Consider the following 55,752-nt stretch of genomic DNA (forward strand, 5'->3'; position numbering starts at 1 on the left):
AGCTCGCGCCCGGCCTGGCCATCCTGTTCTTCATCCCCGCGATGAACCTCGCCGGGATCCCGCCCCTGTCGGGCTTCCTCGGCAAGGTCGGGCTCCTCGAGGAGGGCGTCGCGCAGGGCACGCCGCTCGCGTGGGCCCTCGTCGTGGGGTCGGTCGTCACGTCGCTGCTCACGCTGTACGCGATCGTCAAGGCGTGGAACAAGGCGTTCTGGCAGACGGCGCCCGTCGAGGTCCCCGCGCAGGCGCGCCTCCCGCGCGGCATGGTCGGCCCGGCGACGGCGCTCGTCGCGTTCGGCCTCGCGCTCACCGTGGTCGCGGGCCCGCTCTACTCGTACACCGAGCGCGCGGCCGCGACGCTGCTCGACGGCCACACCTACGTCGACGCCGTGTTCCCGGGCGACTCCGACCGCGGGCAGGGCGAGTCGAACGAGGTCGCGACCGGCGAGACGGACGGCACGGAGCCCGCCGCGACGACCGGGGGTGGGGACGGATGAGCCTGCACCGCCGCCGTCGCGCGCTCGCCTCCGGCTGGTTCGCGCGCGTCACCACGCAGTGGCGCACGATCCTGTGGCTGACGATCGTCTGGGTCATGCTCTGGGGCGACCTGTCGTGGGGCAACGTCCTCGCGGGCGTCATCCTCGGCTTCGCCGTGATCACGTTCTTCCCGCTGCCGTCGATCGCGGCGCGCGGGACGTTCCGGCCGTGGCCGTTCACCGTGCTCGTCGCGCGGTTCGTCTCCGACCTCGTCGTCGCGTCGTTCCAGGTGAGCCTGCTCGCGCTGAACCCGCGGCACACGCCTCGCGGCGCCGTCGTGGGCGTGCGGCTGCGGAACCCGTCCGACATCTACCTGACCATCACCGCCGAGCTGTCGTCGCTCGTCCCCGGCTCGATCGTCGTCGAGGCGCACCGCCTCACCGGGATGCTCTACCTGCACGTGCTCGACGTCGAGGCCGCGGGCGGCGTGGAGAAGGTCCGTGCGGACACGCTCGCGCTCGAGGCGCGCGTGCTGCACGCGCTCGCGTCCAACGACGAGCTGCGGGCCGCGGGCCTGTACGACGTCCCGTCGGCGCGAGAGGTGGCCGAGGCATGACCGACACCGTCTACCTCGTGATCGTCGTGGTGAGCGCCGTGCTGCTCGCCACGGGCGCGACCTTCGCCGTCGCGCGCGCCGAGCGCGGGCCGTCGATGCTCGACCGCACGATCGCGCTCGACGTCTTCACGACGACGCTCGTCGGGGCGATCGCACTGGAGGCCGCGTTCTCGCGGCGCACGGACACCATCCCGATCCTCGTCGTGCTGTCGCTCGTCGGGTTCGTGGGCTCGGTGACGATCGCGCGGTTCGCGTCGGTCGAGCCCGAGGACGAGGGGCGCATCCGCACGGCCGACGAGGTCGCGGCGGAGGACGCTGCCCGCCGGGAGGCGGAGGAGGCGGACCGCGAGGCGGCCGTCGATCCCGAGCACCACGGCGGGGCACCCGAGGGGGAGGTGCGGTGATGGACCCGACGACCGCCTTCTGGGACACCGTGGCCGACGTCGTCTCGGCCGTCTTCCTGCTGTGCGGCGCGTTCCTCGCGTTCGCCGCGGGCGTCGGCGTCGTGCGCTTCCCCGACCTCCTCGCGCGCATGCACGCGGCCACGAAGCCGCAAGTCCTGGGGCTCATCCTCGTGCTCGCCGGGCTCAGCCTCCGGCTGCGCTCGTGGGGCGCCGTCGCGACGCTCTTCCTCGTCGTGGTCTTCCAGCTCCTCACCTCGCCCGTCGCGGCGCACATGGTCGGCCGCGCCGGGTACCGGACGGGCAAGGTGCGGACCGACCTGCTCGTCGTCGACGAGCTGACGCGCGACCAGGACGCGGCCGAGCGCGAGGACGTGGGCGAGCACGAGGGCACCGAGGGTGCCGAGCCCGGCGCCACCGACGACGTGGACCTCGCCGACACCGCCGACGCGGCCTCCGGCGACGTCGGGCCCGAGGTGGGGTCGGAGACCTCCGAGCGCTGACGGGCCCGTCGCCACGTGCGGCTCCGACGGCGAGCGCTCCCGGGACTCGGGAGACCACCGCTCCGCGCGCGGGCCGTGGGCACGGCTGGTAGACCGGCAGCATGGCCGACGCCTCCACGCCCGCTCCGCCGCAGCCGGAGTCGCGCAACCCCCGGGTCGCCCGTCCGGAGGACGGCAACGAGAGCACCGTGACCGTCGTCGTCGCGTTCCTGGCGAACGCGCTCATCGCCGGTGCGAAGACCGTCGCCGCGACGATCACCGGGTCCGCGTCCATGCTCGCCGAGGCCGTGCACTCGTGGGCGGACACCGGCAACGAGATCTTCCTGCTCGTCGCGGACAAGCGCTCCCGACGCCCCGCCGACGCCGAGCACCCGCTCGGGTTCGGTCGCGAGGCGTACGTGTGGTCGATGTTCGCGGCGATCGGGCTGTTCGCCGTGGGCGCCGGGGTCTCGATCACGCACGGCATCCAGGAGCTCGTGCACCCGGAGCCGGCGGGCGACTACGTCGTCGCGTACGCCGTGCTGGCGCTCGCGTTCGTCCTGGAGGGCGTGTCGTTCCTCCGGGCTCGCCGCCAGGCGCGCGACGAGGCGAGGGCGGCCGACCGCGAGACGCTGCACCACGTGCTCGTGACGTCGGACCCGACGCTGCGCGCGGTGTACGCGGAGGACGCCGCCGCCCTGATCGGCCTCGTCGTCGCGTTCGTGGGCGTGCTCGCCCATCAGGTCACGGGCTCGCCCGTCCCGGACGCGATCGGCTCGATCGTCGTCGGCGTCGTCCTCGCGGTCGTGTCGGTGGTGCTCATCGACCGCAACCGCCGGTTCCTCGTGGGCGAGGCCGCGATGCCCGCCACGCGTGCGGCCGTCCTGGAGGGCATCCGGGACCTGCCCGAGGTGGAGCGCGTGACGTACCTGCGGCTCGAGTACGTCGGCCCGCGCGCGCTGTACCTCGTGGCGAGCGTGGACCTGCGCGGCGACGAGTCGGAGACGTCCGTCGCACGCCGCCTCGACGACCTCGAGCGCCGCGTGACGTCCGTGCCGCTCATCGCCGGCGCGGTCTTCACCGTCTCCGCGCCAGAGGAGCCCTCGATCGCCTGACCCCACGGTGCCGAACCCGGGGTTGTTCCCGGGTTCGACGCCGAACCCGGGAACAACCCCGGGTTCGGCACCGTGGGGGTGGGGGCGACCCGTCCCGGCTCAGAGCAGGGAGGGCGCTCCGGTCGCGCGGGCCTCGCGGTCGAGCAGGCTGCGCTTGACCTCGAGGCCGTAGCGGAAGCCGCCGAGGCTGCCGTCCGTGCGCAGCACCCGGTGGCACGGCACGAACAGCGCGGCCGCGTTCATCGCGCACGCGCCCGCGGCGGCGCGCACGGCGGCGGGGCGGCCCGAGAGCTCGGCGTACCGCGTGTACGTCACGGGGTCGCCGGGCTCCACCGTGCGCAGCACGTCCCACGCGTGCGCACGGTAGGGCCCCGAGACCTGGCGCACGGGCACGGCGTCGATCGCGCGCACGTCGCCCGCGTAGTAGGCCCGGACCGCGGCGACGGCGGGCACGACGGCGGGGTCGTCGTCCGTCACGGGCGTCACGTCCACGGGACGCAGGTCGGGGTGGACCAGCGCAACGAGCGCCGCGGGCTCGGCGGTCCAGCCGGAGGCGAGGACCGTGCCGTCGGGGTCGACGACGACCGTGAACGGGCCGTCGGACGTGGCGACGGTCGCGGTGACGGCCGTCGCGGTGGCGGTCGTCGCGGGGGCGGTGGCTGCGGTGGTCACGGGGTCTCCTTCGTGGGGGCGGACGAGGGTCGGGGAGCCGCTGCGCGCCAGAGGTGCATCGCGGCGTACGAGCGCCACGGCGCCCAGCGCTCCGCGTGCGCGGCGAGCGCGCGCCGGTCGTCGGGCAGACCGAGCGCCGCGGCGCCCGCGCGGAGGGCGAGGTCGCCGTCGAGCAGGACGTCGGGGTCGTGCAGGACGCGCATCGCGACGTACCCGGACGTCCAGGGGCCGACGCCGGGCATCGCCTCGAGCGCCGCGCGCTGGGCGGCCGGGTCGTCGGCGGCGGAGAGCGCGAGCGACCCGTCGGCGAGCGCGCGCGCGACCCCGAGGATCGCGGCCGTCCGTCGCGCGGGCCCGCGCACGAGGTCGGCACCGCCGTCGGCGAGCTGCGCCGGCGTGGGGAAGAGACGGGTCGGCCCGAACCGGGACGCGAACGGCGTGCCCAGCGCGACCGCGAGCCGCGACAGGTGCGTCCGCGCGGCGGCGACCGAGATCTGCTGCCCGACGAGGGCGCGCACGAGGATCTCCGTCGCGTCGACCGCGCCCGGGACGCGGACGCCCGGGACGGCGTGCACCGACGCGGCGAGCGCCGGGTCGGCCGCGAGGGCCGCGTCCACGGCCGCGGGGTCCGCGTCGAGGTCGAAGAGGCGACGGACCCGGGCGATCGCCGCGGGCAGGTCGGCCACGGACGTGAGCTCGAGCTCGACGTGGAACCGAGCCCCGCCGCGGGCGCTGCCCGGTGTCGGGCCGTACGTCGCGCGGAACGCGCCCGGACCGTGCGGCAGCGCGAGCGTGCGCGCGTACGACAGGACGGGACCGGTCAGGTCGGCGACCTCGACGCCGTCGACGGCGCGCGCGGCGAGGAACGCGAAGACGCCGCGCCCGTCGAAGGGCTCGCGCAGGGGGAGCGTGAGGTCGAGCACCGCGGTGGTGCCGCCGTCGTCCCCGACGGCGCCCGGGTCGCCCGGGACGCGCCCGCCCGTGCCGCGGGCAGGGGCCGGGCGGTCGGGCCGCGCCCGACGGCGCAGCTCGCTCGGTGTCGTGTCGAAGACCTCGGTGATCGTGTCGTTGAACTGCCGGACGCTGCCGAAGCCGGCGGCGAACGCGACGTCGGCGAGGCGGAGGTCGGTGCCCGTGAGCAGTGCGCGAGCGGTCTGGGCGCGCAGCGCGCGGGCGAGCGCGACGGGCCCCGCACCCAGCTCCGCGACGAGCACGCGGTGCACGTGCCTCGGCGAGTACCCGAGCCGCGCGGCGAGTCCGTCGACGCCCTCGCGGTCCACGACGCCGTCCGCGACGAGCCGCATCGCGCGGGCCGAGAGGTCGTGCCCGAGGTCCCAGCTCGGCGTGCCGGGCACGGCCTCGGGGAGGCACCGCTTGCACGCGCGGTAGCCGGCCTCGTGCGCAGCCGCGGACGTGAGGTAGAACGTGACGTTCTCCGGCTTGGGCGTGCGCGCAGGGCACGACGGGCGGCAGTAGATCCCCGTGCTGCTCACCGCGGTGATGAACTGCCCGTCGAACCGGCGGTCGCGCGACGCGATGGCGCGGTAGCGCTCCGCGAACACGGGGTCCGCCGCTGCGCGAGGAGTCGCGAGGGTCGTGGTCATGCCTCGATCCTCACCCGCGGGACGACCCCTTGGCTAGCGGGATTCGGACACGACGGTGGGGTCGTCGTCGGCACGACGTCGACGCCGAGGAGCGTGCTCGCACGATGTTCGCGGCGATGGACGCGTCCACGCCGACGCCAGGGGAGCGGTCCGCCGGACGCGACCCGGCCGCCGGACCCGGCCGCCCGACCCGGCCGTCAGACCCGGGCGTCGAGCCAGTCGAGGACCTCTCGCAGGTAGGTCGACCGGGCGGGCTCGGGGGAGAGGGCGAGGTCGTGCGCGCCGCCCTCCACGGCGACGACCGTGACGTCGTCGCCCAGCCGCTCGGCGCGCGAGGTGATGTGGCCGACGTCGAGCACGCTGTCGGTCGTGAGGAGCGCGTCGTGCCAGCCGGACGCCGGGCCGCTGCGCGCGGACGCGAGCACGAGGACCGGGCAGTCGACGTGCAGGCCGCGCCCGACGCGCGCGTGCCCCCGCCGTACCGCCCGCAGGAACCCCGCTCGCACCGGGAAGCCCTCGATCGGCTTCCACGCGAGGTCGAAGTCCCACTCGCCGCCCGTGCTCGCGTGCAGGGCCTGCGCCCAGTGCGGGTCGAGCCCGCCCACGACGAGCCGCGGCGCGAACCGCCCGACGACGTCGATCACCCGCGTCACCGGCCCGCGGAACACCCACGGCTTGTTGAGGTCGAACCACGGGCTGTTCAGCACGAGCGCCGCGAGCCGCCCGGGTCGCGCGTCCGCCCACAGGCTCGCGACCAGCCCGCCCGTCGAGTGCCCCAGCGCGACGAGCCGCTCGTGGCCCTCCGCGCGGATCGCCCGCGCGGCCGCGTCGAGGTCGCGGGCGTAGACGGCGAGGTCGGTGACGAAGTTCGGGTCGTCGTCGGGCCGTGACGGCGCGCCCGAGCCGCGGCCGATCGAGCGCCCGTAGCCCCGTAGGTCGAGCGCGTAGAACCGGTAGCCACGGGCCTCGACCGCCTCCGCGACGTGCGCCTGGAAGAAGTAGTCGATGAACCCGTGCACGTACAGCACCGCCGGCCGGTCGCCCGCCGGCGCCGCGCCATCGCGTCGCACCAGGGTCGCGACCGCGCCGTCCGGCAGGTCGAGGTCGCGCGCCACCCAGTCCTCGCCCAGCACGTCCGTGCGCCACTCCGGCGTCTGCGTCGAGGCCATCCGCTTCTCCCGTCCTCGCTCCACCACGTGTCAGCAGATTCTCGCGTCCCGGCGCGATCCCTGGGCGACAACGCGCGGGCGCGGGGTAGCGTGATGCGGATGACGAGCGAGATCCTCGCCCGCGTCGACGACGGCGTCGGGCACCTCACCCTGGACCGGCCTCGCGCGCTCAACGCGCTCGGCTACGCGATGCTCGGCGAGATCGCCGACGTGCTGGAGGAGTGGCGCGTCGACCCGACCGTGCGCGTGGTGCTGCTCGACGGGGCGGGCGACCGCGGCCTGTGCGCGGGCGGCGACGTGCGCGAGCTGCGCGCGTCGATCCTGGCCGGGCGCCAGGCCGACGCGCGCCGGTACTTCCGGCGCGAGTACGCGGTCGACGCGGCGCTCGCGGAGCTGCCCGTGCCCGTCGTGACGATCATGGACGGCATCACCATGGGCGGCGGCGTCGGCCTCGGCGCGCACGCGCCGGTCCGCGTCGTGACCGAACGGTCGCGCGTCGCCATGCCGGAGACGCGGATCGGCTTCACGCCCGACGTCGGCGGTTCCTGGCTCCTGGCCCGTGCGCCCGGGCGGCTCGGGGAGATGCTCGCGCTCGGTGCCGTGACGATGGACGCCGGCGACGCGATCTTCGCCGGTCTCGCCGACCACTACGTGCCGAGCGAGCGGCTGTCCGTGCTCGCCGCCGATCTCGCCGCGCTCGCGACCGCGGGCGTCGACCCGCTCGACGTCGAGGACGTCAGGGAGGTCGTGCGCCGCCACGCCCTGCCCGCCCCCGTCTCGCGCCTGGTCGCGCGCCAGGCCGTGGTCGACGCCGCGTACGCGGCGGACACGGTGCCCGAGATCGTCGCCCGGCTGCGTGCCGCCGCCCGGGACGGGGACGGCCAGGCGGGCGCCGAGGCCGACGAGCTGGAGCGGCTGTCGCCCACCGCGGTCACCGTGGCGCTCGCGGCGGTCCGCAGCGCGCGCGGCCTGCCGGACCTGCGCGCCGCGCTCGTGCAGGAGTACGGGCTCGTCTCGTGGTTCGTCGACACGCAGCCCGACCTCGTCGAGGGCGTCCGCGCGCAGGTGGTCGACAAGGACCGCAACCCGTCGTGGCGGCCCGCGACGCTCGCCGAGGTCGACCCGGGCATCGGCGCCGAGGCGCTCGCGTACGTGCCCGCGGAGGCGCTGTGGGACGACGCCCTGAGCCCGCGGCTGGCGCGCCGCGCCGTCGAGGCCGTGGTCCGCCGGTTCAGCGAGGACGAGCCGACGCCGGACGAGCTCGCGGAGGCGCTCGACGACCTCGTGGTCGAGCTCGTCGAGCGGCACGACGACGGCGGCACGGTCGTGCACCTCGCGGACTCCTGCGGGGAGCACCTCCTCGACGGCTACCGGCCCGCGGTGCGGTTCGACGCCGTGGGGGACGTCGTCGAGGTCACCGTCGAGTCCTGACGGCGCGCCTGCCGCAAGAGCCGAAGCGGCCACGCCCGGGCAGGCGTGGCCGCTCCGGTCGAGCAGGGCTCTCGCGGTCAGGAGACGAGCGTCTGCTGCCACTCGATCAGGTCGGCGATCTTGGCGACGAGGGTCTCGTCCTGGAGGCCGTGCGCCTTCCCCTTCGCCTGCTTGAGGATCGCGATGGCGTCGGCGTGCTCGCCCGCGTCCGCCGCGGCCTCGGCCCGGTCGAGGTAGTCGCTCACCCCGGCGGAGAGCTTCTCCGCACGGTTCGACCCCGTCGAGAGCGACGTCACGATGCCGTCGACCTCCTTGAAGGTGACGCAGTCACCACCGCCGCTCACCTTGCCGGCCGTCCACTCGATGCCGCCCGCGAGGTGCGCGAGGAAGACCGGGTCCGAGTACGAGGAGTCGACGTGGCCGGCGCCCTCGTACCAGGAGCGTCCGCCCTCGAAGTTCTGGCACCACGCCAGGGGGTGGTCGTCGCCCATGGCGTCGCGGCCGGGGTTGTACGTCGACTCGTCGAGGGTGATGAGCACGTGCACGTCCTCACGCGGGTTGCTCGTGAAGTTGTACCACTCGTCGAACCGCGTCCACTCCGCGGGGAGCATCTCGGTCGACGGGTGGCCAGGGCTCTCGACGCGCATCGTGGCCGTCTGCTGGGCCGGGTGGCTCTTGAAGCGGGCCGACCCGCCGCTGAGCTCGCCGTACCACGGCACCGCGTGCATGGTGTCGGTCGCGGCGTGCAGGCCCACGTAGCCGCCACCGGCGCGGATGTACCCCTGCAGGGCCGCAAGCTCGGAGTCGTCCAGGAGGCGCGGGCGCGCGGGGTCCTGGTTGTTCGTGCCGTCGACGGGCGACGCGAAGAGGATCGTCGCGTACTGCGACAGGTCCTCGGCGCTCGTGAACGGCGTCGAGTCGAGCGTCAGCTCGGGCTGTCGCGAGTCCCACACGTCGACCGTGAACCCGCGCTCCTCGCCGATGGCGATGACCGCCTCCGTCGTCTCGTCGATGTGCGAGTGGCGGAAGCCCAGGGTCTCGCCGACGACGAGGACCTTGTACTCGTCGTCGGCCGCGCTCGCCGGTACCGCGGCGACCCCGACCGCGAGCGCGCTTGCTGCTGCGGCGAGGCCCGTGGCCAGGCGCCAGGCGTGATGCTTCATGGTGACTCCTCGTTGAGTGAACCGTTACGCCCCCCGCGCTCCGCCGGGCACCCGGGCGACCGGCGGCTCGGGCGACCGTAACCCGCTCCGGACTCAAAAGGCGATATCGATAAACAAATACGTGCGGCCGTGGCGCTGCTCGTGTCGGCGTGACGCACGACGGCCCGCCCCGGAGTTCGGGGCGGGCCGTCGATGGGTGGTGCTGCGGGTCACGGGCGTCGCGTGGCCGACGCCACGCGAGGCGTCGCGCCCGTCACTCGGGCGGCGGGCGCAGGCGCGTCGCGTCGTCGATCTCGTCGTCGGGTCCGCCCGGTGCCGGAGGGCCGTCCGGTCCTGCGCCCTGCTGCGGCGGGAGGGGCTGGGTCGGGGCCGGCTGCTGGTGCGGCGGCAGCGGCTGGGTCGCCCCGGGAGGCGCGGGCGGCTGCGCGGGAAGCGGCGTCGTCGGCGACGACTGCGGGTGCGGCGCGCCGGGAGGCGCGTACGGGGCCGCGCCGGGGTAGCCGCCCTGCGGCTGCGGCGGGGCCGGCGGCTGGGCGCCGTACTGACCCGGCGCCGGGGGCTGCGATCCGTAGCCCTGCGGCGAGCCCGGCTGGGCCGGGTAGGAGCCCGGCTGCTGTCCCTGCTGGCCGGGGTAGGCGCCGGGCTGACCGAGCTGCTGGCCCTGGTGCTGGCCGGGGTAGGCACCCGGCTGGCCCGGGTAGGCGCCCGGCTGCCCGGGGTACTGGCCCTGCTGCGCGGGGTAGCCGCCCTGCTGGCCCGGGTACTGGCCGGGCGCCGCGTAGGCGCCGGGCTGACCCGGCTGGCCCGGGTAGCCGCCCTGCTGGAAGCCGGCCGCCTGGCCGTCCTGCGTGCCCGGCTTGGAGCGGAGCACGAGCCAGAGCACGAGGCCGATGATGCCGAGCAGCACGACGCCGCCGATGACGAACCAGAGCCACGCCAGGGAGCCCGAGTCCGCGGCGTCGCCCGCGCCGTCGCCGCCGTCGGGCGCGGTCGCGCCGTCCGAGTCGGTCGCCTCGTCCGAGCCCTCGTCGCCGGACCCCCCGGAGCCGCCGGCGATCGCCGAGCCACGGGCCGAGATCTCGTTGACCTCGCCCATCACCGGTCGCCACGTGACGGTGTTGCCGTCGACCTCGCCGTTGGTCTCGCCGACCTCACCGGGGAAGGTGACCGAGATGACGACCTCGAAGCCCTCCATCATCTGGCGGGTCATCTCGTCCGTGCTCGGGTCGGACCCGTCGAGGCCCATCTCCTCGTCCGACATGTCCATCGAGCCGCTGACGACGAACTCGTCGCCCTCGCGCGTGATGGACAGCTCGTCGGCGCCACCGGTCGACATCTCCGAGATCGGCTGGTCCGTGTACGTCATCTTCGTACCGGTGTAGCCGCCCTCGGCGTACGGCTCCGCCGTCGCGCCCGGAGGCAGGTCCGACTCCATCTCGGAGCCCATCTGGTCCCACAGCGCCTGCGGGTCCTGCCCCATCGACTCGGCGAACTCGTCCGAGAACGCCATGATGATCGTGCCGTCGGCGGTGTCGTCCTCGTTGAGGGTGAGGTTCATGTCCATCTTCATGCAGCCCGCGAGGAACAGTGCGAGGGTGGCGAAGAGGGCAGCGAGGCCGAGACGTCTGCGCAAGGGGGTGGAGTTCACTGGCCCAGCATGTCGCGGATCGTCGCCCGAGGCGAGGGTCGATGCCGATTTGAGACGGAATGCGGCCGGACTTCATCCGCTCCGGACGACGGACCACGGGGAGGTCGGGCGCCAGGCCGGCGTAGGAAGTTGAGCGGAATACACTCAACTTCGGAGTGGTTCCACTGGTCAGACCATCTTTCGAGCACCACACCGGAGCACCTATGGAAACGAAGTTCACCACGATGTCGCAGCAGGCGATCGGCGAGGCGATCCAGACCGCGTCGGCCGCCGGCAACCCCCAGCTCGAGCCGACCCACCTCCTCGCCGCTCTGCTCACGCAGGAGGGCGGGGTCGCCGTCGGGCTGCTCGACGCCGTCGGCGCGGACAAGCAGGCCGTCGGCCAGAAGGTCCGTGCCGCGCTCGTCGCGCTCCCCACCGCGAGCGGGTCGGCCGTCGCGCAGCCGACGCCGTCGCGCGCCACGTCCACGGCGCTCGACAACGCCGCGAAGGAGGCGCAGGCCCTCGGCGACGAGTACGTCTCCACCGAGCACCTGCTGCTCGGCATCGCCGCGGGCTCGTCGCAGGCGGCGACGATCCTTCAGCAGGCCGGCGCGACCGCCGACGCGCTGCGCTCGGCGCTGCCCGCCGTGCGGGGGAGCGCGCGCGTGACGAGCCCGAACCCGGAGGGCACGTACAAGGCGCTCGAGCAGTACGGGACCGACCTCACGGCCGCGGCCGCCGAGGGCAAGCTCGACCCCGTGATCGGGCGTGACTCCGAGATCCGGCGCGTCGTGCAGGTGCTGAGCCGCCGCACCAAGAACAACCCCGTGCTCATCGGCGAGCCCGGCGTCGGCAAGACGGCCGTCGTCGAGGGCCTCGCGCAGCGCATCGTCGCGGGCGACGTCCCCACGTCGCTCCAGGGCAAGCGCCTCGTGTCCCTCGACCTCGCGAGCATGGTCGCGGGCGCGAAGTACCGCGGCGAGTTCGAGGAGCGGCTCAAGGCCGTCCTGGAGGAGATCAGGTCCTCCGACGGCGAGGTCGTCACGTTCATCGACGAGCTGCACACGGTCGTCGGCGCGGGCGCCGGCGGCGAGGGTGCCATGGACGCGGGCAACATGCTCAAGCCCATGCTCGCGCGCGGCGAGCTGCGTCTCGTCGGTGCGACCACGCTCGACGAGTACCGCGAGTACATCGAGAAGGACCCGGCCCTCGAGCGCCGCTTCCAGCAGGTGTTCGTCGGGGAGCCGTCGGTCGAGGACACCGTCGCGATCCTGCGCGGGCTCAAGGAGCGGTACGAGGCGCACCACAAGGTGACGATCGCCGACTCGGCGCTCGTCGCCGCGGCGTCGCTCTCCGACCGCTACATCACCGGTCGCCAGCTCCCGGACAAGGCGATCGACCTCGTCGACGAGGCGGCGTCGCGCCTGCGCATGGAGCTCGACTCGTCGCCGATCGAGATCGACGAGCTGCAGCGCGCGGTCACGCGCCTGGAGATGGAGGAGGTCGTGCTCTCCGAGTCGACCGACCCGGCGTCCCTCGAGCGGCTCGAGAAGCTGCGCGCCGACCTCGCCGACCGGCGTGAGGAGCTCGCCGCGCTCACCGCGCGCTGGGAGGCCGAGAAGGCCGGCCACAACCGCGTGGGCGACCTGCGCGCCAAGCTCGACGAGCTGCGGGTCCAGGTCGAGCGCGCCATCCGCGAGGGCGACCTCGAGACCGCGGGCCGGCTCCAGTACGGCGAGATCCCGCAGGTGCAGCGCGAGCTCGACACGGCCGAGGCCGAGGAGCGGGCGGACGACGCGTTCGCCGCGTCCGGGCCCGAGGCCGCACCGATGATCGCCGACAAGGTCGGCGCGGACGAGATCGCGGAGGTCGTGTCCGCGTGGACGGGCATCCCCGCCGGCCGCATGCTCCAGGGCGAGAGCGAGAAGCTCCTGCACATGGAGGAGGTCATCGGGGAGCGCCTCATCGGCCAGCAGGCGGCCGTCCGCTCGGTGTCCGACGCCGTCCGCCGCTCGCGCGCGGGCGTCGCCGACCCGGACCGGCCCACGGGTTCGTTCCTCTTCCTCGGCCCCACGGGCGTGGGCAAGACGGAGCTCGCCAAGTCGCTCGCGGACTTCCTCTTCGACGACGAGCGCGCCATGGTGCGCATCGACATGTCGGAGTACTCCGAGAAGCACTCGGTGGCCCGGCTCGTCGGCGCGCCCCCGGGGTACGTCGGCTACGAGGAGGGCGGCCAGCTCACCGAGGCCGTGCGGCGCCGTCCCTACTCGGTGGTCCTGCTCGACGAGGTCGAGAAGGCGCACCCCGAGGTCTTCGACATCCTGCTCCAGGTGCTCGACGACGGCCGCCTCACCGACGGCCAGGGGCGCACGGTCGACTTCCGCAACGTCATCCTCGTGCTGACCTCGAACCTCGGGTCGCAGTTCCTCGTGGACCCGATGCTCGACGACGCCGCGAAGCGCGAGGCCGTGATGAGCACCGTGCGGTCGAGCTTCAAGCCGGAGTTCCTCAACCGCCTCGACGACGTGATCGTGTTCGAGCCGCTCACGCTCGACGAGCTCGGCCGGATCGTCGACATCAGCGTCGCGCACCTCGCCAAGCGTCTCGCCGACCGGCGCATCACGCTCGACGTCACGACGGCCGCCCGCGAGTGGCTCGCGCTCGAGGGCTTCGACCCCGCGTACGGGGCGCGCCCCCTGCGCCGCCTCGTGCAGCGCGAGATCGGCGACCGCCTCGCGCGGATGCTGCTCTCGGGCGACGTCGCCGACGGCGACGTGGTGCGCGTCGACCGCGACCCCGAGGCCGAGGGGCTGACCCTCGGGACGGAGATCCTCACCGCCTGACGTCCGAGCTCTGAGGGAGGAGGGCCCGGCCCGCCGAGGCGGAGCCCTGGCCCGCCGAGGTAGAGCCCTGGGCCCGTCGAGGTAGAGCCCTGGTCGTCGACCAGGGCTCTATCTCGTGAGGGTGGGCCGCAGACCCCCGATCCCGGGCGGGCGGTGCCGTGCCGGGACATACTCGGTCCGTGCCCACCGACGAGACGAGCGAGACCCAGAACACCGCTCCGCAGCGCCCCGACGTCGGGCCCCACCGCTCGGCCGTGATCGTCAACCCGAACCGGGTCGAAGGGCTGGACGAGCTGCGCGACCTCCTCGTCGCGCGGCTCACCGAGGCGGGGTGGCCGGAACCCACCTGGCTCGAGACGACGGCCGAGGACCCGGGCACGGGCCAGGCGCGCCAGGCCGTCGCCGACGGGGCCGAGGTGGTGTTCGTCAGCGGCGGCGACGGGACGGTGCGGGCCGTCGTCGAGGGGCTGGCCGGGACCGACGCCGCGCTCGCGATCCTGCCGGGCGGCACGGGGAACCTCCTCGCGGTGAACCTCGGCGTCCCGACCGACGCCGAGGAGGGCGTCCGGCTCGTGCTGGAGGGCGGACGGCGCACGATCGACGTCGGTGTCGCCGACGGCCAGACGTTCGCGATCATGGCCGGGATGGGCCTCGACGCCGCGATGATGCGCGACGCCCCGACGGCGCTCAAGGCGAAGGCGGGCTCCGTCGCGTACGTCTTCTCCGCGCTCAAGCACCTCACCGACGACGAGATGCGCGTCGAGGTGACCGTCGACGGACAGACCCGACGCCGGCGTGCGCGCACGGTGGTGATCGGCAACGTGGGACGTCTCCAGGCCGGGACGAACCTGCTCCCGGACGCGGAGCCCGACAACGGGCAGCTCGAGGTCGCGATCATCGCGCCGCGCAACCTCCGGCACTGGGTCCAGCTCCTGTGGGGCGTGGTGCGGGGCAAGAGCCGCGTACCGAGCCGGGAGGTCGTGCGGGGCCGGGAGGTCTCCGTGGTCTCCGACCGGGTGCAGCCCCGCCAGCTCGACGGCGACGTGGTCGAGCCGGCCGAGCGCCTCGACGTCAGCGTGCGGCCGCAGGCGCTGCACGTGTGCGTGTACCAGCCGGACGAGTCGGAGGACCTCACGCGGGGTGCTCCCGGCCACCCGTGAGCCCGGCGACCGGCGCAGCCCGCGGACGTCCCCGTCGCCCGACCCGGGGCTCCGGCAGGATGGTCGCATGAGCGCTCCCCAGCCCGGCCCCGAGGCCTGGTCCGCACCTGCCCTCTCGCCCCACGGCTCGAGCTCGCCGGCCCCCGGCGCGCGGCGCTCGCCGCTCGCCGTCGTGGCCTTCGTCGCCGGAGCCGCGACCGTCCTGGTCGGTGCGGTGTTCACGCTGGCCCTCCCGTTCGTGCTCTCGTCGTCGGGCTACTCGCCGTCGTCGGTCGGCGTGCTCCAGCTCGTGAACGGCATCCTCACGGGCGTCCTCGCGCTGGTCGCGACGGTCACCGGGGCGGTCGCGCTCGTACGGAGGCTGCCGGGCACGGCGCTCGCCGCCGCCGGCACGGCCCTCGGCGCGGCGGCACTCCTCGGGGTCGTCCTCGGCCTCGTGCAGGGTGCGCTCTACCAGGTCCTCTGACCTCCTCGAACCGCCCGGGGTCCGCCCTGGGCCCGGTCCGGCCTCGTGCCTCCCCGCGAGCGCCGGGTGCGAGCCGACGCTCGCTGCTGCACGGTGGGCCCATGAGCCCCCGACGACCGGCCCCGGAGCGACCCGGCGCGCAGGAGTGGCTCCCGCGTGGCCGTGCGGCGAGCGACGTCGACGCTCTCGCCCGGGCGGCGCGGGACTGCCACGGGTGCGAGCTGTGGCGGGACGCCACGCAGGTCGTGTTCTCGCGCGGGCCCGAGCGCGCGCGGCTCGTGCTCGTCGGCGAGCAGCCGGGCGACCGGGAGGACCGCGAGGGCGAGCCGTTCGTCGGGCCCGCGGGGCGCCTCCTCGACGAGGCGCTCGACGCCGCCGGGCTGTCCGCCGACGACGTCTACCTGACGAACGCCGTGAAGCACTTCCGGTTCGAGGAGCGCGGCAAGCGTCGCCTGCACAAGAGCCCGGACGTCGCGCACGTGCGCGCGTGCCTCCCGTGGCTCACCGCCGAGGTGGCCGCCGTGGCGCCCCGCGTCGTCGTCGCGATGGGCGCGACCGCGGGGCGCGCCGTGCTCGGGCGTCCCGTGCGGGTCACCGCCGAGCGCGGCCAGGTGCTCGACGTCGACGACGCGCCGCGCGTCGTGCTCACCACCCACCCGTCCGCGCTGCTGCGGCTGCGCGAGCGCGCCGAGCGGGAGGCGGCGTTCGCCGCGCTCGTCGACGACCTCCGCCTCGCGTCCGACGCGGCCGGCGTCCGGTGACCGACGGTCCCGCCCCGACGGCGCCCGACCCCGCGACGCGGGGGCCGGGAGCCTCGCCGCACCGGACCCCGCGCGTCGTCGTCAACGCCCAGCGCTGGGAGGCGCTGACGTTCCTGCACTGGCGCGCCGACCCGGCCGTCGTGCAGGGCTGGCTCCCGCCCGGCCTCACGGTGCAGGAGGTCGGCGGGTCGACGTGGCTCGGCGTGGTCCCGTTCGTCATGGCGGACGTCCGCGTCCCGCCCCTGCCCGCCCTCGGCGCGTGGTCGACGTTCCCGGAGCTGAACGTCCGCGCGTACGTGCGCGACCACGCGGGCACCGAGGGCGTGTGGTTCCTCGGCCTGTGGGTCACGTCGCGCGCGTTCGTCGCCGCGACGCGCGCCGCGGGCGTCCCCTACCATCCGGCCCGCGCGGCGGTGCACGCGCGCGGCGACCGTACGGGGCCGCCGTCGGCGGTGCGCTACCGGTTCCGCTCCGCCGGTCGGGGAGCCTTGCGTGTCCCGCACGAGCACGCCGGGCTGCGTGACGTCTCCCTGCACGCCGAGGTGCGCGCGCACGAGGAGGTGGACGCGTCGTCGGGCCTCGTGCGGCGGCTCACGGCGCGCTGGAACGCGTACGGCGCGCGGGCCGGGCGGCTGTGGCGGTTCCCCGTGGTGCACGAGCCGTGGACGCTGCGGCGCGGCACGCTCGACGCGCTCGACACCGACCTGCTCGACCGGCTCGGCCTGCCGCCCGCCGACCCGGAGCTCGTGCACGTGGCCGCGCCCGTGCACGCGCGGTTCGCGGTCCCGCGGCCGGTCCGCTGAGGTCAGGCGGCCGGGTCGACGACGCCGTGCCGGAACGCCCAGACGACGAGCTGCACGCGGTCGCGCGCCCCGGTCTTGGTCATGGCCCGGCTCAGGTGCGACTTCACCGTGCTCGGCTCGAGGAACAGGGCCGTCGCGATCTCCGCGTTGGACGACCCGCGGCACAGCAGGTCGACGATGTCGAGCTCGCGCGGGGTGAGCAGCGCAGCGGCGTCGTCGTCCCGGGAGACGGGCGCGCGGCGGCGCGCGAACTCGCCGATGACCCGGCGGGTGAGGGACTGGTCGACCAGGCCGTCGCCCGCCGCCACGCGGCGCACGGCGTCGACGAGCACGTCCGGCTCGGCGTCCTTGAGCAGGAACCCGCTCGCCCCGGCCTCCAGGGCGCCGAACACGTAGTCGTCGAGGTCGAACGTGCTCACCACGAGCACGGGCACCGGCTCGGCGACGTCCGGCCCGGCGAGCGCGCGCGTCGCCGTGATCCCGTCCCCGCCGGGCATGCGCACGTCCATGCACACGACGTCGGGCCGCTCGCGCCGCACGACGCGCACGGCGTCGGCGCCGTTCGAGGCCTCGCCGACGACCTCGATCCCCTCGCTCTCGAGGATGACGGTGAACCCGGCACGGACGACGGCCTGGTCGTCCACGAGCACGACGCGTGTCACGAGACCTCCTGGTCGGTGGTGCGGGGGTCGCGCCGGGGCGCGCGCGGCACGGTGAGTCGCACGATCCACGCCCCGTCAGGGGCGCGCCGCGCGTCGAGCGCGCCGCCGAGCACGGCCGCCCGCTCGCGCATGCCGACGAGCCCGTGCCCGGGCCGCGGGTCGGCGGACGGCACCGTGCCCGCCGCCGGGTTGCGCACCGTGAGGACGAGGTCGGCGGCCGACCACGCGAACCGCACCGCCACGGGCCGGCCCGGCGCGTGCCGGCGCGCGTTGGCGAGCGCCTCCTGGAGCACGCGGTAGACCGCGATCTGCGTGCTCGGCGTCGGCTCCCACGGGCTGCCGTCGGTCTCGACCTCGACGACGGTGCCCGCCGAGCGCGCCGTGTCGAGGAGCGCAGGGACCTCGGCGAGCGTGGGCTGCGGTGCCTCGCGCTCGTCGCCGCCCTCGTCGTCGCGGCCGCGCAGGATGCCGACCACGAGGCGCAGGTCGTCGAGCGTCGCGCGTCCCTGCGCGCGGATCCAGCGCACCGACTCCTTGGCGCGCTCGGGATCGGCGTCGACGAGCCGTTCCGCGGCGGACGCCTGGACCACGATGCCCGACAGGTGGTGGGCCGCGACGTCGTGCAGCTCGCGCGCCATGCGGGCCCGCTCCTCGAGGACCGCCTGGGCGGCGAGCGCCTCGCGCTCGCGCTCGGCGCGCCGCACCCGGTCGCGCAGCTCGGCGACGAGCTCGCGCCGCGTCGCGACGTACGAGCCGACGAGCGCCGCGCCCACGAACGTGAGCAGCGCGGAGAGCAGAGCGCCGCCCACCTGGAGCGCGTGCTGCGCGGGCCCCGCCCCCGCGGGGACCGCGAACCCCCCGAGCGCGAAGACGAGCACGACCTGCGCGACCGCCGCTGCCGCGGGTGCGGCCAGGCGCGTGCGACGCGGCGCGTACGCGCCGGCGGAGTAGGCGGCGACGAGGGTCGCCGGGGCCTGGAAGCCGACGTACGGCGGCAGGAGCGCGGTGATGGCGACCTGGGCCGCCACGGCGAGCGCGAGGCACGCCAGCGGTGCCCGACGGCGGACCGTCAGGGTCGCCGCCTGGAGCACGACGAGCGCGAGCACGGTCGCGCGCACGCCCAGGGTGACGATCACGGCGCCCGGCCCCGCGCCGAACGTCGCGCCGACGTCCGTCGCGAGCACGCGCTCGATGCCGAGGAACAGCACGACGGTCGCGGCGGCGACGACCGCGGCGAGCACGGCGTCGCGACCGGTGTCGGTGCGCACACCGGCCCGGTCGAGCGCGCGGCCCAGGGCCTCGGTCACGATCTCCTCCAACGGGACGGCGGGACGACTGGGACGGACGGCAGCCCGCCCACCCTACGGGGGCGCACCGAACCGGCTGCCGAGGTAGATCCGTGGCCCACCGAGGGAGAGGCGTGGTCCCCGGAACGGGTGACCACGCCTCTCCCTCGCGGTACCAGGCCTCTACCTCGGTGGTCAGGCCAGGTCGCGGCGCTGCAGGGTGAGCGCGCCGCTGCCGAGGAGCGCCACGGCCCAGGCGACGAGCCCCGCGAGCGCGGCCAGCGTCCCGAGCGGTGCGGCACCGCCCAGGAGCGCCGCGCCGGACTGCCCCGTCGAGGCGAGGGCGCCCAGACCCAGGGGCAGCCACTCCGCCGCGGCGGACTCGCCGCCGGACAGCAGGGTGACCGCGCCGCGCACGATCGGCTCGGCGAGCGCTAGTGCGGCGACGGTCACGACGGCGGCCACCTGGCCGCGCACGAGCGTCCCGATCCCCAGCCCCAACCAGGTGAGGAGGACGAGCACCGCGAGGCCGCGGGCCCATGTGCCGAGGACCTCGCCAGGACCGAGCGCGAGCGTCGCGCCCGGCGTCGAGACGATCGCGACGGTGAGGCCCAGGGCGCCCACCACGGCGAGCACCACGCCCACCACGAGGGCGACGGTCGCGGTGGCGCCGGCCTTGGCCGCGAGGATGCGCAGCCGCGACGGCTGGACGAGCGCCGTCGGCACGATGCCGCCCGTGCGGAAGTCCGTCGTCACGGCGAGCACGCCGAGCAGGAGCATGCACACGGTCGCGACGCCGACCGACCCCGAACCGTTCAGCCCGTTGCCGAGCAGGTCGAGCATGCCGCGCTGGAACGCGGGCTGGGCGGCGTCGGTGAGCGCGCCGAGGTCGGGTGCCAGGTCCTGGAGCATCTCGGGCGACGCCTGGATCCCGACGGCCGAGCCGCCGCCGAGCGCCTCGGTGCCCCGCAGGATCGTCGGCAGCAGGAGGGTGAACGCCTGGACGACGAGCATCCCGGCGACGGCGACGGCCGCGACGACCCACGTCGCGCGCGTCGTGCGGAGCTTGAGCATCTCGGCGCGGTACATCAGCGCACCCCTTCGGTCGTGGCGGTCAGGTCGAGGTAGAAGTCCTCCAGGGACTCCCCGCGGAGCAGGTCGTCGAGCGGACCGTCGGCGACGACACGGCCCTGTCCGACGACGACCAGGTCGTCCGCGACCTGCCGCACCTCGGACAGCACGTGGCTCGCGAGGAGCACGGTGCCGCCGTCGTCGGCGAAGGCGCGCACGAGGTCGCGCAGCCAGCGCATGCCCGCCGGGTCGAGCCCGTTGGCGGGCTCGTCGAGCACGAGCACCTCGGGCTCGCCGAGCAGCGCGGCGGCGATGCCGATGCGCTGCCGCATACCGAGCGAGTACGTCCGCACGCGCCGGTCGGCGGCGGGCGTCATGCCGACGAGCGCGAGCACGTCGTCGACGCGGTTCGGCGGGATCCGGCCCGCGGCGGCGAGCACGCGCAGGTGGTCGCGGCCGGTGCGCCCGGGGTGGAGCCCGCCGGCGTCGAGCAGGGCGCCGACGGTGCGGGCGGGGTGCGGCAGGTCGGCGAACGCGCGACCGTCGAACGTCGCGCTGCCCGCGGTCGCTGCCGCGAGGCCGAGCAGGACGTGCAGCGTCGTGGTCTTCCCCGCGCCGTTCGGCCCGAGCAGCCCGACGACGCGGCCGGGCGCGGCCGTGAACGTCACGTCGTGCACGGCGTCGAACGCCCCGTAGGACTTGCGCAGCCCGGAGACGTGGATGGAGGTCATGCCGGTCCCTTCCTCGATGCGTCCCGCACGGGCTCCCGTGCGGTGCCCCACCAGGCTGTCGCGCGGGCGGTCCCCGGGTCTTGCGGCGCAGGGGGGAAGCTGCGTTGCGACCTTCGTCGCAACCCGGTCGGTCGCGCCGTGGACCCGCGCCGTCCGGCGCGGCGTCGTCGCAGGTCAGGCCCCCGGGCGTGACATCCGGCCGAACCATGGGGCAGGGTGGACGTCCACCCGACCGCTCTGGCGGGCAGCGCCACGCGTCGTCCGCCGGTCCTCGACCGCCTGGAAGGAGGCGACGTGCGCCGACGTCATGGCTCGACCGGTTCCCCGGAGGACGGCCCCGTCGCCCGGGCGGCGTCCGTCGAGCGCCGCGCCCCCGCGCCGTGGGTCACGGTCGCCGCGGGCGCCGGCGCGGTGACCCTCGTCGTCGCGGTGGCCGGGATGGTGGGCGCCGCGACCGGCGGCGGCGAGGCCGTCGTCGTCGGCGTCTCGGCCGACGGCGGGACCACGGTCGAGGACGGCGTCCCGCTCGTCACGCCGCGCCCCGACGCCCCCAGACCCGAGGTGACGCGCATCCCGCCGCCCGCCGCCGCGGACCCGACGGACGGCTCCGGTCCCGCGACCACGCCGGCGCCCCGACCGTCGGCGGGCGGGACGGGCACGACGCCCCCGTCGGCCGACCCCGCGCCGACCACCGAGCCCTCCACCGCCGCGCCGGGCGGCGCCACGCCGGAGCCCGCCCCGACGACACCGGCGCCCACGACCGAGCCCGACGCGGCGTCGGTCTCCTGGGTCCAGGAGCGCCTGCGCGTGCACGGCGCGGACGTCGCGGTCACCGGCACGCTGGACGAGGCGACCCGGGCGGCGCTGCGCGCCTTCCAGGAGGCGAACGGCCTTCCCGGCGACGGTGCCGTGACCGCCACGACGGCCGAGGCGCTCGCGGCCGCTCCGGAGGGCGGCGACGACGAGTCCACGGACCCGGGCGGGACGGCCCCCACCGAGCCCGCGCCGCCGTCGTCCACCGACCGGCCGTCGGGCGCGGTGCCCGGGCCGACCCCGAGTACCGGGGACCAGGCGGCCGAGGCCACGCTCGCGCCCGCGTCCTGAGCGCCGCGCGGCGCGCCGGGCGGGGTGAAACCCGGTGCACGGGCATCGAGGGCCCGCCGCGGTCGGTAGGGTTTTCCCTCGTCGGACGACGGACGGAGCGCGACCATGACGAGTGCGGCACTCGGCGCCGGCCACGATCGTGGCGCTCCCCGTCGCACCGCGAGCCTCGACCCCGGGCGCGGGTACGCGAAGGGTCGCGCCAAGCGCGAGGAGATCCTCCGGGCCGCCATCGTGCTCTTCGGCGAGGTCGGCTTCCACGCCGCCTCGCTGCGCGAGCTGGCGTCGCGCGTCGGCATGTCGCACCCCGGCCTGCTCCACCACTTCCCGACGAAGGTCGCGCTCCTCGAGGCGGTGCTCGACCACCGCGACACCGTCGACCAGGCGGACCTCGACGACGACCTCGCGCGCGGCACGGACTACTTCGACGCGCTCGTGCACCTGGTCGAGCGCAACGCCCTCCGGCGGAACATCGTGGAGCTGTTCACGGCGCTCGCGGCCGAGGCGACGTCCCCGGAGCACCCGGCGCACGAGTACTTCGTCCGGCGGTACGAGTGGGCGGTCGCGCGGACGGGCGAGCAGCTCGCGCGCCGGGCGCGGGCCGGCGGGCTGCGGGACGGGGTCGACCCGCAGGTCGCGGCGCGGCAGATCGTCGCGCTCATGGACGGGCTCCAGGTCCAGTGGCTGCTGTCGCTCGACCGGCCCCGGCCCGAGCGCGTCGACATGCCCGCCGACCTGCGCGCCTACCTCCGCCTCATCCTCGCCGAGGAGACCCCCGCGCGCTGAGCGCGAGGGCCTGCGGCGGCGCGCTCAGCCGAGCAGGTCGGCCGGGAGCGGGTCGGCCCCGTGCGCCAGGCACAGGCCCGTGCGGTCGCCGTCGCGCCAGGACGCCTCGGTCGGCGACCACACGACGAGCTCGACGCCCTCGGGCGCGTCGGCGCCCAGCACGTCGGGCGTGCACACGCGCGCGACGCGGTGGTCCACGGCCTGCTGACCGGGCCACACCTCGTCCGCGCCCAGGTCGGTCCGGGCGACGACCTGCGCCCGGTGCTCGTCCGCGCACGGCACGGCCCGCACCTGCGACACCTCGCCGTCCGGTGGCAGCTCGTCGAGGCACGTCCCGAGCACGAGCTGGACCGCGTTGACCGTCTGCGGGGCGTCGACGTCGCCCGCGAGCGGGGTGCGCCCCTGCTCGCCCTGCCACCAGACGAGCGCGCCCGCGGCCCACGCGACCGTGACGACGGCGCCCACCACCATGCCGGCGACGGCGAGGCCGCGCCCGCGCGTACCCCGGGACCGCACGCGGGAGAGTCCCGCGGCCCCGAGCCCGATCCCGACGGGTCCGAGCACGACGCCCGCGGGCACGCTCGCCACGGCGAGCGGCTCGACGCGCGGCGGCGCGGGCTGCCACCCGGGCGCGTAGTACGTCTCCGGGGCGAAGCCCGGCTGGTCCGGGGCGGCGGCAGGCGGGGCCGCGGCGCCCGGAGGGGTCGTGCCGCCCGGAGCGGCGGTGCCGCCCCGCGGCGGGACGGGCGCGCCCGGCGGCGGGACCGGGACCGAGGACCGGGAGGCGGGACCGCCCGGCGGGGCGAAGAGGTCGTCGTCGGCCACGGCTACGACTCGCTGAAGGTCGCGGCGAGCACGATGAGCATCGCGAACGCCGTGCAGACGGCGCCCACGACGATGCCGGTGACGGCGAACCCGCGCCCGCGCGTCCCGTCGCGCATCACCTGGTTGAGGGCGACGATCCCGAGCACGAGGCCGACGATCCCGGGAAAGCCCGCGCAGACCACGAGGCTCGCGATGGAGACGATCATCGACGCGAGCGCCAGCCCGTTCGTGCGCGGCGGCGGCGTGTACGCGGACCCGTACGGCGGCGGGTAGGCGCCGTAGCCGGGAGCCCCGGAGGAGGCGGACGGGGCCGACGGCGGGTACCCGCCGCCCGAGGCGGAGCCGTAGGCCGGTGCGGCGCCAGGGCCGTAGGGCGACCCGTGCCCGACCGGAGCGGCGGGCGCGCCGTAGGGTGCCCCCGGCGCGGGCGTGCCCGGGTATCCGCCCCCCGCCCCGGACGGTGCGACGAAGCCGCCCTGCTCCGGCGCCGGGGCGTCGGCGGTGGCGTCGGTCGGCGGGTTGTAGGGGGTGAGCGGCGGCTGGTGCGGACGCGGAGCGGCGTACGGGTCGACGGGTTCGTCGGGCGACCCGTACGGCGGGACGGGGGGCGTGGTCATGGACACACCGTAGCGACGGGCGGGTCGCGCCGTCCGCCGTGCGGACAGGGCGTCGTCGGCGGACGGGGGCGGCGCGCGCGGACGCCGTTCAGTCGCCGAGGTCGACGACGACCGGTACGTGGTCCGACGCGCCCTTGCCCTTGCGCTCGTCGCGGTCGATCGTCACGCCCGTCACGCGGGCGCGGGCCGCGGGGGAGAGGTAGGCGAAGTCGATCCGCATGCCCTCGTTCCGCGGGAACCGCAGCCGCTGGTAGTCCCAGTACGTGTAGGTGTGCTCGGCGGGGATCGCCTCGCGCGTGACCTCCGTGTACCCGGCGGCGCCGAACGCGGCGAACGCGTCGCGCTCCGCGGGTGTCACGTGGGTCTTGCCCGCGAAGTACGCGACGTCCCACACGTCGGTGTCGAGCGGCGCGACGTTCCAGTCCCCGACCAGGGCGACCTGCGCGGCGGGGTCGTCCGCGAGCCAGCCCTCCGCCCGGCCGCGCAGCTCGTCGAGCCAGCGCAGCTTGTACGCGTAGTGCGGGTCGCCGACCTCGCGGCCGTGCGGGACGTAGAGGCTCCACACGCGCACCCCGCCGCACGTCGCGCCGAGCGCGCGGGCCTCGACCTTCTCCCCGAAGGCGGGCTGGCCCGGGAAGGAGGTCTCGACGTCGTCCAGGCCGACGCGCGAGACGACCGCGACGCCGTTCCACTGGTTGACGCCCACGTGCGCGACCTCGTACCCCGCCGCCTCGAACGGCGCGACGGGGAACTGCGCGTCGGCGCACTTGGTCTCCTGGAGCGCGAGGACGTCGGTCCCCGTCCGCTCGAGGAACGCGACCGCCCGGTCGACGCGGGCACGGACGGAGTTGATGTTCCAGGTCGCGAGGCGCACGGGCCCCACCGTACCGACGTCGGCGGCCGTGTGTGGCGGGCGGTATCCGGCGCCGCCGCCCGTAGGCTGTGGCCATGGCGACAGCACTCATCACCGGCGCGAGCGCCGGCCTGGGCCTGGAGTTCGCGTGGCAGCTCGCCACGGCGCGGCACGACCTCGTGCTCGTCGCGCGCGACGAGGCGCGTCTCGAGGAGATCGCGAGGCAGATCCGGGCCGCCGCGGGCGTGCGGGTCCAGGTCCTCCCCGCGGACCTCTCCGTGCCCGACGACGTCGCGCGCGTGGCCGAGCGACTCGCCTCGACCGGGGGCCCGGACGAGCGCCCGGTCGGGCTGCTCGTCAACAACGCGGGCTTTGCGACCCAGCAGCACTTCGTGGACGGCGACCTCGACGTCGAGCTGCGCGCGCTCGACGTCATGGTGCGTGCGGTCCTGGTCCTGTCGCACGCGGCCGCGGGCCAGATGACGGAGCGCGGACGCGGCGCGATCCTCAACGTCGCGTCCGTCGCCGCCCTCACCGCCGGCGGCACGTACGCGGCGGCGAAGGCGTGGGTGCGCTCGTTCACCGAGGGCCTGGCCGTCGAGCTGCACGGCACGGGGGTCACCGCGACCGTCCTGTGCCCGGGCTTCACGCACACCGAGTTCCACGACCGCGCCGGCATCGACAAGTCCGTGCTGCCGGACCTCGCGTGGCTCGACGCCGACCGCGTGGTCGCGACGGCGCTCGCGGACGTGCGGCGCGGTGTCGTCATCTCGACCCCGTCGGTGCGCTACCGCGTCGCGTCGGCCGCGCTGCGGGCGATGCCGCGCTCGGCCGTCCGGGCGATCGGCAAGTATCGGTAAGGGGTCCTACGACGCCCGTCTCCCCGAGACGCGCGACGCGCCGCCGCGGCGCGCGGGGTCCGTGACCCAGCGCATCAGCGAGGCCGTCGCGCGTCGGCTCGTGAGCCGTGCGGCACCAGCGCTGAGCCGGTTGCCGATCCCGTCGATGACGCCGGGACCGGGGTCGCGGCGGTCCAGGTGGGTCATCGCGGTCGCCGCGACATCGTCGGGCGTGCGCATCCTGGCACCGGCCGTCGCGTCGTCGGCGCCGACCACGGCGTTGAACTCGGTGCTGGTCGCACCCGGCGAGAGGGCGAAGACCGTGACCCCCGTGCCCCGGAGCTCCGCCCACAGCGACTCGGTGAAGCTGAGGACGAACGCCTTCGAGGCGCCGTACACAGCCATGCGAGGTGTGGGTGCGTACGCCGCCATGCTGGCGACGTTGATCAGGAAGCCGCGCGCGCCGACGATGTCGGGAAGGAAGGCGTGGCTGAGCCGCACCGGGGCGGAGACGTCCACGGCGATCTCCTCGGCCAGCCGCTCCGGATCTTCGTCGAGGAACGCGCCGAACGTGCCGAACCCCGCGTTGTTGACGAGGCTCGTCACGGTGACGCCGGCCTCGGCGAGCGACGTCTTCAGCTCCACGGCAGCGGAGGTGGAGGACAGGTCCAGCGGTGCTGCTCTCACGACGGTCCCGTAGGTCTCCTCCAGCTCGGCGGCCAGCTGCTCGAGCCGGTCGCGTCGGCGTGCCACGAGGACGAGGCTCGATCCTCGGGCTGCGAGGGCACGGGCGAGAGATGCGCCGATGCCGGAGCTGGCCCCGGTGATGACGACGGTCTGACTGCTGAGGTCGCGGCGGTCCATCTGTACTCCTCGTGGCGGACATCGGAACGCGCTGCACGCTATGCCTAGGTGGCACTGAGTGTCAATGAGGCGTGGAGTGTAGGGTCGTGGCATGCGGAACGAGGACGGGCTGTGGGACCGCTCGCGACGCGCGGTCTACGCCGAGATCACGCGGGTCGCCATGGAGCTGTTCCTCGACCAGGGTTTCGCGGAGACGACGATCGACCAGATCGCGTCGAGGGCCGGCATCTCCCGGCGCTCGTTCTTCCGCTACTTCGGCACGAAGGAGGACATCGTCCTCGGCGACCTCGTCGACCAGGGTGCCCTCGTCCGCGCTGCGCTGGAGGCGATCCCGCTCTCGGTGCCCCCGTGGCAGGCGCTCCAGGAGGCGTTGTGGGAGGTCGATCGGCGCTCCGGGGCGCACGACACCGCTCTCAAGACCGCGAGGATGATGTACGAGACGCCCTCCCTGCGCGCCCGGAGCATCGAGAAGCACCTGCGGTGGCAGGAGCTGCTCGTTCCCAACATCCGACAGCGGCTCGGCATCGATCCCGACGACGAGAGCGACCCGGCTGCCGACGCCATCGTCGCCAGCGCCATCGCCTGTCTCGACGTCGCCGGGCAGATCTGGGCGCGCAGCAACGGCAGCGTCGACCTCGAAGAGATGTACCGGAAGGCGGCCGACGCAGTCCAGGCTCGCACCCACTACCCTGACCAGCGTGACTGACGACCTCTCCGCCACGCCCCGCGAGCAGCTGCTCGACCTCATCCGCGAGCTCGCCGTCGTGCACGGCCGGGTCACGCTCTCCTCGGGCAAGGAAGCCGACTACTACGTCGACCTGCGGCGCGTGACGCTGCACCACCGCGCCGCACCACTCATCGGCCACCAGCTCCTCGACCTCCTCGAGGAGCGCGGGCTCGGGACCGCCGAGATCGACGCCGTCGGGGGCCTGACGCTCGGGGCCGACCCGATCGCGACGGCGCTCCTGCACGCGGCCGCGTCGCGCGGGCAGGACCTGGACGCGTTCGTCGTGCGCAAGGCCGCGAAGGCGCACGGCATGCAGCGCCAGATCGAGGGCCCGGACGTCGCCGGCCGCAAGGTCGTCGTCGTCGAGGACACCACGACGACGGGCGGGTCGCCGATCACGGCGATCGAGGCCGTCCGCGCCGCCGGGGGCGAGGTCGTCGGGGTGGCGACGATCGTCGACCGCGCGACGGGCGCGGGCGAGAAGATCGAGGCGCTCGGCGTGCCGTACCACTTCCTGTTCAGCCTGGAGGACCTCGGTCTCGCCTGAGCCGGCGCACCGCCTGCCCGTTCCGACGACGCCCCGTGGCACGCGCCGCGGGGCGTCGTCGTGCGACGAGGCGTGCGTCACACCGAGATAGGTCAGGCTTACCTTGCTTTGGTGAGGCGACCCTTATATGGTCCAGCACGACGGAGCGTCCGATCGCCCGTCCCACCCTCGCCGTCCCGCCGCTTCCGGGACACGCACGGACCAGCACGGGAGACCTTGTGCGCACTTCACCGTCGAGACGCGTCCGCCGCGGCCTCGCCTCGTTCCTCGCCGCGGCGCTCGCTGCCGGCCTGACCGTCGCGGGTGCCGGTGCCCCCGCGCAGGCCGCGACCGCGGAGATCCAGGGCGGCTCGGCCACCTGGAACTTCGTCGACTCGTGGGCCTCGTACGTCACCGGTCCCATCGCGCACGGCAGCATCGCACCGGAGCCGGTCGACGGACGGTCGGTCTACTCACCCGCGTCCGGCACGTACGACGACGAGACCGGCACCGGCACGGTCCACCTCGGCGGCTCGACCCGCTACCAGGGCCACGGCGGCCAGCTCGACCTCACGATCTCCGACGTGACGCTCGAGCTCACCGGGCCCGGCACGGGCACGCTGCGCGCGGACTTCTCCGGGACCGTCGAGGCGGGGCAGGGCCAGGACGTCGTGGTCGCGGACGTCACGGTCAGCGCGACGCGCCACGGCGACCAGGTCACCTTCGTCGCGAACGGCGCCATCGACTCGCTGGCCTCCGTGTCGTCGTACCTGTCGATGTACGACAGCCGCGCCATCTCGACGCTCACCGCGACGGTGACGGTTCCCGAGCCCGCGGCGCCCGCCGTCGCGACGGCGACCACGCTCGCCGTCGCACCCGCGGGGACGTCGACCCGAGGGGCCGACGTGACGCTCACCGCGACCGTCGCCCCCGCGGCGGACGGCACGGTCGAGTTCCGCGACGGCTCCGCCGCGATCGGTACCGCCGCGGTGTCGGGCGGGGTCGCGACGCTGCGCACCGGCGCCCTCGCGGTCGGGTCGCACGACCTCTCGGCCTCGTTCACGCCCGCCGACCCTACGGCCTTCGTCGCATCAGCGTCCGCGCCGGTCGCGCACAGGGTCACCGCGGTCGTGACGGAGCCCGAGCCCGAGCCGGTGGCCGACCCCGAGGTCACGGTCACGCCGTCGTCGGGCGTGGACCCGACGGTGGAGAACACGTTCACGGTGTCGGGGACCGGCTTCGTCGGCCCGGCGGCCCGGTTCGGCGCCTACGTGCTCGTCGGCGAGAAGTCGATCTGGGCCGGTGACGGGCCCCTGGTCTCCTCCGGGTGGCTCGCGCAGGGCTGGGTGATGCCGCAGCAGGTGGTCGACGGCGCGTTCACGACGACGCTGACCGTCCCGGCGGGCTCGTTCGACCCGGCGAAGGAGTACGTGGTCGCGACGTCGGCCGCGCACGGTCTGTCCGCGACCGATCGTCGTCTCGACACCTTCACACCGGTCACGCTGGAGGGCGGCGCGACCCCGGAGCCCGTCTGGGAGCCGTCGATCGAGCTGTTCGCCGCCGACGGCACGACACCGCTCGGTGACACCGCCGTGCGCGAGGGCGACCCGATCGTCGTCAAGGGCAGCGGCTTCGACCCCGCGGCCAACGTCGGTGGTCGGGGCGTCCCGATCCCTGCCACGCTCCCGCAGGGGACGTACGTGGTGTTCGGCAAGTTCGCGGAGGAGTGGCGTCCGTCGCAAGGGGTGGCGTCGTCCGCCCGCAAGGTCGTCTCGCAGCAGTGGGCGCTCGCCGGGTCGGTGCTCGACCAGGTCCCCGCTCAGTTCCAGGGGACGATCCGGAACCAGTGGGCCGAGATCGAGCCGGACGGGACGTTCGAGGCGCGCCTCACCGCCGGGTCGGTGGATGCCGTCGGACGCTACGGTGTCTACACGTACGGTGCCCCCGGCGTGACCAACGCTGCCCAGGAGCTCTACGCTCCCGTCGCCTTCACGATCGAGCCGCCCGCCCCCGTCTGGGAGCCGGAGATCGCGGTCTTCGCCGAGGACGGCGAGACGCCGCTCGGTGACACCGAGGTCTCGGTAGGCGACACGATCGTCGTCAAGGGCTCGGGCTTCGACCCCGCGGCGAACGTCGGTGGTCGCGGCGTCCCGATCCCGGCGACCCTGCCCCAGGGCACGTACGTCGTGTTCGGGAGCTTCGCCGAGCAGTGGCGTCCCTCCGAGGGAGCGGCGTCGTCGACCCGGGAGGTCGGGTCGCAGGTGTGGGCCCTCGCCGAGCCGGTGCTCGACCAGGTCCCTCCGCAGTTCCGGTCCGTGATCCGCGCGCAGTGGACGGACATCGCCGAGGACGGGACGTTCGAGGCGCGCCTCGTCGTGAAGAACCCCGCCGCGCTCGAGGGCGGCCGGTACGGCGTCTACACGTACGGAGCCGGCGGCGTGACGAACGCGGACCAGGAGCTGTTCGCACCCGTCGCGTTCGACGTCCCCGCGTCGCTCACGGTGACGCCTGCCGCGGCGACCGTCGAGGCCGGGGAGACCGTCGATCTGACCGTCCGCGGGCTCGTCGAGGGCGACGCCGTCAAGGGCGTGACGTTCGGGGGCAAGCCCGCGACGTACACGAACGACGGCACCACGATCCGGCTCACCGTCCCGGCCGGCGCCGCCGCGGGGTCGGTCCCCGTCGTCGTGACGTCCGACCTCGGCGTGACCGGGACCGCGACGCTGACCGTCACGGCCCCCGCGCCGGAGCCCACCCCGACGGTGACGGTGTCGCCGTCGGGGCCGGTGGACCCGGCCGTGGAGAACACGCTCACGGTCTCGGGCACCGGGTTCCTCGGCGACGGCGCGCGGTTCGGCGCGTACGTGCTGATCGGTGAGGAGTCGATCTGGGACGGCACGGGACCGCTCGTCGCGACCGGCTGGCTCCAGCTCGCCTGGGTCATGCCGCAGCAGGTCGTCGACGGCGCGTTCACGACGACGCTGACCGTCCCCGCCGGCTCGTTCGACCCCTCGAAGGAGTACGTGGTCGCGACGTCGGCGGCGCACGGCCTCTCGGCGACCGACCGCAGCCTCGACACCTTCACCCGGGTCGCCGTGCGCCGGCCCGCACCGGAGGCCCGGCCCACCACGACTGCCCTCGTCTCCTCGGCGGCCTCGGTCGTCGAGGGAACGGCGGTGACGTTCACGGCGACCGTCACCCCGAAGGCGGCCGGCACGGTGCGCTTCACCGCCGGGGACACGACCCTCGGCACCGCGACGGTCGTCGACGGCGTCGCGTCGTACCGGTCGAGCGGTCTCGCGGTCGGGTCGCACGCCGTGACGGCGACGTTCGTCCCCACGGACAGCACCGCGTTCGTCGGTTCGGCTTCGTCTCCCGTCACGGTGAAGGTGACGGCGAAGCCGTCGGTCCCGACGACGGCGGGCTCCCTGACGTGGGGAGTCAAGGAGTCGTTCCGCCGCTACATCGTCGGCCCGGTCGCGGACGGCGGGGCGTCGGCGTCATCCGGCGCGGCCGTGGTCGACGGCCTCTTCCGGTTCGGCCAGGCCGAGGGCGGCACGTGGACCGCTGCGAGCGGGCGGGGCAGCGTGAAGTACTCCGGCACGGTCCGCTTCACGGGTCACTCGGGCGCTCTGGACCTCGCGCTGACGAACCCGGTCGTCGACGTCACCGGACCCGGCGCGGGTCGTCTGCTCGTGGACGCGCGCTCGACCGGGCTCGACGGCTCGACGTTCGACCGCAAGGGCGTCGTCTTCGCCACGCTCGCGCTCGGCGCGCCGACGACGAGCGCGGACGGGGCCGTGACCTACACGAAGGCCGCGGCGACGCTCACGGCCGACGGCTCGCTCGCGTTCTCCGGTTTCTACCCGGCCGGCACCGTGCTGGACCCGGTGACGTTCACCGTCGGCGCGACGTCGGCCGCCCCCGGCGGTGGCGGCACCATCGGCACTCCGGGCACCGGGACGCCGGGGACGCCGGCCGACCCGGCGCGGGCGACGCTCTCGGTGTCGCAGGCCGCGCCGGGTGACGAGGTCACGATCAGCGGCGTCGGGTTCGGCGCGCACGAGGCAGGCATCCGCACGGAGATCCGCTCGACGCCGCGGACGCTCGCGACGGGCGTCACCGCGAACGCCGGCGGCGCCGCGAGCTCGACCGTGACGATCCCGACGGACGTCGCGCCGGGCGAGCACACGCTCCTGCTCATCGGCGCGGACCACACCGCGTCCGCGCAGATCACGATCGTCGGCGCCGGCACGACCGGCACCGGCACGGGGTCGGGCAGCGCGGCGGAGCAGTGCTTCGCTCAGGGCGTCAACGGCGCGACCCTCTCGTGGGGCGTGAGCGACCGGTTCCGCGCGTACGTCACCGGCCCGATCGCGAAGGGCTCGGTCTCGACGGACGGCGTGCGCGACGGCGGCTCGGCGTTCACGTGGAGCGGCGGCAAGGGCTCGTTCAACACCGACCTCGGCAAGGGCCGCGCGAGCTTCGGTGGCGCGGTGTCGTTCTCCGGGCACGAGGGCATCCTCGACCTGCGGATCAGCAACCCGCGCGTCGTCGTCAACGGGTCGTCGGGCACGCTCGTGGTCGACGTCCGGAGCAGCGACATGGAGGGCAACACGTCCTCCTCGAACGGCGTCGCGTTCGCGAGCCTGGACCTGTCGGGCAAGAAGTCGACGTCGGGCTCCACGATCACGTGGAGCGGCGCACCCGCGACCCTCACGGCCGCCGGGGCGAAGGCGTTCGCCGGGTTCTACGAGGCCGGGACGGCGCTCTCGCCCGTGACGTTCACCTTCCCGGTCGGTGGCGACGTCGAGTGCGACGCGTACTCCGGTGCGCTCGCCTCGACCGGGACGGACGCGGGCAGCCTCGCGCTCCTCGCCGGCACCCTCCTGCTCACGGGCGGGGCGATCCTCACGGTGCGGCGCCGCCGCGCGGGACGCGTCCAGGCGGCCGCGACCGCCTGAGCCACCGGCACCACGCACGACGCCCGGTCACCTCGCGAGGTGACCGGGCGTCGTCGTGCGTGGACAGGCGGAGCGTCAGACCACGTCGACGAGGTCCGCGACGGAGTCGACGACCTTGCTCGGCCGGAACGGGAACCGGTCGACGTCGGACATCTTCGTGGACCCCGTCATGACGAGGTACGTGTACAGCCCGGCCTCGATGCCCGCGACCACGTCGGTGTCCATGCGGTCGCCGATCATCGCCGTCTTCTCCGAGTGGGCGTCGATCCGGTTGAGCGCCGAGCGGAACATCATGGGGTTCGGCTTGCCGACGAAGTACGGCTTGCGCCCCGTCGCGGCCGTGATCATCGCCGCCACCGCGCCCGTCGCGGGCAGCGGGCCCTCCTGGGACGGGCCCGTCGTGTCCGGGTTGGTGCAGATGAAGCGCGAGCCGCCGAGGATGAGGCGGATCGCCTTGGTGATCGCCTCGAACGAGTACGTGCGCGTCTCGCCGAGCACCACGTAGTCCGGGTCCGACTCCGTGAGCGTGTAGCCCGCCTCGTACAGCGCCGTCGTCAGCCCCGCCTCGCCGACCGCGTAGGCGCTGCCGCTCGGGATCTGGTCGCTGAGGAACTGGGCGGTCGCGAGCGCCGACGTCCAGATCGACTCCTCGGGGACGTCGATGCCCGACGTCGCGAGGCGCGCGCGCAGGTCGCGCGCCGTGAAGATCGAGTTGTTCGTGAGGATGAGGAACGGGCGGCCCTTGTCGCGCAGCGCCCGCACGAACTCCGGGGCGCCGGGGATGGCGTGCCCCTCGTGGACGAGCACGCCGTCCATGTCCGTCAGCCAGCTCGTGATCTCTCGCGTCATCTCAGGCGTCCTTCCCGTCCTTCTCTCCCTGCCCGACGGCGGTCGTGCCCTCGGTGACGGCGTGCTCGCCGCCGGTCCCTGCCGCGTCGGCCGCGATCTGCGCCTCGAGCGCCGCCGCCCGCTTCTCGGCGCGGCGCCCGCGCCAGACCTCCACGATCATCGGGACCACGGAGAGGAGCACGATGAGCAGGACGAGCGCCTCGATGTTGTCCTTGACGAACGTGATGTTCCCCAGGAGGTAGCCGAGCCACGTGAGGCCCACGGCCCACAGCAGCGCGCCGAGCGCGTTGAACCCCACGAAGTGCCGGTAGTGCATCTTGCCGACGCCCGCGGCGACTGGTGCGTACGTGCGCACGATGGGCACGAAGCGCGCGATGACGATCGTCCGGCCGCCGTACTTCTCGAAGTAGGCGTTGGTCTGGTCGATGTACTTGCGCTTGAAGAACCGCGAGTCCGGGCGGTCGAACACCTTGGGCCCGACCGTGCGCCCGATGAGGTAGGCCGTCTGGTCGCCGAGGAAGGCCGCCGCGAAGAGCAGGGCGAGCAGCACGGGGAGGCTGATCTGGAGCGAGTCCTGCGCGACGAGCGCTCCCGCCGTGAACAGCAGCGAGTCGCCCGGCAGGATCGGGAACAGCAGGCCGGTCTCGACGAAGATCACGAGCACGATGCCGACGAGCGCCGCGTCGCCGAAGCGCTCGATGAGCGTCATCGGGTCCATCCAGTCCGGGCCCAGGGCGGCGACGGGTCCGGCGGCGCCGAGGCCCGCGGCGTGCGCGGCCCCGGGCAGGGCGGAGGCGAGCTCGGCGAGGGTGTTCACGGGTCACCAGCGTAGTGGGGACCCTCTGCCCGTCCGGGACGCCGCGTGCGCGCCCGTCGCAGAGGTTCCGCGCGGACGGCCCGCGGGTGGTGTGCGCGGGGCCGGGCAGAATGTCCGGCATGGCGAGCATCGCGGTGGTGGGCGGGACCGGTGCGGCGGGTCGCGCCGTCGTGCGGGAGGCCGTCGCGCGCGGCCACGAGGTGCGCGTGCTCTCGCGGCACGCGCCCGACGACGGCGCGCGCGTCCCGGGCGCGGCGCACCACCGCGTCGACCTCCTGGCGCCCGACGACGGCACGGCCGCGTCCGCGCCGGTCGAGGTGCTGGACGCAGCTCTCGCCGGTGTCCATGCCGTGGTCGACGCGAGCAACGGGATGTCGCCCGGGGCGATGAGGGTCTTCACGGTCGGCGCGCGCCGCCTGGCCGACGCGGCGCACCGCACAGGAGTCGCTCGCGTGGTCGTGCTGTCCATCGTGAACGTCGACCAGGGCGACTACGGGTACTACCGCGCGAAGGCGGAGCAGGAGCGCGTCCTCTCCGCCCGAGGCGTCCCGACGACGGTCGTGCGCGCGACGCAGTTCCACGAGTTCCTCGAGCTGTTCCTCGGGCGCGGCGGGCGGCTCGGCCGGTGGGCGCGCCTCGGCCTGCTGCCCGTGCCGCGCGGGGTGCGGTTCCAGCCGATCGCGCTCACCGACGTCGCGCGGGCGCTCGTCGACGCCGCCGAGGGGACACCGCCCGGTGGCGGCGTGCCAGGACCCGGTCCCGACGCGACGACCGTGACGATCGGCGGCCCGGAGGTCCTCGACGCGCGCGAGATGGCGCGCGCATGGCGCGCCGCGCACGGCTCGCGCCGCCCGGTCGTCGGCGTGCCGTTGCCCGGGCCGCTGGGGGAGTTCTTCCGTGCCGGGCACAACCTCGTCCCCGACCGCCGTTACGGGACGCTCACGTACCGCGAGTGGCTCCGGGAGCGGGCATGACGCCGCCCGAGGACGTGCGGGGCGGGCGCGGCCCGGCCGCGGCGCGCCGCGCCGCCGAGCCCGCCGAGGAGCGCGCCGAGGAGCGCGCCGAGGAGCGCGAGGTCGGGGTCGGGCCGTGGCCCGGGGGCCCGGACGCGTGGCCGCGCGTGCCCGACCCCGCGGGCCCGCCCGGGGCGACCCGCCTCGACCCGCGCTACGACCCCGAGCTGCTCGCGCGCGGCGACCGGCGCAACGTCGTGGACGCCTACCGGTACTGGACCGTCGAGGCCGTCGTCGCCGACCTCGACGCGCGGCGCGACCCGGCACGCTCCCTGCACGTCGCGATCGAGAACTGGGCGCACGACCTCAACATCGGGTCCGTCGTGCGCACCGCGAACGCGTTCAACGCGGCGGGCGTGCACGTCGTCGGGCGACGCCGGTGGAACCGCCGCGGCGCGATGGTCACCGACCGCTACCTGCACGTGCACCACCACGCGTCCGTCGACGACCTCGCGGCCTGGGCCGCGGGGGAGGGGTTGCCGCTCCTCGGCGTCGACAACCTCCCGGGCTCGGTCCCCATCGAGGGGTACGCGCTCCCCGCGTCGTGCGTCCTGCTGCTCGGCCAGGAGTCGACCGGGCTGACGCCCGAGGCGGTCGCCGCGTGCCGCGACGTCCTGCACATCACCCAGCACGGCTCGACCCGCTCGATCAACGCCGGTGCCGCCGGCGCGATCGCCCTGCACGCGTGGGCCGCGCAGCACCTGGGGCCGACCGGCCCGGCCGGACAGAACCGTGGTCACCGGGCGACCACAGGTCGAACGGCCCTGACGCCCGCGCTGTCATCCATGCCAGACTTTGACCCGACAGTCCACCCCGCACGACTCCACAGGAGCTCCGCATGCCCATCGCAACCCCCGAGGTCTACGCCGAGATGATCGACCGGGCGAAGGCAGGCTCGTTCGCCTACCCGGCCGTCAACATCACCTCGTCGCAGACCATCACCGCCGCGCTCCAGGGCTTTGCCGAGGCCGAGTCCGACGGCATCATCCAGGTCTCCGTGGGCGGCGCCGAGTACGGCTCGGGTTCGACGGTCAAGGACCGCATCGCCGGTTCGCTCGCGCTCGCGGCGTACGCGCGCGAGGTCGCCAAGAACTACCCGGTGCAGATCGCGATCCACACCGACCACTGCGTCAAGAAGAACCTCGACTCCTGGGTCCGCCCGCTCCTGGCCCTCGAGGCCGAGCAGGTGAAGAACGGCGGCCTGCCGACGTTCCAGTCGCACATGTACGACGGCTCCGACGTCCCGCTGGACGAGAACCTCACCATCGCCGCGGAGCTGCTCGAGCTCTCGCAGGCGGCGCGCACGATCCTCGAGATCGAGGTCGGCGTCGTCGGCGGCGAGGAGGACGGCCACGAGGCCGAGATCAACGAGAAGCTCTACACCACGGTCGAGGACGGCCTCGCGACGGTGCAGGCGCTCGGCACGGGCGAGAAGGGCCGCTACCTCACGGCCCTCACGTTCGGCAACGTGCACGGCGTGTACAAGCCGGGTGCGGTCAAGCTCCGCCCGGAGATCCTCAAGGAGATCCAGGACGCCGTCGGCGAGAAGGTCGGCAAGGCGAACCCGTTCGACCTCGTCTTCCACGGCGGCTCCGGCTCCACGGCCGAGGAGATCTCGGCCGCGGTCGACTTCGGCGTCATCAAGATGAACATCGACACCGACACGCAGTACGCGTTCACGCGCCCGGTGGTCGGCCACATGTTCTCGAACTACGACGGCGTCCTGAAGGTCGACGGCGAGGTCGGCAACAAGAAGGCCTACGACCCGCGCGCCTGGGGCAAGCTGGCCGAGGCCGGCATGGCCGCGCGCATCGTCGAGGCGTCGCAGCAGCTGCGCTCGGCGGGCAACAAGATCCGCTGACGCCCGCAGGAGCCGGCGCACGCCGGCCCTGGCGGCACGAAGGCCCCCGGTCCGCGAGGATCGGGGGCCTTCGTCGCGCGTCGTGGCGGTGAGTCCAGGCCGCGGGGCGGGCGACGCCGCCTCAGTCCGTGGCGCCCGTGCCGTCGCCCGAGGGCTCGTCGAGGTCGAAGCCGGGGTCCACGTCGACGATGTCGAGCAGCTCGCCGATGCGGGTCACCTCGAGGAGGAACCGGACCGTCGGCGGGGCGCGCAGGACGCGGACCCGGTGCGGGCCGCGTGAGGCGAGGCGTGCGAGGAACGCCACACCCGACGAGTCCATGAAGGTCACGTGGTGGGCGTCGATCTCGACCGGGAGCCCGGAGTCCTCCGCGGCGGCGGTCGCCTCCTGGAGGTCGGCGCCGAGGTCGGCGTCGATCTCTCCCGACAGCACGATGCGGGCGCGCGTCGTCCCCACGATGACGTGCACGCTCGCGGGGTCGCCCGCCCCGGCGGGGTCGCCGGCGACGCCGACCGGACGGTCGGCGGCCGAGGGTGTACCTTCGCGCACCGGCGCTCCTCTCTGCGTGGTCCCGACCCGTTCCGGTCTCGGGAAGCACCAATCTACGGTTGAATGTCCAGTCGGGACAGTAACGCGACCGTGGCGTCCGTATCCAGACGATCGGCGCACGGACCGTCGGAGGTGACGATGGGCAGCTCGCCGGGGCTCGGCACCGACCTGCCCGCGCACGTCCAGGAGCTGTGCACGCGGGCGATGGAGGGTGCCGGCGTCGCCATGTTCGTCACCGGCCCGCGCTCGGACGAGATGCCGATCGTGTGGGTCAACGCCGCGTTCGAGCGCCAGACCGGGTTCGCCGCCGCCGAGGTGCTCGGCCGCAGCCCGCGCGTGCTGGAGTCGCTCCTCACCGAGCCGGTGGACGCCCAGGAGCTGCGCGCCGCCGTCGCGGCGGGGCGTGAGATCACGCACACCGTCCGCGCCCTGCGCCGGGACGGCTCCCCGGTGTGGACACAGCTCTCGCTCGCCCCGCTCGCCGGCCCGGACGGCGTGGTGACCCACTGGGTCGGGGTGCAGGTGGACGTCTCGGAGCACCTCGAGCGGTACGCGGCCCAGGTCGCGTCGCTCGCGCTCGAACGGCGCGAGCGCGCGGTGCTCGACGTCGTCTCCCGCAGCTCGGACCTGCTCGCGGACCTCGACCAGCCCTACGCGTTGCGCGACATCACCGAGCTCCTCGCCGGGTACGTCGTCGACTGGGCCGGTTTCTACCTCAACGACGACGGGCTCCGGTACGCGGAGGGCGTGGACACCGCCGCGCCGCCGAGCGGCCGCGGCCAGCGCCACGGCCGCTACACGCCCGGGGCGTTCCCGGTCGCGCCCGGCATGCCCACGACGGACGCGCTGGGCGACTCCGCGGCCGTCACCGGCTCCGTGCCGCGCGTGCGCCTCGTCGACGTGCCCGACCGCGTCCAGGACGTCCTGGACGGGCGCATCGAGGGCCCCGTGATCCTCGACCTGTCCGCCACCTACCCGCAGTGGTCGGCCTCCGGATGGCTCCAGCGCGACCTGCACCACCGGCTCTCGGGCCTGCCGCACCGACCGGGCTCCGTGACGGTCACCGCCGTCCCGGGACGCCGGCGGATCCTCGGCCTGCTCGTCACGGGCGACGCGCCCGACGCGGCGCACCACGGGCTGGGCACGGAGGCGGAGGCGCGCGAGGGCGTGCGCACGCTCCTCCAGGTCATCGCGCGCCGCGCCGGCACCGCCATCGACAACGTGCGGCTCTACGCGCGCGAGCACCGCCTCGCCGAGACGCTCCAGCGGGCCATGCTGCCCGAGCAGGCCGACGTGACCGGGCTCGACGTCTGGACCTACTACGCGCCCAACTCGGAGCACGCCCAGGTCGGCGGCGACTGGTACGACGTGCTCCAGATCGCGCCGGACGTCGTCGGCCTCGTGATCGGCGACGTCGTGGGCCACGACGTCGAGGCGGCGGCCGCGATGGGCCAGCTCCGCTCGGTCGTGCGGTCGTACGCGTACGAGCTCACGACGCCCGGTCCCGTGCTCGAGCGCGTCGACCAGCTCGTCCAGGGCATGCGCATCCCGCGCTCCGCGAGCCTGGTCTACGCCGCGCTCACCCAGCCCGACGCCGAGCAGCCCGACGACGCGTGGCGCATCGAGTACTCGCGCGCCGGGCACCTGCCGCCGCTCCTGCTGCGGCACGGGACCGTGACGCAGCTCGACGACGCCGGAGGCGCCCTCGTGGGGTTCGGCGGCCGGAGCCGGTCGACGGGCGTCGCGGCGCTCGTCCCGGGCGACACGCTCGTCTTCTACACCGACGGCCTCATCGAGCGCCGCGACCGCGCGCTGCGGGTCGGGCTCGAGTCGCTCGTCGCGGCCTCCGAGGCGGTCACGGCCGTCGACGCCGCGGGCGTGGGCGAGGAGCTGCTGTCGCGCCTGGCCGACGCCCCCGAGGACGACGTCGCGCTCGTCGTCGTGCGCATCCCCGACCCGGCGCGCGACGCGTCGGCCGTCGTGCTCAGCCCCCGCAGCCGTCGCTGGCTCCTGCCGAGCGAGCCCGCGTCGATCGGGCGCGCGCGGCACGCCGTCGTGCGCACGTGCCAGGCGTGGGGCGTCCGGGACAGCGCGAACGCGGAGCTCGTCGTCTCCGAGCTGGTGGCGAACGGTGTGCTCCACGGCTGGGGGCACCTCGCGCTGCGCCTGTTCGACACGGGCGACGGCATCCGCGTCGAGGTCGAGGACTCCAACCCGGCGCCGCCCGTCCCGACGGACGGGCACCCGAACCGCATGGGCGGGTTCGGCATGCAGATCGTCGAGCGGCTCGCGGACTGGGGCTGGCGCCCGACGGCGTCGGGCAAGCTCGTCTGGGCGACGCTGCGGCCGTCGGGGCGGTAGGAGCCCGGGCTCGTCAGGCCTGGGGCTCGACCTTCGCGAATCCCGACGGTGGCGTCGCGGGCTCGCAGCGGTGGTCGGAGTCGATGCGGAACAGCTCGAGCGCGCCGCACACCTCGAGGACGAACAGGTCACGGTCGTCGCACCCGCGCAGCACCGTGGCGCCGCCTCGTTTGCGTCCCGCGTCCGCGAGCGAGATGAGGAACGCCGCGCCGGTGGAGTCCATGAACGTCACGCGGCACATGTCGATCACGAGGAGCTGGCGACGCAGCCCGACGACGCGCGCGGCGATCTCCGGGAACTGGTCACGCTCGGCGAGATCGAGGTCTCCGGCGATGACGAGGGTCGTCGTCGCGGGGGACGTGGCGATCTCGATCATGACTCGACTCTAGACGGCGCCCGGGTGCGTCGCGCGTCCACGGCAGGCACGTCAGCGCAGGGCGCGGACCTCGTCGGCCGACGTGCCGGAGTCGCGCAGGAACTGCTCGCAGCGCTCGGCCTCCTCGACCTCGCCGAGGTACGCCGCGCACTCGGCGAGCGCGAGCAGCGCGCGCAGGAATCCCTGGTTGGGGACGTGGTCCGCGGGGATCGGGCCCTGGCCGCGCCAGCCCGCGCGGCGCAGCGAGTCGAGGCCGCGGTGGTACCCGGTGCGCGCGAACGCGTACGCCGTGACGGCGCCACGCGAGCCGTTCTCGTGGAGGAAGTCCTCGGCGAGGTACGCCCACGCGAGCGGGCTCGCCGGCGAGCGGCCCGCGATCTCGTAGGGGTCGCCGTCGGCCGCGATGGCGTCGCGGACGTGCGCGAAGTCGTCGGGGAGGCGGACCGGCGCGGGGCCGTCGAGGAGGTTCGCGTGCGTGTCGCTCATGGAGCCATTCTGCCCGCCCCGGTTTCCGGTGGCACCGGCGGGTGCCGAACCCGGGGACGGTGCCGGGTTCGGCCCACGAGCCCGGCCGTATCCCCGGGTTCGGCGCGGGGGCGCGCCGTGGACGACCGGCACCCTCAAGGTCAATGACGGGTAAACTCGGCGCCGGTCCCCGGGTGACTGCCGCCCGGGTGACGCCTCGGGCCCGCGGGCCCAGCGCCGTCGGGCACGACCTGCCCGCTCCGCTCCGGACGCCGGTGCGCCCACGACCATGACCGGCCCGAGGAACAGGCAGTGCGAAAGTGGGGATTCCATGCCAGGCGTGGTGCTCGTCGGTGCCCAGTGGGGCGATGAGGGCAAGGGCAAGGCGACCGACCTCCTCGGGTCCCGGGTCGACTACGTGGTCAAGTTCAACGGCGGCAACAACGCCGGCCACACGGTGGTCATCGGGGACGAGAAGTACGCGCTCCACCTGCTGCCGTCGGGCATCCTGTCCCCGGGCGTCACGCCGGTCATCGCGAACGGCGTCGTCGTGGACATCGAGGTGCTGTTCCAGGAGCTCGACGACCTGATCTCGCGCGGCGTGGACGTCTCGCGGCTGCTCGTCTCGGGGTCGGCGCACGTGATCGCCGGCTACCACCGCACGATCGACAAGGTGAGCGAGCGGTTCCTCGGCAAGCGCCGCATCGGCACGACCGGCCGCGGGATCGGGCCGGCGTACGCGGACAAGATCAACCGCGTCGGCATCCGCATCTGGGACCTGTTCGACGAGAAGATCCTCGCGGAGAAGATCGAGGGCTCGCTCGACCAGAAGAACCACCTGCTGGTGAAGGTCTACAACCGTCGCGCCATCACGGTCGACGAGACGGTGGCCGAGCTGCTGCAGTACGCGGACCGGCTCAAGCCGATGGTCGCGGACACCGCGCTCGAGCTGAACAAGGCGCTCGACGCGGGCAAGAACGTCCTCTTCGAGGGTGGTCAGGCGACGATGCTCGACGTCGACCACGGCACCTACCCGTTCGTCACGTCGTCCAACGCGACGGCGGGCGGCGCGCTCACCGGCTCGGGCGTGGGGCCGACGCGCATCAGCTCCGTGATCGGCGTCATCAAGGCGTACACGACGCGCGTGGGCGAGGGCCCGTTCCCCACCGAGCTGTTCGACGCGAACGGCGAGTACCTGCTCAAGCAGGGCGGCGAGTACGGCGTGACGACGGGCCGCGCGCGCCGCTGCGGGTGGTACGACTCGGTCATCGCGCGCTACGCGACCCGCGTCAACGGCATCACGGACATGGTGCTCACCAAGCTCGACATCCTCACCGGTTTCGAGAAGGTCCCGGTCTGCGTCGCCTACGACGTCGACGGCGTCCGCTACGACGAGATGCCGCTCGACCAGACGGCGTTCCACCACGCGAAGCCGATCTACGAGGAGCTCGACGGCTGGTGGGAGGACATCTCCGGCGCCCGCACGTTCGAGGACCTGCCCGTCAACGCGCAGCGCTACGTGCACGCGCTCGAGGAGATGTCGGGCACGCGGATCTCCGCGATCGGCGTCGGCCCGAGCCGCGACGCGATCATCCCGCGCCACGACCTCATCCACTGAGCCGACCGCCCCGGACCGACGGCCCGCCGACCACGGCCCGGACGCCCCGCGGGGCGTCCGGGCCGTCTCGGTAGACTCGGCGCCCGTGAAGATCCTCGTCGTCGGGACCGGTGCCCGCGAGCACGCCATCGTCCACGCCCTCGCGCACGAGGCCGACCGCCCGGGCGCCGAGCCGCACGAGCTGCACGCCGCCCCCGGGAACCCCGGCATCGGAGACCTCGCGACGCTGCACGCGGTGGACCAGAACGACGGCGCCGCGGTCGCCGCGCTCGCGACGGACCTCGGCGTCGACCTCGTGGTCGTCGGCCCCGAGGCACCCCTGGTCGCGGGCGTCGGTGACGCGGTGCGCGAGGCGGGGATCCCGGTGTTCGGCCCGAGCGCGGAGGCCGCGCGGCTCGAGGGCTCCAAGGCGTTCGCCAAGGACGTCATGGCGGCCGCGTCCGTCCCGACGGCGCTCGCGCACGTGTGCACGGACGTCGACCAGGTCGCCGCAGCGGTCGACGCGTTCGGCGCCCCGTACGTCATCAAGGACGACGGCCTCGCCGCGGGCAAGGGCGTGGTCGTCACCGAGGACCGGCAGGCCGCGCTCGAGCACGCCGCCGCGTGCTTCGCGACGCCGCGCCGCGCCGCCGACGGCACGCCCGAGGACCCGCGCGTCGTCGTCGAGGAGTACCTCGACGGCCCCGAGGTCTCGCTCTTCTGCATCAGCGACGGCGCGACCGTCGTCCCGCTCGCGCCCGCCCAGGACTTCAAGCGCGCGTTCGACGCCGACGCCGGCCCGAACACGGGCGGCATGGGCGCCTACAGCCCGCTCCCGTGGGCGCCGGAGGGCCTGGTCGAGGAGGTCGTGTCGCGCGTCGCGCAGCCGACGGTCGACGAGATGGCGCGCCGCGGCACGCCGTTCGTCGGGGTCCTGTACGTGGGCCTCGCGCTGACGAGCCGCGGCACGCGCGTCGTCGAGTTCAACGCGCGGTTCGGGGACCCCGAGACGCAGTCGGTGCTCGCGCGCCTCGCGACGCCGCTGTCCGCCGTCATGCTCGCGGCGGCGCAGGGCCGCCTCGCCGACGTCGGCGCGCTGCGCTGGCACGACGACGCGTCGGTCACCGTGGTCGTCGCGGCGCACGGATACCCCGGCGCGGTGCGCGGCGGCGACCCGATCACGGGCATCGACGCGGCGGAGGACGTCGAGGGCGTGCACGTGCTGCACGCGGGCACGTCGCGCGCGGACGACGGCGGCCTGGTCGCCTCGGGCGGCCGCGTGCTGTCGGTGGTGGCGCGCGGCGCCGACCTGGCCGAGGCGCGCCGTCGGGCGTACGCGGCGGTCGACCGCATCGCGCTCCCGGGCTCGCACCACCGCACGGACATCGCGGCAAAGGCCGCCGCGGGCGAGGTCACGCTCGCGGGCTGACGCCCGCCGTCGGCCGCCCCGCCCGATCCCGACGCGCCCGGGCGCCCGTCGAGCACGACTCTTCACGCCGTCGAACACGACATGACGGTCGCCATCACGCCGACGACGACCGCCACGTCGTGCTCGGCACCCACGGGCACCTCAGGGCCGAGGTGCGTCAGGCGCGGTGCCACTTCTGGGCGGCGGTGCCGTTGCACGTCCAGATCTGGAGCTTGGTGCCGTCGGCACTGTTGCTGCTCGGCACGTCGACGCACTTGTTCGCGAGGACGGACACGAGGTCGCCCGCGCCGCTCAGCACGAACTGCTGGGCGGGGTTGCCGCTGCAGTTCGCGAGCTGCACGGCGGTCCCGTCGGCCGTGGCGGCCCATGCCACGTCCATGCACTTGCCCCCCGCGCGGACCGTGCCGTCCGCCTCGAACGTCCACCGCTGGGCGCTCGTGCCGTTGCACGTCCACAGCTGAAGCCGCTTGCCGTCGCTGAAGTCCGAGCCCGGCACGTCGATGCACTTGCCCGCGAGCCCGACGAGCGCGCTGCCCGACCCGCTGCCCGTCGTGACGAGCGAGAGCCCGTACGCGGAGAGGATCGGGTTGAGGGGCTGGTAGATGAACTTGCCGCCGTTCGAGCAGTCGTTGATGCGACCCGACGTGACGCCCTGCGCCTGGTTGCCGGAGATCACCGAGCCGCCCGAGTCGCCGCCCTCGGCGCACGCGGAGCCGCGCACGAGACCGGGGATGTCGCCGTTGCCGTAGTTCACGGTGATGTTCTTCTGCTCGATGACGCCGCAGCGCCAGCCCGTCGTCGCGCCGGACCGGCAGACCGACGCGCCCACCGGTGCCTCGGCGGAGCCGGCGACGTCGACCGTGCCGCCCGAGTAGTTGTTCACCCGGGGGACGGGGGAGAACCCGGCGTCGACCCGCACCCACGCGTAGTCGTGCCCGGGGAACGACGCCGCCTGGACGGTGCCCATGCGCGCCCAGCTCGCCGTGAGCACCTCCTTGCCCGCGGCGCCGCAGTGCCCCGCCGTGACGAAGCCGCCCTGCACGGCGAAGCCGATCGAGCACGCCGAGCCCGACGACGCGCCGGGGTCCCGGGTGATGTACCGGTCGCCGCCGCGCACGTCGGCCGTGAGCTCGTACGGCGCGTCGACGACCTCGGTCCGGACGGCGGCCGCGTCGACCCCCGACGCCGCGACGAACGCCTCCGCCGCGGCGGGGTCGAGCGACTCGACGACGACCTCGTTCGTCGTCACGTCGACGTACCAGGCCTGGACGGCGTCGGGCGTCGACGCCTGGTCCAGCCCGGCGGCGACGGCGTCGAGCTCGGCGAGGCCGCGCTCCACGACGACGGCCTTCGCACCCGCCGCCTCGACCTCGGGGACGGCGGCCGGGTCGGTCACGGCGACGACGGGCGTCGCGGCGTCGGCGTCGACCCACGTGCCGGCGTACGCCGCGCCCAGACCGCCGCTCAGCGCCTGCTCGACGGCCCCGGTCGCGGCGTCGAGCGCGAGCCGGTCGGCGACGGCGTCGGCTTCGAGGCCCAGGTCGCGCTCGAGCGCGCGGAGCTGGCCGGGGGACAGGTCGTCAGGGCCGGGGACGTGCCCGGTGAGCAGCGCGGGGACGGCGGTCCCGGTGGTCGACGGCGCGGCGTCCGGTGCGCTCGCGCTCGCCGACGTCGCGAGCCCGACGCTCGCGGCGATGACGCCGACTCCCGTTGCTAGCGCTGTCAGGCGATGGTGCATCGTGCCGTGGTGCATCGTTGCCTCCTCGGTGCGGATGTCGGCCCGCCGTCGTCGGCAGGGCCGGGACAGCGATGCGGGCGCCCCGAGGGGGTCGCTCCGATGCGGGCCCCCACGGTGAGGGAGCGCTCCCACAACCGTCCTGACGACACGGTAGCGACTCCGGCGGCGTACGTCGCGCCGGGGTCCGACGGTGGTCCTGGTGACGTGTCGTCGGGGCGGCGCTGCGCGAGGGCGCCGGGCCGGGGCGTCATCTCGTCGCAGCAGGCTGACGGGCCGGCGGACCGGTCGTCGGACGCGGCGCCGCGCCTGCGACAGCCGGTGCGAGACTAGGGGCCGTGACCGACACCCCTCAGGACCCTGCCTCGGCCCTCTCGCTCGGCGAGGTGGACGCTCTCGACACCGCGGCGCTCGACCTGCCCGGCTGGACGCACGTGTACTCCGGCAAGGTGCGCGACCTCTATGCGCCGGACCTGCCCGCTCTCGGTGGCGTGCACCCGCTCGGCGACGTCGTGCTGGTCGTCGCGAGCGACCGCGTCAGCGCGTACGACCATGTGCTGTCGCCGGGGATCCCGGACAAGGGCGTCGTGCTCACGCAGCTCAGCCTGTGGTGGTTCGAGCAGCTCGCCGACCTCGTGCCGAACCACGTCGTCTCGACCGCCGTCTCCGCGGAGCCGGGTGACGGCCTCGTGCCCGACGTCGTCGCCGGGCGCGCGATGATCTGCCGTCGCCTCGACATGTTCCCCGTCGAGTGCGTCGTGCGCGGGTATCTCACCGGCTCGGGGCTCGTCGAGTACCGGGCCGGGGGACAGGTGTGCGGGGTGCCGCTGCCCGCCGGGCTCGTCGACGGTTCGCGCCTGCCGGAGCCGATCTTCACGCCCGCGACCAAGGCGGCCGTGGGAGAGCATGACGAGAACGTCTCGTTCGACGTGGTCGCCGAGCAGATCGGCCTCGACGACGCCACGCGCCTGCGCGACCTCACGCTCGCCGTCTACGCGCGCGCCGAGCAGGTCGCGCGCGAGCGCGGCGTGATCCTTGCGGACACCAAGCTCGAGTTCGGCGTGGACCCGACCACGGGCAGGATCGTCCTCGGCGACGAGGTGCTCACGCCCGACTCGTCGCGGTTCTGGCCCGCAGACCAGTGGGAGCCGGGCCGCGCGCAGCCGAGCTTCGACAAGCAGTTCGTGCGCGACTGGCTCGTGTCGCCCGCGTCGGGGTGGGACCGCGCGTCCGACACCCCGCCGCCGTCGATCCCCGCAGACGTCGTCACACGGACCCGGGCCCGGTACCTCGAGGCGTACGAGCGGCTCACGGGCTCGACGCTCGGCTGAACCGTCAGGCGGTCCGGGCGGCGCCCGGGCGCACGTAGGTGTGCCCGCTCGGCGCGGTCCACCGGACCGAGCCGTCCGCGAGCAGGTCGGGCCGCCAGCCGTCGCGCGCGCGGACGACGCGGTGGTGCCGACAGAGCGCGACGAGGTTGTCGGCCTCCTGCGCGGCGGCCGCGTCGTCGTCGTCCGCGCCTGGTCGCGGGGCCACGACGTGATCGAGGTCGCAGCGGAACGCCGGGACGCGGCAGCCGGGGAACACGCAGGTCTCATCGCGCGTGAGGACGCGCGCGACGGTCCGCGGCGACGGTCGTGCCCTGCCGCCGCGCTCGGCGGTCGGGGCGAGGGTGGGCGATGCTGCCACGCGGACCTCCCCATGCGTCGTTCGGTACGAGTTCGTGCGAGGGCGGGGAAGGGGCAGGACCCCGCCCTCGCACCGTGCCCGAGCGTGCGTCTCGAACACGTGTTCGACTCTAGCGGCTCCCTCCGACACGCGTCGAGGGCTGGCGTGATAGGTCGTCGTTCGATATATATCGGTCATGGCATCGAGTCCTCCCGCGTTCCGCATGACGGAGCCGGCGTACCTCGTGCTGCTCGCGGTCAGCGGCGAACCCAGGCACGGCTACGCCGTGATCCAGGCCGTGCGCGAGCTCTCCGACGGCCGCACCCGCCTCGGGGCAGGCACGCTCTACGGCAACCTCGACCGGCTCGTCGCGGCGGGGCTCGTCGAGCCGACGAGCGAGGAGGTCGTCGACGGCCGGCTGCGGCGCTACTACCGCGCGACCGACGACGGACGCCGTGCCGCCCGCGCCGAGACGCTGCGCCTCGCCGAGCTTGCCGAGCGCGCGCGCCGGTCGCTCGCCCGCGGCGCCGCGTCGGGCGCTGCCGGCGGGCTCGCGGGGAGCGGCGCGTGACCGGGCGGCGCCCGGGCCCGGGTGTCGGGCGGCTCGACGACGAGGCGCCTGGCGTGCGCCGGTACGAGCGGTCCGCGCGGTTCTGGCTCCGTGCCTACCCGCCGCGTTGGCGCCGACTGCACGGCGAGGAGGCGCTCGCCGTGCTGCTCGACCTCGCGCCCGCACCCGACCGCACCGGGGTGTCTCGCGGCATTGGGGCACGCGAGGCGTGGGGCCTGGTGCGCGCGGGCTGGGCGTTGCGGTGGCGTGAGCACCCGCCCCTCGGTCGCTGGCTCCTCTACCGGCTGTTCGACGCCCGGCTGCCCGCGCGCTACTGGTGGTGGGTGGCCGACGACATCCATGGCGCGCTGTACCCCTGGCGCGTCACGACCACGAGCCTCGCGACCGCCGTTGCCCTCTTCTATGCCTGGCCCGTGCTGGCGCAGATCCTGTTCTCGCAGGACGTCACGCGACCCGACCTCGGGCTGATCGCCGTGTGGTGCGGGGCGTTCCTCGTCGGAGGGCTGCTCTTCCGTCGTTCGCACGTCGCTCGCGCGTGGCGCAAGCACGTGCTCGACGGCAATATCCCCGTGGAGCCGCCCGGACCACGTCGGACTGCCGGCCCCTGAGCGCGGCGCCGCGCCCACCGTGCCAGGGTGCGGACGCCCGCCGGGGCGGTCGTGCGAGCCCGGTAGACTGGCCGCGGAATCCCGCCGTCGGCTCCCGCTCGTCCCGTCCCACCGACCGTCCTCGACGGCCGAGACGTGGCCGGGATCCCGGAGCCCCGGCCCTCCCGAACTCTCTCGCAAGGAGCCCCCGTGGGACGCGTCGTCGTCGAGGTCATGCCCAAGCCCGAGATCCTGGACCCGCAGGGCAAGGCCGTCGTCGGGGCGCTGCCGCGCCTCGGTTTCACCCAGTTCACGTCCGTGCGCCAGGGCAAGCGGTTCGAGCTCGAGGTCGACGGCCCGGTCACGCCGGAGATTCTCGACGCCGCCCAGGAGGCCGCGGTCAAGGTCCTGTCGAACCCGGTCATCGAGGACGTCGTGCGGGTCGCGGACATCGAGGCGGACGCGGCCGCGACGATCACGTCCGAGGGGCTCGCCTGATGTCCGGCGCGACGCTCGCGACGGCGCGGATCGGCGTCGTCACGTTCCCCGGCACGCTCGACGACCGCGACGCGGCGCGCGCGGTGCGCCTCGCGGGGGGCGAGGCCGTCCCGCTGTGGCACGCGGACGCCGACCTGCACGGCGTCGACGCGGTCGTCCTGCCCGGCGGCTTCTCCTACGGCGACTACCTGCGCGCGGGCGCGATCAGCCGCTTCGCGCCCGTCATGGAGTCGATCGTCGACGCGGCGGCGGGCGGCATGCCCGTCCTGGGCATCTGCAACGGCTTCCAGGTGCTCACCGAGGCCCACCTGCTGCCCGGCTCGATGGTCAAGAACGACCACCTGCACTTCATCTGCCGCGAGCAGGTGCTCGTGGTCGAGAACGCGGACACGGCCTGGACGCGCGACTACACGACGGGCCAGCGCATCACGGTCCCGCTGAAGAACCAGGACGGCCAGTTCGTCGCGGACGACCGCACGCTTGACGAGCTCGAGGCGGAGGGCCGCGTCGTCTTCCGCTACGACGGCTGGAACCCGAACGGATCGCGCCGTGGCATCGCCGGCATCACGAACGCCGCAGGCAACGTCGTCGGCCTCATGCCCCACCCCGAGCACGCCGTCGAGGCGGGCTTCGGGCCCGCGAACGAGGCCGGTCCGCGCGCGGGTACCGACGGGCTCGGCTTCTTCACGTCGGTCCTGGGTGCGCTCGTCCACGCATGACGAGGGCGGCGTGACGGGCTCGCCCTCGCGCGTCCTGCCCGACGGCGCCGGGCGCCCGGGTCCGCACGTCACCGTCGAGGCCGTCCCTGGGGACGACGCCGCGGCCGAGCGCTTGTGCGCCCGTCAGCAGGCGGAGCTCGCCGTGCGCTACGGCGAGCCCGACACGGGTCGTTTCACAGCCGACGCCACGCTGGCGAACGTCGTCGTCCGGGAGGACGGCGAGCCCGTGGCGTTCGTCGCGCTGCGCGACGTGTCGGGGACGCCCGACGGCCGTGGCGGCACGCACCCCGCGCGGACCGGCGAGGTGAAGCGCCTCTGGGTCGAGCCCGACCACCGCGGCCACGGTCACGCGCGCACCGCGATGCGGGCCGTCCACCGGCACGCGGTCGAGGCCGGGCTCGAGCGCGTCGTCCTGGAGACCGGGACCCTCCAGCCCGAGTCGATCGACCTGTACCTCTCGCTCGGCTACGTCCCGATCGAGTCGTACGGCCACTAGGCCGGGCACCCGCTCTCGCGCTGCTTCGCGCTCAACCTGGGGACGCGCGACGCGGGTGTCGACACCGACGGCGCGGACGAGACACCGACGACGAACAGCGGGCTCGGGACGCGCGACGCGCGAACGACCGGGACACCGAGCGCGTCAGCGACCGTCCCAGCCCGCGGGGTCGTGGAGGTTCGCGCGGTCGCCTGGGACGACCCGGACGCGGCGGCGCTGCGGCGGGAGATGCACGAGACGTCCTCGGCGATGCTCTACCCCGAGCTGTTCGCCGGGCTCGAGGCCGCCGGCGGGTTCGACGCCGTCGACGCGCGCCTCGGCGACGACGTCGTGACGACCCTCGTCGCGTGTCGGGACGGCGAGGCCGTCGGGTGCGCGTCGCTGCGCCGACCCGCCGCCGGGGCACCCGCGGACGCGCTCGAGGTGAAGAAGGTCTTCGTCCGCGAGCGCGCGCGCCGGACCGGGACCGCGCGCCGGCTGCTCGACGCCCTGGAGGCCGTCGCCCGCGAGCGCGGGGTGTCGACCCTGCTGCTCGAGACGGGCATCCGGCAGCCGGGCGCGATCGCTCTCTACCGCTCGCTCGGGTACCGCGCCGTCGAGCCGTTCCCGCCGTACGTCGGTGACAACCCCGTCGCGCTCTGCTTCGCGAAGCCGCTGGTCCGAGGGCCGCGTCAGGGTCCTGTCAGGGGCGTGCCGGATATGCCCGCGCTGTCCGGTCCCGCTAGGGTGTCCCCGTGATCCCCCTCGCGACCGGTGCCTACTCCGCGGCCTCCGTCATTCTCGAGCTCCTCGGCTGGGTCGCCGCGGTCGCGTCGCGGGTGCCCGGCCGGGTCGGCATCCTCGCCGGCGAGCTGCGCGAGACCGCCGTCGAGTGGGGCCTTCCGGTCGGCGAGGTCTCCGACCTCTACGCCGCCTTTCCCGTGCGCCTCGCGCTCGCCGTCGGCGCGGTCGCGCTCGTGTGCGCGGTCGTCGCCCTGGTGCACGGGCTCCGCGAGCGTCAGCGCGCCGAGGGGTCCGCCGACGCCGTGCGCGTCAGCGGGCACTGAGCAGCGGCGCGACCTCTCGCCCCAGGAAGCGGACGAACCCCTCGACGTCCGGCTCGTCGGCGGTCGGCTGGACCGCGACGGCCGTCGCACCTGCGTCGGCCAGCGCCTGGACGGCCGCGGCGATCGTCGCCGCGTCGCCGCCGGCGCCGACGCCCTGACCGGCTTCCCTGCCCCACAGCGGCACCTCGCGGTCCACGCGCTCCTGCGCGTCCGGCCCGGTCGCCGCGATGAGCGTCGCGTGGACGTCGAACCCGGCATCCGTGCGGCTCACGTCCCGGCCGGCGCGCGCCGCCCCGGCCGCCTCGCGCACGTCGTCGGGGGTGAGCGCGTTCGCGAGGATCAGGCCGTCGCCCAGCTCTCCCGCCAGCGCGAGCGACCGGGGGCCGACGCCGCCGAGCCACAGCGGGACGGGCTCGGTGGGAGGCCAGTCGAGGCGCACGGCGTCGAGCGTGACGTACCGCCCCGTCGTCGTGACCTCCTCGCCCGCGAGCAGGCTCCGCAGCGCGGTGGTGTGCTCCCGCAGCAGCGTCAGCGGCGACGCGACCCGGACTCCCGCCTGCCCCATCCAGGCCTGGACGCCGTGACCCACGCCCGCGACGAGCCGACCGGGGAACATCCGGGCGAGCGTCGCGACCTCCATCGCGGTGATCGCCGTGCTGCGCAGCGGCGCGGGCATGAGCCCGATCCCGACGCGCACGCGGTCCGTCCACGCGAGCGCGGCCGCCGCAGAGCCGAGGCCCGACTGCTTGAAGCAGTCCTCCCACACCCAGAGGTCGTCGAGGCCCGCCTCCTCGGCGGTCGTGGCGAGCCGCCGCAGGCTCTCCGGCGCGTGGGTGGGCACGAACGCGATACCGAGCCGTGGTGTCGTCATCCCGTCATCATGCCGGGACCCACCGACGCTCAGCCGTCGTGCCCGCGCGCGCGTGACCCGCCGCGGGCGGGCCGCCGAGCGAGCTCGTCGGACCGCGCCAGGAAGGCGAGCTGCGCCGCGACGGACTGTCGCGCCGCGCCGAGGACGGACGGGTCGACGTCGGCGTAGACGCGCGCGATCACCTGCTCCACCGCGTCGCGCGCACCCGCGGTCAGGCCGAGCGCGTCGAGCGCCGCCCGGACCTGGGCGAGGCGCTCGAGCCGGTGCTCGCGGTACGCGCGCACCCGCTCCGCGAGGTCGTCGACGACCGGTCCGTGGCCGGGGAGCCCCTTCGCCCGGCCCGTCCCCGTGGACGCGACCGCCTCGATCGCGTCGAGGCTCGCGAGGTACGTGCCGAGCGAGCCGTCAGGCTCCGCGATCACCGTCGTGCCGGTCCCGAGCACCGTGTCCCCGGTGAGGACCGTCGTGCCCGACGGCGACGCCGCGCCACCGGTAGCGGCCTCACCCGACCTCGTGCCGCCCGGAGCCGCGTCGCCGGGGGTCTCGCGTCCCGGGCTCGCGCCGCCTCCGGTGAGGTCGCGGGCCGGGGCCACCGGGCCGTCGTCGGGCAGCACGAGGCAGACCGAGTCGGCGGTGTGGCCCGGGGTGGCGAGGACGACGACGCGCAGCCCGGCGGCGTCGATCACCTCGCCGTCGCGCAGGGGCTCGCCGCCGTGGCAGTGTGCCGGGTCGGCGGCGCGCACCGGCGCCCCGGTCCGCTCGCGCAGTCCGGGAGCACCGGCCGTGTGGTCGGCGTGACGATGCGTGACGAGCACGAGCTCGACCGGCCCGGTCGCGGCGAGCGCGTCGAGGTGCGCGGCGTCGTCGGGCCCCGGGTCCACGACGACGCACGTCGCCGACCCCGGTGCGCGCAGCACGTACGAGCGGGTCCCGTCGAGCGTCATGGGGCCCGGGTTGTCGGCGCGCAGCACCGCGGCGAGCCGGGTGACGGGCGTGGGCGCGGTCATCGCGGGCCGCCTCAGGCGCGGTGCCGCAGGACCGTGGGGCGACCCTCGTCCTCCCACTGGGAGAACCGGGCGTCGACGACCGGTCCGACGAGCTCGTACGTCTCCCAGGTGTCCGGCACGCGGTACACGTCCTCGGGCTCGCCGTCGCCGGGGCTCACGGCGTCGACGTAGTCCTCGAGGTAGAGCCCGCCGCCGTCCTCGTCCTCCTCGTCGCCCGCGTAGTACGCGCCGGCGAACGCCGCCCCGACCTCGTCGAGGTCGTCGTCGACGAGCTTGCCGTCGCACAGGTCGTGGACGAAGGCGCCCGGCGTGATCCTGCGCTCGCGGAGCGCGGCGAGGTCGTCGGCGGCGTCCTCCCTGAGCTCGTCCGAGACGTGGCCCGCGAGCACCGCCCACGCGAGGAACATGCCGATGTGCGTCGCGCCCGCCTCGGGACCGGCCTCGGGCGGGTAACCGTCGCCACCGGAGTGCCAGGACGCGTCGTCGTACTTCGTCGTCATGCGCGCGACGCTACCGCCTCCCGTCGACCACGACGTCGCTCCCCGTCGTGGTCGGCGGGGCGGGAGTCAGGCGGCGAGGGCGTCCGTGAGGAGCTCGAGCGTACGGGCGCGGCCCGGTGCGGAGTCGAGCGCCTCGTCGGCACGCGACGCGGCGACGGGGACGACCATCACCTCGTCGACGCCGTGGCGCTCGGCGAGCCGGCGGACCTCGGCGGCGGCGTCGTCGGGCGTCCCGACGGCCCAGCGCCGGAGGCTGTCCTCGACCATCTGCCCCGCCGCGCCGTCGAGAGGCGCCGCCTGGGCCTCCTCCACGGTCTCCAGCGCGGTGAGCGCCTGGCCGGTGCGCAGTCGCGCCATCATGCGGGCCTGGGGGAGCGCGCGGGCGCGCGCCTCGTCGTCGGTCTCCGCCACGACGGCGTTGAGGGTGAGGAACGTGCGGGGCTCGGGGAAGGCCTCGCTCGGCCGGTAGCCCTCGCGGTACAGCGCCAGGATCTCGTCGATGCCCTGGCCGGAGAAGTGGTTCGCGAACACGTAGGGGAGCCCGAGCTCGGCCGCGAGGCGCGCCGAGTAGTCGCTGGACCCGAGGAGCCAGACGGTCGGTGCGCCGTCGGCGGCGGGCGTGGCGTGCACGTCGTAGACCTGGCCGCTCGTGAGGCGCAGCGTCGCGCCCTGCGGGCTCATGAGCGCGAGGATGTCGGTCACGTGCTGCGGGAACCGGTCGACGTCGGCCGTCGGGCCGGTGATGCGCAGGAGCTGCGTGACGACGGGGTCGGAGCCCGGCGCACGGCCGATCCCCAGGTCGACGCGCCCCGGGGCGATCGCCTCGAGCGCCGCGAACTGCTCCGCGACCACGAGGGGCGCGTGGTTGGGGAGCATGACGCCCCCCGACCCGACCCGGATGCGGTCGGTCACCGACGCCGCCGCGGCGATCATGACGGGCGGCGTCGACGCCGCGACCGCGGGCATGTTGTGGTGCTCGGCGAACCAGTACCGCTCGTACCCGAGCCGGTCCGCGAGGCGGACCAGGTCGAGCGACGCCCGCACCGCCTGGGTGCTGGACTGGCCCGAGCGGACGGGCACGAGGTCGAGGACGGACAGGCGGGGGCTCTGGGTGCTCACCCTGGTGCCAACCGGCGGCCCCCGCGCCTCATTCCCCCGGAGCGCCGCGCACGCCTGCCAGGATGTGGCCCATGGACCTCTCCTCGATGATCATGGGCGCCGCGATCGCGTCCGTCGTGTGGGTCGTGCTCGTGCCCTGGAGCCGGCTGAAGGAGCTGCGGGAGAGGGATCAGGCGGAGCGTGCGGAGGACTGACCGGGCGGGAGCGGCGTGCGCAGGCCGCTCGCGCGGTGGACCGGGCTCGTGACCGCCGTGCGGACCGCGTCCTCGGACCCGACGACGCGTACGAACGTCTGCGCGCGTGTCACCGCCGTGTAGAGCAGCTCGCGCGTGAGCAGCGGCGACGTCGCGGGCGGCAGGACGAGGGTGACGCGGTCGAACTGGCTGCCCTGCGCGCGGTGCACCGTCATCGCGTGCACGGTCTCCACGGGCGGGAGCCGGTGGGTGCGGACGCGCTGCGGCGCACGCAGGTCGCCGAACACGGCGACGACGCCGGCGCCCCCCGGTTCGGCGACGAGCACGCCCGTGTCGCCGTTGTAGAGACCCACCTCGGCGTCGTTCGCCGTGACGAGCAGCGGTCGGCCGGCGACCCACGGGGAGTCGGTCGCGTGGTGGCCCGTAGCCTCCTCGACCCATGCCTCGACCTGCGCCGCCCACCGACCCCGACCCGCGGGGCCGCGCCGGTGCGCGACCATGACGCGGTGCCGGGCGAGCGCGTCCAGGGCCGCGGTGGCGTCGCCCGCGCGGGCCGCCTCGACGAGCGCCGCTCCCGCCGTGACGGCGTCGGCGCGCACGGCGGCGAGCGCCGCGTCGTCCGGGACGTCGTCGGGCGTCTCGAGGAACTCCACCGAGCCGTGGCCCGCGCGCAGCAGCGTGAGCGCCGCCTCCGCGTCCCCCGTCCGGATCGCGGACGCGAGAGGCAGAATCTCGGAGTCGCTGTCCTGGCGGTGGACGGTCCGCAGCCGCACGACGCCGTTGC

56 protein-coding genes and 1 pseudogene (2 of these 57 cut by a window edge) are annotated in these 55,752 nt (G+C 74.9%); 32 read left to right on the plus strand and 25 right to left on the minus strand.

Annotated elements, in window-relative coordinates:
* From JN535_RS03160 to JN535_RS03180, 5 genes are all read left to right on the plus strand, one after another.
* Window positions 1-494 carry the 3' end of a Na+/H+ antiporter subunit D gene (locus JN535_RS03160; protein WP_205202002.1) on the plus strand. The gene continues 1,105 nt to the left of window position 1, outside the view, so 494 of the gene's 1,599 nt are visible here — the last part of the coding sequence; its start codon lies beyond the left edge, outside the window; it ends in the stop codon at window positions 492-494.
* Entirely contained in the window at window positions 491-1,090 is a 600-nt protein-coding gene (locus JN535_RS03165) for a Na+/H+ antiporter subunit E (RefSeq protein WP_205202004.1), read from the plus strand. The genes JN535_RS03160 and JN535_RS03165 overlap by 4 nt, the downstream gene beginning before the upstream one ends.
* Window positions 1,087-1,494 (plus strand): monovalent cation/H+ antiporter complex subunit F, encoded by a 408-nt coding sequence (locus tag JN535_RS03170; protein WP_205202006.1) that lies wholly within the window; start codon window positions 1,087-1,089, stop codon window positions 1,492-1,494. Before JN535_RS03165 ends, JN535_RS03170 begins: the two co-directional genes overlap by 4 nt.
* On the plus strand, window positions 1,494-1,994 hold the full coding sequence (gene mnhG / locus JN535_RS03175; protein ID WP_205202008.1) for a monovalent cation/H(+) antiporter subunit G: 501 nt from the start codon (window positions 1,494-1,496) through the stop codon (window positions 1,992-1,994). Before JN535_RS03170 ends, mnhG begins: the two co-directional genes overlap by 1 nt.
* A 101-nt stretch (window positions 1,995-2,095) precedes the next feature.
* Window positions 2,096-3,088 (plus strand): cation diffusion facilitator family transporter, encoded by a 993-nt coding sequence (locus tag JN535_RS03180; RefSeq protein WP_205202017.1) that lies wholly within the window; start codon window positions 2,096-2,098, stop codon window positions 3,086-3,088.
* A gap of 99 nt (window positions 3,089-3,187) precedes the next feature.
* Here JN535_RS03180 and JN535_RS03185 read toward each other — a convergent pair whose 3' ends face one another.
* The 3 genes from JN535_RS03185 to JN535_RS03195 form a co-directional block, all read right to left on the minus strand.
* Window positions 3,188-3,760, minus strand: a complete 573-nt coding sequence (locus JN535_RS03185; RefSeq protein WP_205202026.1) for a methylated-DNA--[protein]-cysteine S-methyltransferase — start codon at window positions 3,758-3,760, stop codon at window positions 3,188-3,190.
* Window positions 3,757-5,364 carry an AlkA N-terminal domain-containing protein gene (locus JN535_RS03190; protein ID WP_205202028.1) on the minus strand — a complete coding sequence of 536 codons (1,608 nt, stop codon included), beginning with the start codon at window positions 5,362-5,364 and terminating at the stop codon, window positions 3,757-3,759. Before JN535_RS03190 ends, JN535_RS03185 begins: the two co-directional genes overlap by 4 nt.
* Window positions 5,365-5,561: 197 nt before the next feature.
* A complete protein-coding gene (locus tag JN535_RS03195) occupies window positions 5,562-6,533 on the minus strand; it encodes an alpha/beta hydrolase (protein WP_205202030.1) in 972 nt (323 codons plus the stop codon).
* Between the two features lie 99 nt (window positions 6,534-6,632).
* On the opposite strand from JN535_RS03195, the gene JN535_RS03200 reads away from it, so the two are divergent.
* Entirely contained in the window at window positions 6,633-7,964 is a 1,332-nt protein-coding gene (locus JN535_RS03200; protein ID WP_307868146.1) for an enoyl-CoA hydratase/isomerase family protein, read from the plus strand.
* A gap of 77 nt (window positions 7,965-8,041) precedes the next feature.
* Here the strand turns inward: JN535_RS03200 and JN535_RS03205 are convergent, their stop codons facing one another.
* On the minus strand, window positions 8,042-9,127 hold the full coding sequence (locus JN535_RS03205) for a ThuA domain-containing protein (protein WP_205202034.1): 1,086 nt from the start codon (window positions 9,125-9,127) through the stop codon (window positions 8,042-8,044).
* 253 nt (window positions 9,128-9,380) lie between these two features.
* Entirely contained in the window at window positions 9,381-10,775 is a 1,395-nt protein-coding gene (locus JN535_RS03210; protein ID WP_205202036.1) for an LppM family (lipo)protein, read from the minus strand.
* A 203-nt stretch (window positions 10,776-10,978) separates the two neighbouring features.
* On the opposite strand from JN535_RS03210, the gene clpB reads away from it, so the two are divergent.
* From clpB to JN535_RS03235, 5 genes are all read left to right on the plus strand, one after another.
* Window positions 10,979-13,600 carry an ATP-dependent chaperone ClpB gene (gene clpB, locus JN535_RS03215; protein WP_205202045.1) on the plus strand — a complete coding sequence of 874 codons (2,622 nt, stop codon included), beginning with the start codon at window positions 10,979-10,981 and terminating at the stop codon, window positions 13,598-13,600.
* Between the two features lie 179 nt (window positions 13,601-13,779).
* Window positions 13,780-14,760 carry a diacylglycerol/lipid kinase family protein gene (locus tag JN535_RS21440; RefSeq protein WP_205202047.1) on the plus strand — a complete coding sequence of 327 codons (981 nt, stop codon included), beginning with the start codon at window positions 13,780-13,782 and terminating at the stop codon, window positions 14,758-14,760.
* Between the two features lie 67 nt (window positions 14,761-14,827).
* Window positions 14,828-15,226 (plus strand): hypothetical protein, encoded by a 399-nt coding sequence (locus tag JN535_RS03225; protein ID WP_205202049.1) that lies wholly within the window; start codon window positions 14,828-14,830, stop codon window positions 15,224-15,226.
* Between the two features lie 101 nt (window positions 15,227-15,327).
* Window positions 15,328-15,987 (plus strand): UdgX family uracil-DNA binding protein, encoded by a 660-nt coding sequence (locus JN535_RS03230; RefSeq protein ID WP_205202057.1) that lies wholly within the window; start codon window positions 15,328-15,330, stop codon window positions 15,985-15,987.
* Window positions 15,984-16,790, plus strand: a complete 807-nt coding sequence (locus JN535_RS03235; RefSeq protein WP_205202059.1) for a YqjF family protein — start codon at window positions 15,984-15,986, stop codon at window positions 16,788-16,790. The genes JN535_RS03230 and JN535_RS03235 overlap by 4 nt, the downstream gene beginning before the upstream one ends.
* Window positions 16,791-16,792: 2 nt before the next feature.
* Here the strand turns inward: JN535_RS03235 and JN535_RS03240 are convergent, their stop codons facing one another.
* The 4 genes from JN535_RS03240 to JN535_RS03255 all read right to left on the minus strand — a co-directional run bounded on the left by JN535_RS03240 (window position 16,793) and on the right by JN535_RS03255 (window position 20,540).
* Window positions 16,793-17,452, minus strand: coding sequence for a response regulator transcription factor (locus tag JN535_RS03240; protein ID WP_205202061.1), 660 nt, complete (start codon window positions 17,450-17,452; stop codon window positions 16,793-16,795).
* Window positions 17,449-18,759, minus strand: coding sequence for a sensor histidine kinase (locus JN535_RS21445; RefSeq protein ID WP_205202063.1), 1,311 nt, complete (start codon window positions 18,757-18,759; stop codon window positions 17,449-17,451). The genes JN535_RS03240 and JN535_RS21445 overlap by 4 nt, the downstream gene beginning before the upstream one ends.
* 174 nt (window positions 18,760-18,933) lie before the next feature.
* Window positions 18,934-19,827: a hypothetical protein gene (locus JN535_RS03250; protein ID WP_205202065.1), complete on the minus strand. Its 894-nt coding sequence runs from the start codon at window positions 19,825-19,827 to the stop codon at window positions 18,934-18,936.
* Window positions 19,827-20,540 (minus strand): ABC transporter ATP-binding protein, encoded by a 714-nt coding sequence (locus tag JN535_RS03255; protein WP_205202077.1) that lies wholly within the window; start codon window positions 20,538-20,540, stop codon window positions 19,827-19,829. Before JN535_RS03255 ends, JN535_RS03250 begins: the two co-directional genes overlap by 1 nt.
* 294 nt (window positions 20,541-20,834) lie before the next feature.
* Between JN535_RS03255 and JN535_RS03260 the strand changes: the two genes are divergently transcribed.
* Together JN535_RS03260 and JN535_RS03265 are read left to right on the plus strand one after the other, a co-directional pair.
* Complete coding sequence (locus tag JN535_RS03260) at window positions 20,835-21,644, plus strand: peptidoglycan-binding protein (RefSeq protein ID WP_205202079.1); 810 nt, start codon at window positions 20,835-20,837, stop codon at window positions 21,642-21,644.
* A gap of 105 nt (window positions 21,645-21,749) precedes the next feature.
* On the plus strand, window positions 21,750-22,427 hold the full coding sequence (locus JN535_RS03265; protein WP_205202081.1) for a TetR/AcrR family transcriptional regulator: 678 nt from the start codon (window positions 21,750-21,752) through the stop codon (window positions 22,425-22,427).
* 24 nt (window positions 22,428-22,451) lie between these two features.
* Here the strand turns inward: JN535_RS03265 and JN535_RS21450 are convergent, their stop codons facing one another.
* The 3 genes from JN535_RS21450 to JN535_RS03280 form a co-directional block, all read right to left on the minus strand.
* Window positions 22,452-23,252: a DUF4190 domain-containing protein gene (locus tag JN535_RS21450; protein WP_307868149.1), complete on the minus strand. Its 801-nt coding sequence runs from the start codon at window positions 23,250-23,252 to the stop codon at window positions 22,452-22,454.
* Between the two features lie 2 nt (window positions 23,253-23,254).
* Window positions 23,255-23,869, minus strand: coding sequence for a DUF4190 domain-containing protein (locus JN535_RS03275; protein WP_205202083.1), 615 nt, complete (start codon window positions 23,867-23,869; stop codon window positions 23,255-23,257).
* Window positions 23,870-23,957: 88 nt separating this feature from the next.
* Window positions 23,958-24,743 carry an exodeoxyribonuclease III gene (locus JN535_RS03280; protein WP_205202085.1) on the minus strand — a complete coding sequence of 262 codons (786 nt, stop codon included), beginning with the start codon at window positions 24,741-24,743 and terminating at the stop codon, window positions 23,958-23,960.
* A 74-nt stretch (window positions 24,744-24,817) separates the two neighbouring features.
* Between JN535_RS03280 and JN535_RS03285 the strand changes: the two genes are divergently transcribed.
* Complete coding sequence (locus tag JN535_RS03285; protein WP_205202094.1) at window positions 24,818-25,582, plus strand: SDR family NAD(P)-dependent oxidoreductase; 765 nt, start codon at window positions 24,818-24,820, stop codon at window positions 25,580-25,582.
* Between the two features lie 6 nt (window positions 25,583-25,588).
* On the opposite strand, the gene JN535_RS03290 is transcribed toward JN535_RS03285, so the two are convergent.
* Window positions 25,589-26,425: an SDR family NAD(P)-dependent oxidoreductase gene (locus JN535_RS03290; protein WP_205202096.1), complete on the minus strand. Its 837-nt coding sequence runs from the start codon at window positions 26,423-26,425 to the stop codon at window positions 25,589-25,591.
* 91 nt (window positions 26,426-26,516) lie between these two features.
* Between JN535_RS03290 and JN535_RS03295 the strand changes: the two genes are divergently transcribed.
* From JN535_RS03295 to JN535_RS03305, 3 genes are all read left to right on the plus strand, one after another.
* Entirely contained in the window at window positions 26,517-27,131 is a 615-nt protein-coding gene (locus tag JN535_RS03295) for a TetR/AcrR family transcriptional regulator (protein WP_205202098.1), read from the plus strand.
* A complete protein-coding gene (gene pyrE, locus JN535_RS03300; RefSeq protein WP_205202100.1) occupies window positions 27,124-27,699 on the plus strand; it encodes an orotate phosphoribosyltransferase in 576 nt (191 codons plus the stop codon). The genes JN535_RS03295 and pyrE overlap by 8 nt, the downstream gene beginning before the upstream one ends.
* A 218-nt stretch (window positions 27,700-27,917) precedes the next feature.
* On the plus strand, window positions 27,918-32,642 hold the full coding sequence (locus tag JN535_RS03305; protein ID WP_205202101.1) for an HtaA domain-containing protein: 4,725 nt from the start codon (window positions 27,918-27,920) through the stop codon (window positions 32,640-32,642).
* Between the two features lie 75 nt (window positions 32,643-32,717).
* On the opposite strand, the gene JN535_RS03310 is transcribed toward JN535_RS03305, so the two are convergent.
* Window positions 32,718-33,491, minus strand: a complete 774-nt coding sequence (locus JN535_RS03310) for an HAD-IIA family hydrolase (protein WP_205202102.1) — start codon at window positions 33,489-33,491, stop codon at window positions 32,718-32,720.
* Window position 33,492: 1 nt separating this feature from the next.
* On the minus strand, window positions 33,493-34,308 hold the full coding sequence (locus JN535_RS03315) for a VTT domain-containing protein (RefSeq protein WP_374100420.1): 816 nt from the start codon (window positions 34,306-34,308) through the stop codon (window positions 33,493-33,495).
* Between the two features lie 119 nt (window positions 34,309-34,427).
* Here JN535_RS03315 and JN535_RS03320 point away from each other — a divergent pair, with 119 nt between their 5' ends.
* From JN535_RS03320 to fbaA, 3 genes and pseudogenes are all read left to right on the plus strand, one after another.
* Window positions 34,428-35,282, plus strand: coding sequence for an SDR family oxidoreductase (locus JN535_RS03320; RefSeq protein WP_205202103.1), 855 nt, complete (start codon window positions 34,428-34,430; stop codon window positions 35,280-35,282).
* Window positions 35,279-36,025 (plus strand): annotated as a pseudogene (locus tag JN535_RS03325) (TrmH family RNA methyltransferase); the annotation flags it as partial. The gene JN535_RS03320 and the pseudogene JN535_RS03325, both read left to right, overlap by 4 nt.
* 134 nt (window positions 36,026-36,159) lie before the next feature.
* A complete protein-coding gene (gene fbaA, locus JN535_RS03330) occupies window positions 36,160-37,182 on the plus strand; it encodes a class II fructose-bisphosphate aldolase (RefSeq protein ID WP_205202105.1) in 1,023 nt (340 codons plus the stop codon).
* Between the two features lie 121 nt (window positions 37,183-37,303).
* Here fbaA and JN535_RS03335 read toward each other — a convergent pair whose 3' ends face one another.
* A complete protein-coding gene (locus JN535_RS03335; RefSeq protein WP_374100421.1) occupies window positions 37,304-37,729 on the minus strand; it encodes an STAS domain-containing protein in 426 nt (141 codons plus the stop codon).
* Between the two features lie 138 nt (window positions 37,730-37,867).
* On the opposite strand from JN535_RS03335, the gene JN535_RS03340 reads away from it, so the two are divergent.
* Window positions 37,868-40,090, plus strand: a complete 2,223-nt coding sequence (locus tag JN535_RS03340) for a SpoIIE family protein phosphatase (RefSeq protein ID WP_205202106.1) — start codon at window positions 37,868-37,870, stop codon at window positions 40,088-40,090.
* 13 nt (window positions 40,091-40,103) lie between these two features.
* On the opposite strand, the gene JN535_RS03345 is transcribed toward JN535_RS03340, so the two are convergent.
* Together JN535_RS03345 and JN535_RS03350 are read right to left on the minus strand one after the other, a co-directional pair.
* The gene (locus JN535_RS03345) at window positions 40,104-40,466 is read right to left on the minus strand and encodes an STAS domain-containing protein (RefSeq protein ID WP_205202108.1); all 363 of its coding nucleotides are present in this window, start codon (window positions 40,464-40,466) and stop codon (window positions 40,104-40,106) included.
* 51 nt (window positions 40,467-40,517) lie between these two features.
* A complete protein-coding gene (locus JN535_RS03350) occupies window positions 40,518-40,952 on the minus strand; it encodes a DUF3151 domain-containing protein (protein ID WP_205202110.1) in 435 nt (144 codons plus the stop codon).
* 310 nt (window positions 40,953-41,262) lie between these two features.
* Between JN535_RS03350 and JN535_RS03355 the strand changes: the two genes are divergently transcribed.
* Complete coding sequence (locus tag JN535_RS03355) at window positions 41,263-42,549, plus strand: adenylosuccinate synthase (RefSeq protein ID WP_205202113.1); 1,287 nt, start codon at window positions 41,263-41,265, stop codon at window positions 42,547-42,549.
* A gap of 85 nt (window positions 42,550-42,634) precedes the next feature.
* Entirely contained in the window at window positions 42,635-43,957 is a 1,323-nt protein-coding gene (gene purD, locus JN535_RS03360; protein ID WP_205202115.1) for a phosphoribosylamine--glycine ligase, read from the plus strand.
* A gap of 157 nt (window positions 43,958-44,114) precedes the next feature.
* Here purD and JN535_RS03365 read toward each other — a convergent pair whose 3' ends face one another.
* On the minus strand, window positions 44,115-45,710 hold the full coding sequence (locus JN535_RS03365; protein ID WP_240200429.1) for a ricin-type beta-trefoil lectin domain protein: 1,596 nt from the start codon (window positions 45,708-45,710) through the stop codon (window positions 44,115-44,117).
* A gap of 368 nt (window positions 45,711-46,078) precedes the next feature.
* On the opposite strand from JN535_RS03365, the gene JN535_RS03370 reads away from it, so the two are divergent.
* Window positions 46,079-47,023, plus strand: a complete 945-nt coding sequence (locus JN535_RS03370) for a phosphoribosylaminoimidazolesuccinocarboxamide synthase (RefSeq protein WP_205203038.1) — start codon at window positions 46,079-46,081, stop codon at window positions 47,021-47,023.
* Between the two features lie 4 nt (window positions 47,024-47,027).
* Here the strand turns inward: JN535_RS03370 and JN535_RS03375 are convergent, their stop codons facing one another.
* Window positions 47,028-47,381 (minus strand): HNH endonuclease signature motif containing protein, encoded by a 354-nt coding sequence (locus JN535_RS03375; RefSeq protein WP_205202117.1) that lies wholly within the window; start codon window positions 47,379-47,381, stop codon window positions 47,028-47,030.
* A gap of 175 nt (window positions 47,382-47,556) precedes the next feature.
* Between JN535_RS03375 and JN535_RS03380 the strand changes: the two genes are divergently transcribed.
* From JN535_RS03380 to JN535_RS03405, 7 genes are all read left to right on the plus strand, one after another.
* Window positions 47,557-47,931: a PadR family transcriptional regulator gene (locus JN535_RS03380; RefSeq protein WP_240200430.1), complete on the plus strand. Its 375-nt coding sequence runs from the start codon at window positions 47,557-47,559 to the stop codon at window positions 47,929-47,931.
* Complete coding sequence (locus JN535_RS03385) at window positions 47,928-48,539, plus strand: hypothetical protein (protein WP_205202119.1); 612 nt, start codon at window positions 47,928-47,930, stop codon at window positions 48,537-48,539. Before JN535_RS03380 ends, JN535_RS03385 begins: the two co-directional genes overlap by 4 nt.
* 189 nt (window positions 48,540-48,728) lie before the next feature.
* Complete coding sequence (gene purS / locus JN535_RS03390) at window positions 48,729-49,016, plus strand: phosphoribosylformylglycinamidine synthase subunit PurS (RefSeq protein ID WP_205202125.1); 288 nt, start codon at window positions 48,729-48,731, stop codon at window positions 49,014-49,016.
* Window positions 49,016-49,735, plus strand: a complete 720-nt coding sequence (gene purQ, locus JN535_RS03395; RefSeq protein WP_205202127.1) for a phosphoribosylformylglycinamidine synthase subunit PurQ — start codon at window positions 49,016-49,018, stop codon at window positions 49,733-49,735. The genes purS and purQ overlap by 1 nt, the downstream gene beginning before the upstream one ends.
* Before the next feature lie 10 nt (window positions 49,736-49,745).
* On the plus strand, window positions 49,746-50,231 hold the full coding sequence (locus tag JN535_RS20555; RefSeq protein WP_307868151.1) for a GNAT family N-acetyltransferase: 486 nt from the start codon (window positions 49,746-49,748) through the stop codon (window positions 50,229-50,231).
* Between the two features lie 171 nt (window positions 50,232-50,402).
* Window positions 50,403-50,969 (plus strand): GNAT family N-acetyltransferase, encoded by a 567-nt coding sequence (locus JN535_RS20560; RefSeq protein ID WP_307868153.1) that lies wholly within the window; start codon window positions 50,403-50,405, stop codon window positions 50,967-50,969.
* Window positions 50,966-51,277, plus strand: coding sequence for a hypothetical protein (locus JN535_RS03405; RefSeq protein WP_205202129.1), 312 nt, complete (start codon window positions 50,966-50,968; stop codon window positions 51,275-51,277). Before JN535_RS20560 ends, JN535_RS03405 begins: the two co-directional genes overlap by 4 nt.
* Here JN535_RS03405 and JN535_RS03410 read toward each other — a convergent pair.
* From JN535_RS03410 to JN535_RS03425, 4 genes are all read right to left on the minus strand, one after another.
* On the minus strand, window positions 51,264-52,148 hold the full coding sequence (locus JN535_RS03410; RefSeq protein WP_205202131.1) for an LLM class flavin-dependent oxidoreductase: 885 nt from the start codon (window positions 52,146-52,148) through the stop codon (window positions 51,264-51,266). The two genes, JN535_RS03405 and JN535_RS03410, sit on opposite strands and share 14 nt — an antisense overlap.
* 29 nt (window positions 52,149-52,177) lie before the next feature.
* Complete coding sequence (locus JN535_RS03415; RefSeq protein WP_205202152.1) at window positions 52,178-53,155, minus strand: MBL fold metallo-hydrolase; 978 nt, start codon at window positions 53,153-53,155, stop codon at window positions 52,178-52,180.
* Window positions 53,156-53,166: 11 nt separating this feature from the next.
* The gene (locus JN535_RS03420; protein ID WP_205202159.1) at window positions 53,167-53,655 is read right to left on the minus strand and encodes a DUF7832 domain-containing protein; all 489 of its coding nucleotides are present in this window, start codon (window positions 53,653-53,655) and stop codon (window positions 53,167-53,169) included.
* A gap of 66 nt (window positions 53,656-53,721) precedes the next feature.
* Window positions 53,722-54,774 (minus strand): LLM class flavin-dependent oxidoreductase, encoded by a 1,053-nt coding sequence (locus JN535_RS03425; RefSeq protein ID WP_205202161.1) that lies wholly within the window; start codon window positions 54,772-54,774, stop codon window positions 53,722-53,724.
* Between the two features lie 71 nt (window positions 54,775-54,845).
* Between JN535_RS03425 and JN535_RS21145 the strand changes: the two genes are divergently transcribed.
* Window positions 54,846-54,968, plus strand: a complete 123-nt coding sequence (locus JN535_RS21145) for a hypothetical protein (RefSeq protein ID WP_275892130.1) — start codon at window positions 54,846-54,848, stop codon at window positions 54,966-54,968.
* Here the strand turns inward: JN535_RS21145 and recD are convergent.
* Window positions 54,944-55,752, minus strand: the 3' end of a protein-coding gene (gene recD / locus JN535_RS03430; RefSeq protein ID WP_205202163.1) for an exodeoxyribonuclease V subunit alpha. It continues 1,303 nt past the right edge of the window; 809 of the gene's 2,112 nt are visible here — the last part of the coding sequence; the start codon falls outside the window, past its right edge — the gene reads right to left on this strand; it ends in the stop codon at window positions 54,944-54,946. The genes JN535_RS21145 and recD overlap by 25 nt on opposite strands.

Source organism: Cellulosimicrobium cellulans, assembly GCF_016921195.1.
Lineage (GTDB): Bacteria > Actinomycetota > Actinomycetes > Actinomycetales > Cellulomonadaceae > Cellulosimicrobium > Cellulosimicrobium cellulans_F.

What these genes read in the sequence shown, in the direction of transcription:
- JN535_RS03320 (WP_205202103.1), top strand. Translation starts at nt 34,428, where the DNA reads ATGGCGAGCATCGCGGTGGTGGGCGGGACCGGTGCGGCGGGTCGCGCC.
- JN535_RS03225 (WP_205202049.1), top strand. Translation starts at nt 14,828, where the DNA reads ATGAGCGCTCCCCAGCCCGGCCCCGAGGCCTGGTCCGCACCTGCCCTC.
- JN535_RS03195 (WP_205202030.1), bottom strand. Translation starts at nt 6,533, where the DNA reads ATGGCCTCGACGCAGACGCCGGAGTGGCGCACGGACGTGCTGGGCGAG.
- JN535_RS03275 (WP_205202083.1), bottom strand. Translation starts at nt 23,869, where the DNA reads ATGACCACGCCCCCCGTCCCGCCGTACGGGTCGCCCGACGAACCCGTC.
- clpB (WP_205202045.1), top strand. Translation starts at nt 10,979, where the DNA reads ATGGAAACGAAGTTCACCACGATGTCGCAGCAGGCGATCGGCGAGGCG.
- JN535_RS03230 (WP_205202057.1), top strand. Translation starts at nt 15,328, where the DNA reads ATGAGCCCCCGACGACCGGCCCCGGAGCGACCCGGCGCGCAGGAGTGG.
- JN535_RS03345 (WP_205202108.1), bottom strand. Translation starts at nt 40,466, where the DNA reads ATGATCGAGATCGCCACGTCCCCCGCGACGACGACCCTCGTCATCGCC.
- JN535_RS03265 (WP_205202081.1), top strand. Translation starts at nt 21,750, where the DNA reads ATGACGAGTGCGGCACTCGGCGCCGGCCACGATCGTGGCGCTCCCCGT.
- JN535_RS03410 (WP_205202131.1), bottom strand. Translation starts at nt 52,148, where the DNA reads ATGACGACACCACGGCTCGGTATCGCGTTCGTGCCCACCCACGCGCCG.
- JN535_RS03415 (WP_205202152.1), bottom strand. Translation starts at nt 53,155, where the DNA reads ATGACCGCGCCCACGCCCGTCACCCGGCTCGCCGCGGTGCTGCGCGCC.
- JN535_RS03250 (WP_205202065.1), bottom strand. Translation starts at nt 19,827, where the DNA reads ATGTACCGCGCCGAGATGCTCAAGCTCCGCACGACGCGCGCGACGTGG.
- JN535_RS03180 (WP_205202017.1), top strand. Translation starts at nt 2,096, where the DNA reads ATGGCCGACGCCTCCACGCCCGCTCCGCCGCAGCCGGAGTCGCGCAAC.
- JN535_RS03165 (WP_205202004.1), top strand. Translation starts at nt 491, where the DNA reads ATGAGCCTGCACCGCCGCCGTCGCGCGCTCGCCTCCGGCTGGTTCGCG.
- JN535_RS03350 (WP_205202110.1), bottom strand. Translation starts at nt 40,952, where the DNA reads ATGAGCGACACGCACGCGAACCTCCTCGACGGCCCCGCGCCGGTCCGC.
- fbaA (WP_205202105.1), top strand. Translation starts at nt 36,160, where the DNA reads ATGCCCATCGCAACCCCCGAGGTCTACGCCGAGATGATCGACCGGGCG.
- JN535_RS03340 (WP_205202106.1), top strand. Translation starts at nt 37,868, where the DNA reads ATGGGCAGCTCGCCGGGGCTCGGCACCGACCTGCCCGCGCACGTCCAG.
- JN535_RS03310 (WP_205202102.1), bottom strand. Translation starts at nt 33,491, where the DNA reads ATGACGCGAGAGATCACGAGCTGGCTGACGGACATGGACGGCGTGCTC.
- JN535_RS03380 (WP_240200430.1), top strand. Translation starts at nt 47,557, where the DNA reads ATGGCATCGAGTCCTCCCGCGTTCCGCATGACGGAGCCGGCGTACCTC.
- JN535_RS03290 (WP_205202096.1), bottom strand. Translation starts at nt 26,425, where the DNA reads ATGGACCGCCGCGACCTCAGCAGTCAGACCGTCGTCATCACCGGGGCC.
- JN535_RS03355 (WP_205202113.1), top strand. Translation starts at nt 41,263, where the DNA reads ATGCCAGGCGTGGTGCTCGTCGGTGCCCAGTGGGGCGATGAGGGCAAG.
- JN535_RS03420 (WP_205202159.1), bottom strand. Translation starts at nt 53,655, where the DNA reads ATGACGACGAAGTACGACGACGCGTCCTGGCACTCCGGTGGCGACGGT.
- JN535_RS03295 (WP_205202098.1), top strand. Translation starts at nt 26,517, where the DNA reads ATGCGGAACGAGGACGGGCTGTGGGACCGCTCGCGACGCGCGGTCTAC.
- purQ (WP_205202127.1), top strand. Translation starts at nt 49,016, where the DNA reads ATGTCCGGCGCGACGCTCGCGACGGCGCGGATCGGCGTCGTCACGTTC.
- JN535_RS03255 (WP_205202077.1), bottom strand. Translation starts at nt 20,540, where the DNA reads ATGACCTCCATCCACGTCTCCGGGCTGCGCAAGTCCTACGGGGCGTTC.
- JN535_RS03205 (WP_205202034.1), bottom strand. Translation starts at nt 9,127, where the DNA reads ATGAAGCATCACGCCTGGCGCCTGGCCACGGGCCTCGCCGCAGCAGCA.
- JN535_RS03365 (WP_240200429.1), bottom strand. Translation starts at nt 45,710, where the DNA reads ATGCACCACGGCACGATGCACCATCGCCTGACAGCGCTAGCAACGGGA.
- JN535_RS03170 (WP_205202006.1), top strand. Translation starts at nt 1,087, where the DNA reads ATGACCGACACCGTCTACCTCGTGATCGTCGTGGTGAGCGCCGTGCTG.
- JN535_RS03190 (WP_205202028.1), bottom strand. Translation starts at nt 5,364, where the DNA reads ATGACCACGACCCTCGCGACTCCTCGCGCAGCGGCGGACCCCGTGTTC.
- JN535_RS21145 (WP_275892130.1), top strand. Translation starts at nt 54,846, where the DNA reads ATGGACCTCTCCTCGATGATCATGGGCGCCGCGATCGCGTCCGTCGTG.
- JN535_RS03285 (WP_205202094.1), top strand. Translation starts at nt 24,818, where the DNA reads ATGGCGACAGCACTCATCACCGGCGCGAGCGCCGGCCTGGGCCTGGAG.
- mnhG (WP_205202008.1), top strand. Translation starts at nt 1,494, where the DNA reads ATGGACCCGACGACCGCCTTCTGGGACACCGTGGCCGACGTCGTCTCG.
- JN535_RS03200 (WP_307868146.1), top strand. Translation starts at nt 6,633, where the DNA reads ATGACGAGCGAGATCCTCGCCCGCGTCGACGACGGCGTCGGGCACCTC.